The organism is Enhygromyxa salina (genome assembly GCF_002994615.1).
GTDB classification, from domain to species: Bacteria; Myxococcota_A; Polyangia; order Nannocystales; family Nannocystaceae; genus Plesiocystis; species Plesiocystis salina_A.
This window is the reverse complement of record NZ_PVNK01000047.1, coordinates 1-57,671: the sequence shown is the minus strand read 5'-3', so window position 1 is coordinate 57,671 and position 57,671 is coordinate 1. Positions and strand designations below refer to the sequence as shown.

Here is a 57,671-nt window from a genome sequence, read left to right as displayed (position 1 = left end):
CTGCTGGCTGAGCATCATCGACGACCGCAAGTCCAAGCTCGCGCACCTGCACTACTCGCCCTTCGACAGCCACCGCGACAAGGGCCGACCGCTGCTGCGCACCGCCCTCGAGGTCCAGGTCGCCGACCCCGAGGTTCAAGAGATGCTGACCCCCGACGAGCGCCGCTTCGTCGCGCCGACCTCGATGCGCGACGTCGAGCCCAGCGTGCACGTGTGGCGCCGGTTCAAGCTCGGAGCCAAGGAGTCCTGACGATGGCGCGCAGCAACAAGCCCAAGAAGAGCTATCGACCCGAGGGCGAGATCCGCCGCAGCCAGCTGCTGATGGGCTACGGGCCCGGCGCGATGATCGACCTGCTCTACGACGCCGTGCTGATCGGCGGCCTCGACTACTGGCGCTACGAGGCGCCCAAGCACGGCGTCGAGCAGATCGAAGAGCCGCGCCTGACCGCCAAGCTGATCGAGGTCATGCGCGGGCTCGGGATGAACCCGGCCCCCAACCTCGGCCTCCAGTCGCCGCCCGAGTGCAACTTTGACGAAGCCACGCCCCGCCAGGGCATCCAGGCCCTCGAGTTCCCGCGCTACTTCAAGTGCCAGCGCTGCCACAGCATCGCCCACGCGACCGAGTTCGAGGAGGGCAGCCGCGGCCGGACCCACCGGTGCGGACCGGGCTACGCCAAGAAGCCGGCGCGGGCCGTGCCCGTGCGCTTCGTCGCGGTGTGCGAAGACGGCCACATCAGCGACTGGCCATGGGACGCGTGGACCCACCGGGTCGGCGGCATGCCGCGCTGCGACGCGCCCGACATCAAGCTGCGCGAGGGCGCGTCCGGTGACATCAGCGAGATCCGGGCCGTGTGTGAGAACTGTGGGGCCACCGCCAAGCTCGCCCAGGCCTTGATCCCGGCCCTGCGGCCCAGTTGCAGCGGCGCGCGGCCGTGGCTCGGAGACCGCGACGTCGCCGGTCAGCGCTGCGAGAACAAGGCCCGGCTCCTGGTCCGCACGGCGACCAACGGCTACTTCGCCCAGTGCCTCAGCGCCCTGTGGCTGCCGGTTCACGACGAGGCGCTGGCCGAGGCCGTCGGCGCCAACTGGGCCACGCTCGGGACCGTGACCAGCCTCGAGGTGCTGCGGGTCTTGCGAGAGCACACCCCACAGCTGCGCGCGACCTTGCCCGCAGACTGGGGCGACGAGGCCGTGCTCGCCGCGATCGAGCGCCGCCGCGAGGGCGCCGACAAGGCGCTCCCACCCCTCGACGAGGCCGAGTACGACGCCTTCGTCAACGCGCCCGTCGAGCAGGAGGCGGACCAGCCTCCGCTCGGCTGTCGCTTCTTCGCCCGGACCATGCGCGCGCCCGCCGAGGGCCTGCCTCAGGGCATCGCCGGGGTCGTGCTCGTGCCCAAGCTGCGCGAGGTCCAGGCCCAGTTTGGCTTCTCGCGCCTCGAAGCCGCGATCGCCCGGGCGGACGGGAGCTACGGCGACGACGCCAAGATCGCGCCGCTGTCCCTCGAGCCCAAGTGGCTCCCGGCGATCGAGATCAACGGCGAGGGCCTGTTCTTGCGCTTCGACGAGGAGCGCCTGCGCGCATGGGAGGCGCGCGAGTGCGTCCAGGCCCGCAACGACCAGCTCCTGACCGGCTTTCGTCGGTGGGCCGCGCAGCGCCACGGGTCCGTGGAATTTCGTGGCGCGCGCTACTACATGCTGCACACGCTCTCGCACCTGCTGATGACCGCGATCGCGCTCGAGTGTGGCTACGCGGCCAGCTCGATCCGCGAGCGGATCTATTGTCGCGAGCCGAACCACAGCGGGCCCGGCAAGGCCGGGATCTTGCTGAGCACCGGCACCCCGGGGTCCGAGGGCACGCTCGGCGGTCTCGTCGACCAGGGCCGCTACCTCCGGTATCACCTGCGCCGGGCCTTCGAGCTCGGCACCCTGTGCTCGGGCGACCCGGTCTGCGCCCTGCATCAGCCCGAGCTCGAGTTCGACGAGCGCAGCACCGAGGGCGCCGCCTGCCACAGCTGCGTGTACATCCCCGAGACCTCGTGCGAGTCCTTCAACCGCTTCTTGGACCGGGCCCTGGTGTTTCCGACGATCGGGCAGGCCGAGCAGCTGGCCTTCTTTGGTGAGCGGCCGTGACCGACACCCTGACCGGCGTGTCCCGGGCCAGCCTCGCCCACCTGCGCGATTGGGTCGCGCAGGGCAAGCTCTCGACCCCGCTCGCGCGCCTCGAGCTCCAGGCGCGGGGCGTCGAGGCCGAGACCGCGCGCTTGTTGGCCCGGGTCCTCGGCGAGCTCTCGCGCGAGCCGCTGCTCGCCGTGCTCGACACCTTGATCGGCGAGCGCGACCGGGCCGAGCGCGAGCGCCCGCGGCTGCTGTGGACCGGGCCCGAGGCGCCCGGGAGCGCCGCCCTCGACACCCGGGTCCAGCTGCTCGAGCTGATCTCTGGCGCGCGCGAGAGCGTGTTTTGGGCGGGCTACCGCTTCACCGACAAGAGCCTGCTCGCGCCGCTGTACGAGCGAATGTGCACCACCAAGCTCGACGTGACGATGGTGCTCGAGGTCAGGTCCGACTCGAAAGACCGGCGCAGCCGCGAGCAGCGGATCGACGCCACGTTGGAGCAGTTCCGGGCCGAGGTCTGGACCTGGACGGACATCGCGCCCGCGCTCTACATCGATCCGCGCACCGCCGGGTGGAACCCCGACCCCGAGCACCACAACGGTGGCTTCTACGCCCAGATGCACGCGAAGACCGTGGTCATCGACGCCGAGCACTGCATCGTCGGCAGCGCCAACTTCACCAACGCCGGGACCACGAGGAACATCGAGGCCGGCGTGCTGCTGCGAAGCCGCGACTTTGCCCGGACCTTGTTGGGTCAGTGGCGGGGGTTGATCGCCAACGGCTTGCTGCGCCGCGTCGGCGAGTGAGGGCTCGGGGTGCGCGGATTGACCGCGACCGCGGAGGCCACGCGGGCCGCCCACGCCGCCGGTCGATCGCCGGGCTGGCGGAGGGCACGCGGGTCGAAGCGCGATGGCCAGTCCGGCTAGCGACGAAATCGCTCGCAGCTCTTGGCGCGGTGAATCGTGTAAAAACGAGGAGCCCTGCCATGAATCTCGAAGACATCAACCTCGCCGAAATGCTGGCCTTCAAGCCCGAGACGGGTCAACTTTTTCTCGGAGAGGACCGCATGTTGGTGTTCCGCCAGGACTCATTGGCGGTGCTCCGGAGGCAGCTGCACGAGCAGGTCGGCCCCCAGCTCACGCGCTCGATCCTGGCTCGATTCGGCTACCAGTGCGGCCACGGTGACTTTCAGACCCTCGAGCGCAGCTACGACTGGGGCACCGAGGAGGACCGCTTTGGAGCCGGGCCTGCGATGCACAACTGGGAGGGCATCGTCCACGTCGAGCCGACCTTTCTGGAGTTCGACCGCGAGGCGGGCCGCTTCCAGATGATCGGGATCTGGCGAAATTCCTACGAAGCCGAGAATCACCTGAGGGAATTTGGCGAGAGCGAGGAGCCCGTGTGCCACTCGCTCACGGGCTACGCGAGCGGCTGGTGCTCGGCCTTCTTCGGCCGCGCGATCGTTGCGATCGAGACCAAGTGCATGGGCTGCGGGGCGGAGCGCTGCGAGTTCGAGATCCGGTTGCGGTCCGAGTGGGACGAGCGCGCCCGCCCGTGGATCGAGGCGCTCGAGCACACCGAGTACTCGCTCACGCGCGAGCTCCAGGCCAAGATGGAGCTGGTCGAGGAGCAGGCCTCCGCGATCAGTGAGCTCTCGACCCCGATCATGGAGATCTGGGACAGCGTGCTGGTGATGCCGATCATCGGGACCCTCGACGAGCGCCGCTCGAGCGCCATCGTTGAGACCCTGCTCCAGCGTATCGTCACGAGCCAGTCGCGCTGCGTGGTCATCGACGTGACCGGCGTCGAGTCCGTCGACACCGAGACCGCCGATTCGCTGATCAAGGTCGTGCGCGCGGCCGCGCTGCTCGGGACGCGCTGCGTGCTGACCGGTCTGAGCCCGTCCATGGCGCAGACCCTCAGCCGGCTCGGCGCCTCGATGCAGGAGGTCCGGACGCTGCGCGACCTCAAGGCGGGGCTCAAAGACTGCCTGCGCTATCTGAGGGGCTAGCAGCCCCGGGCTGCTAGCAGCCCGAGAGACCGACTCGACGAACGGGTCAGCAAAGGCGCTACCCTCAGGGGATGCAGGTGCGTCCCTGGTCCGCGCTCTCGGTCGGCTTCTCTTGTTGGGCGGTGCTCGGATGTGGGGCGCAGCCCGCCGAGCCGGCGCCGGCCCACGAGCGTCCTCCTGCCGGGCAGCTCGCGCCGAGCGTCGAGCCGGAGCCGGCGCCCGACCCTCGCGGTCCCGCGGCGCCGAGCGAGGCCGCCGAGCCCGGGTTGCCGGCCTTCGATCCGCTGACGGCGACTCGCGCGGAGGTCCGGATCGTCGTCGTTCACGGCGGTCACTGGGTCGCGTGCGGTGTCGTGCATTCAGTCGCGGCGATCGAGGTCGAGGTCCTTGGTGTTGGCGAGCCGCCGCCGCGGATGGCCCTGTACGTCTCGTGCCCCGCCGACCACGGTCGGGACAAGCAGTTGGTGGTCGGCAACACCTTCGAGGTGACCCTCCACGCCCGGCGGCAGCCGTGGCCCAAGCCCCCGGTCACGCTGGCCCCCGAGCTGCCGGTTCGCTACGTCAAGGGCCTCGAGCTGCTCGGTGCCACGGCTGGACTCTGACCGCGATCGGGCGACGTGCGAGGGCCTGGGCGAGCAGGGGCGAGAGCGCCTATGCTGCGCGAGGCATGCGGCAGCTTCATCGGGCAGATCTGTGGTCGTGGTCGGTCTTCGACCAGGCGCGAAACCTCGACTTCAACTCGCTGGCGTGGATCCGCAGTCGCGGCAACGTGCTCGTTGATCCGCTCCCGCTGTCCGAGCACGACCTCGGCCAGCTCGAGGAGCTCGGCGGGGCCGCGTGGATCGTGGTGACCAACTCCGACCACACCCGCGCGGCGGCCGAGCTCGCGGCGCGCTTCGGGGCCGAGCTCGCCGGACCCGCGGGCGAGCGCGATCAGCTTCCGCTTGGGTGCGCGAGGTGGTTGCGCGACGGTGACGAGCTGGTCCCGGGCCTGACCGCGTTCGAGCTCCACGGGTCGAAGACCCCGGGCGAGCTCGCGCTGCTGCTCGACCAGACCACGTTGATCACGGGCGATCTGATCCGCGGTCAGGCGCTCGGGCGGCTCAACCTCTTGCCCGAGCAAAAGCTCGCCGATCGGGCGGCGGCGCTGGCCTCGGTCCGTCGGCTGGCCGCGCTCGAGCAGGTCGAAGCCGTGCTCGTCGGCGACGGCTGGCCGCTCGCCCGTGACGGCCATGCCCGGCTCTGCGAGCTGCTTCCTCCCGGCTGAGGCCGGTCCTGGCCGCGCTCGAGTTTGTTGTTCGCCCGAGGGGGAACCATGCCCTATGCTGGCAGTCTGCTGGGCCGCCCATGATCAAGACTGCATCTTTTAGCCTCCTCGGCCTCGCGGCTTCGTCTGTCCTGCTCGTCGCGACCGCCTGTGACACCAGCGACGACGCTGGCGATGGCCCCGCCGCCGACGGCGACACGGGCGAGGGCGAGACCGAGACCGGCGGCGAGGTCGAAGAGCTCGACAGCGACGCCGACGGCCTGACCGACGCCGAAGAGGCCGAGCTCGGCACCGATCCCAACGACAAGGACACCGACGACGACAACTACTGGGACAGCTGGGAGCTGCTCGAGGGCACCGATCCTCTCGACGTCGAGAGCCGAATTTACACCGGGTGGTGGCCCTACAACCCCAACAAAGACGAGCTGGCCCAGGGCAGCTGGTCCAACCCCAGCACCGCGCCGGGCACCCCCTTCCCGCGTGACTCCTTCTTCGATCGCCACGGCGAGCTCGTCGACCTCTACGACTTCGCCAACTTCACGATCAACTCGACCGGCGAGCCGGCCCACTTCATCGTCGACATCTCGGCCCAGTGGTGCGGGCCCTGCCACGGCATGGCCTACTGGCTCGGCGGGCTCGTCAGCGAGACGACCGCGGGCTACATCGAAGCCTACCCAACCCTGCCCGACAAGGTCCACGACCTTCAGGTCTGGTGGGTAACCTTCATCGTCGAGGGCGGCGACGGCGGCCTGCCCGACATCGCGGACACCCAAAGCTGGTACATGACCCACCCCGACGCGTACATCCCCGTGTTCGTCGACATCGAGCAGAAGGTCCGCGACAGCTACAACGGAGGGTTTTACCCCTTCGTGTTCTTGCTCGATCCCGAGCTGAAGGTCGTGCACTGGGACGACGACATCGAGAACGGCAACCCCTACTACGCGCTCGACTTCGTCGAACACGAGCTTTGAGGCTCAGCCGCCCGGGCGGACGATCTTGCCGTCGCCGAAGAAGATCCCGTCGTCTCCGATCCCAGGATCCGAATACACGATGAGGACCAGGCCGATCGTCTGACCCGCGAGGTCGTCGAGCGGATGCTCGATGACCTGGAGGTTGCCGTCGAGGGTCTCGGGGAACTTGGGGAGCAGCGGGTGGACCATGTTTTGGCCGTCGACGTAGTTGACCTCGATCATCGCGTCGCAGGTCTGCTTGCCCGCGCCGCAACCAGCCGAGAACATGAGCCGGTCACCGAACTCGATGAGGACGTAGTCGTACTGCACGCTGACGTGGGCCGTGGGTTGGTTGGAGCTCGGCGGGTAGATCAACAGCTGCGGGCCGGCGAAGGAGCGGCCGCCGTCGAGGGTCGGGTTGGCCTTTGTCAGCGCGCCACCGAAAGTGTTCGTCCCCCCTGTTGGGCAGTCGAGGAACAGGAACCCGGCGCCGTCGGGATCGTAGGAGCCGACCGTCTCCGGGCCGAAGCTGCACAGGTCCGCTGCGAAGTCGAGCAAGACCAGGTCGCCGTCGCCGTCTCCGTCTCCGTCGCCGTCTCCGTCGCCGTCGCCGTCTCCGTCGCCGTCGCCGTCGCCGTCGCCGTCGCCGTCGCCGTCTCCGTCGCCGTCGCCGTCGCCGTCGCCGGATGTGCTCGTTTCGCTGTCAGAGTCGGTCTGCGTGTCTGAATCGCCGTCGCCAGATGTACCGGTGCCGGGGCCTGGATCGTCGAAGCACCCGCTCACGAGCAAGGACAAGGCGAGGAGCGCGGGCGTTGTCAGACGGAGCATCCGCTGATTGTCGCAAATTGAGGCGGCTCGCCAAGTGGAAAGGTGCTGTACCGCGGGCGGGGAGCTCGTAGTTGTTGATGAGGCTGTGTCGTGCCGTCGGGGTCCGCGCAGGGCGACAGGAGGTCCGAGTACGGGGCGTCGCCTCTCCATCTGGGATGCAGAAGGCTCTTGGTGTGCTGCCGCCAGGCCGGTCGGCGGGGCGTCGAAGGTGCTTTTCGTACGGCGATACCCCGAACTCGGACCTCCTGTCGCCTTGTTGCGCTCTGCTCTTGGCGGGAGCTGAACCCGCTCGGATGCGCTGGACGCCATCTCGCGGGGCGGGGCGGGGAGCTCGTAGTTGTTGATGAGGCTGTGTCGTGGCGTTGGGGGTCCGCGCAGGGCGACAGGAGGTCCGAGTACGGGGCGTCGCCTCTCCATCTGGAATGCAGAAGGCTCTTGGTGTGCTGCCGCCAGGCCGGTCGGCGGGGCGTCGAAGGTGCTTTTCGTACGGCGATACCCCGAACTCGGACCTCCTGTCGCCTTGTTGCGCTCTGCTCCTGGCGGGAGCTGGCCCCGCTCGGATGCGCTGGACGCCATCCCGCCGGCCGTGCGTGGCAAAGTCGCAGACGGCCGCGGCGGGTCAAAACCACCCCATGCTCACAGTCAAACGAGCCCCCTTTTAGGGGGCCACGCAGGCGATTGCGAAGCTCATACCAGCCCACCGAGCGAAGGAGCGCAGCGACGCAGCGACCGGCCGCTTGCGGCCGTGCGTGGCAGAGTTGCTGACGGTCGGGGGGGGTCTAAAACAGCCCGTGGCAGAGTTGCTGACGGTCGGGGGGGTCTAAAACAGCCTTTAGCTGATCTTGTCGCCGGGGAGCGAGCGGGGGTCGAGCTCGAGCACGGTGACCGCGTCATCGCTCTGGCCGGCGGCCATGACCATGCCCTCGCTGAGTCCAAAGCGCATCTTGCGGGGCTTCAAGTTGGCGAACACGGCGACGTGTTTGCCGAGGAGCTGCTCGGGCTCGTAGCTCTGCGAGATGCCCGAGAACACCGAGCGCTGACCGAGGGGGCCGAGGTCGAGGGTCAGCTGGAGGAGCTTCTTGGCCTTGGGCACGCGCTCGCAGCCGACGACCTTGGCGACGCGTAGATCGACCTGGTCGAGGGCGTCGATCGAGACCTCGTCGGCGAGCGGCGGGACCTCGTAGTCGTGGGCCGGAGCCGGCTCGGGCTTGGCGCCGACGGCCTGGTCGGCGGCGACGTCTTCCTTGCTGGCCTCGATCAGCTGATCGAGGACCTTGCTCGTGAGCCGCTCGGCGAGGGTCTCGTAGGCGCCGAGCTCGAGGCCCTCGGGCAGGGGCTCGGCGGCGTTGGCGAAGGTCAGGGGCGCGTCGAGCTCGAGCATGCGCTCGACCTTCTCGCCCCACTGCGGGAGCACGGGCTTGAGGACCGCGGCGACGAGCTTGCTGACCTGTACGCCGACCGTGAGGACGGCCCGGGCGCGCTCGGGGTCTTGCTTGATGATCTTCCACGGCGCGTGCTCGTTGATGTACGCGTCGCAGGACTCGGCCATCTCCATGGCCAGGCGCAGGGCCTTGGCGCTGTCGAAGTTGCGGTAGAGATCGGGGACCTCGGCGAGCTTCTCGCGCGCGGCCGCGAGCAGCGGCGCGCCGTCCTCGGGCACGGGGCCGAGGGTGCCGCCGAGCCTGGAGTTGAGGAACTTGATGCTGCGGCTGGCGAGGTTGGCGGCCTTGTTGACGAGGTCGGCGTTGACCCGGGCGACGAAGTCGTCCATCGCAAGGTCGAAGTCGTCTTGGTTGCACGACAGGCGCGCGGCCAGGTAGTAGCGCAGGTAGGCCGGGTCGAGGTGCTCGAGGTAGGTGTTGGCGAGGATGAAGGTCCCGCGCCGCTTCGACATCTTCTCGCCGTTGACCTTGAGCCAGCCGTGAACCTGCACGCGCGAGGGCACGGTGTAGTTGGCGGCGTTGAGCATCGCGGGCCAAAACAGGCAGTGGAAGTAGACGATGTCCTTGCCGATGACGTGGACGATCTCGGTCTCGCCCTCGCCGCGGCCGGCCGGGGCCTTCCACCAGTCGCGCCAGTCCTGGCCGTGGTCGGCGCACCACTTCTCGGTCGCGGCGATGTAGCCGATCGGGGCGTCGAACCACACGTAGAAGTACTTGCCCGGGAACCCCGGGATCTCGATGCCGAAGTAGGGGGCCTCGCGCGAGATGTCCCAGTCGCGCAGGCCCTTGTCGACCCAGTCGAGCACGAAGTTGCGCACGCTGTCTTGGAGGATCGTCGTGCCGCCTTGTTCGGCGGGCGTCAGCCACTCGCGCAGGAAGGCCTCGTGGCGCGCGAGCGGGACGAAGAGGTGCTCGGAGCTGCGCAGGACCGGGGTGTCGCCCGAGATGACCGAGCGCGGCTCGATCAGCTCGGTCGGGCGGTAGGTGCTGCCGCAGTTCTCGCACGAGTCGCCGTCTTGATCGGGCGTCTTGCACACCGGGCAGGTGCCCTGAACCATGCGGTCGGGCAAGAACATCTGATCGACCTCGCTGTAGAGCTGCTCGACGTCGCGGACCTCGATGTCGCCGCGCTCGCGCAGGGCCTCGAAGATCGCCGCGGCGTGCCTGCGGTTCTCGTCGCTGTGGGTCGTGTAGAAGATGTCGTAGCCAATCTGAAACCCGTCGTAGGCGGCGACGTGCTCCTTGTAGACCCGGGCGATCAGCTGCTCGGGCTCGATGCCCTCGCGCCGGGCGCGGATCTGGATCGGCGTGCCGTGGGTGTCGTCGGCCCACATGAAGATGACCTCGTCGCCCATCATCCGCCGGGCCCGCACGTAGACGTCGGTCTGGATGGCCTCGAGCACGTGGCCGAGGTGGGCCGGGCCGTTGGCGTAGGTGAGAGCTGCGGTGACGAGGACCTTGGTCATGACCGCGCCGTTCTAGCAGGCTGCTGAAAAACCCACCACAACCCAGACCACGGCCCTGACGCCCGATGCGGTTGTCGCCAGGAGCTCGCTGTATGCCCGATAGAGCCTCGTTTTGGCTTCGCGGCCTCGAAGGGCAGGGACCTACTGTGGGCCGCGCTGGGCCGTCCGGCAGCCTCCACGCCGCCAAAACTCGCGGCGGCCAGCCACGCAGGCGCGAACTACAGCCCTCAGCGTCGGCTCGCCGAGCGCCGCCGTCCGAGCCAGATCGCGTGGCTGCGGCCGCGATCGCGGCCCCGGTTGGGCACGGCGTGGACCGAGGCGTCGAAGCCGTTGCGCTCGAGCACGCGGGCGAAGTCGCCAGCGTCAGAGTAGGACCAGACCGCGTGGACGCCCCCGGATCGCAGCGCGCGGTGAGCCGCCCGCAGGCCCGCGCGGCCGTAGAGCCGGGCGTTGTGATCGTGGGCGAGGGGATCGGGGCCGTTGTCGACGTCGAGCAGGATCGCGTCGAAGTGATCGCGGGCCTGCTCGATCCGCTTGGCGACGTCGCCGAGGTAGACCCGGACGCGGGCGTCGTCGAGCGGGCGCCCGGCGAGCTCGGCGAGCGGCCCGCGGTTCCACTCGACGAGCGCGGGCACGAGCTCGGCGACCTCGATCGTGGCGTCGTCGGGGAGCAGCTCGCAGGCCGCGGCGAGCGAGTAGCCCATGCCGAGGCCACCGATCAGCACGCGCAGCCCGGCGCGCTCACGCAGCGCGCCGCAGCCGACCGTGGCCAGGGCGCGCGCCGAAGTGTCGTCGCGGCTCGACATCAGATCCCAGCCGCCCACACGGATCAAGAACTCGTGCCCTCGGCGACGCAAGGCCACGCGCTGCCCGTCGGGCGCGTCGGCCTCGGCGAGGGTCTCCCACGGGCGCATCGCGGCGGTGTAGCCCTTGATCGTCGCGGCCACAAGCCCGCGCCCGCAGCCCGCGCCCGCGCAAGCTTGACCGGCGATCCGCGCACGGGGAGATCCCGCTTGGTAGCTTGGCCGAGGGCGGGGAGATCGTGTGGTGGGGCAATACGCCCCGCATGTCGTGTCGACGCGCGGCCGGTCGCTCGGATGGCGTCAGCTTTCATGAAATTGACGTCAATGGTGGAAGTCCGAACCACACGACAATTTCATCACACTTAAACCGGCCCGCCGGTCGGGTGGCGACCGAACTCTAGACTGGTGAATTCATCAAGTTGCGCTGTAGGGCCCCGTTATGGTGGGATTGGCGCGACGGTATCGCGCGGGCGAGAGGCCTTTCGACCAAATGTGCGTAGATTCGCACTCGCGAAATTAACTGCACATGAACGCGTGGTTATTGCTATGGTCCGGCCATGTCCAGCGCACCAGAGTCGGTGTCCGTGTTCGTGCTTCGAGCTCGCCTGGGGAAGGCCGAGTTCACAGACTATCTGAAGCGTCTCGACGCGAGGATCGCGGCCGGTGAGCCCTTCGTCATGGTCGTGGACAGCACCGAGCCCGAGTTCGAGGTCGTCGAGGTCCCGAACCGCAAGTGGCAGCTCGAGCGCGCCCGCGCGATCGGCCAGCTCCAGCGCGGGATCGCGTTCGTGACCTCGACGATGACCCGGGACCGCGTGCGGGCGCTCTACGCCCTGCAGCCCCCGGGCGTGCCCTACGCGTTCTTCAACGAGGCGGACGAGGCGCTCGCGTGGGCTGCGGCGGCGCTCGACGATCAGCGCGAGGTGGCGATCAGTCAGCGCGAGACGCGGCCGATCATGGTCGTGTGAGCGCCGCTCTAGCCGCCGACCGAGCGCACGCCGAAGGCCTCGAGCAGCTTGGTCGGGGCGACGCTGCCGATCATCACGAAGACCGCGTCGACGTCGAGCGAGCGGGGCGAGTCGGCGCAGCGCAGGCGCAGGCGCCCGGGCTCGATCGCCTCGATCTCGGTGTTCCACAACATCTCGACGCGGTCGGCGTCGATCAGGCGGCGCAGCTCGTCGAGGTTGCGTCGCTTGCCGCGTTTGAACTCGCCGCCGCGGTAGCAGACGGCGACCTTGGTGTCGGGCTGGTTGGCGAGGCCGATCGCGGCCTCCATGGCGACGTCGCCGAGGCCGATCACGCAGACCGAGCGGCCCGCGAAGCTGCGCGCGTCGGCGAGGTGGTAGTGGACGTGGTCGAGCATCGCGTCGGGGACCTCGACGGCGAGCTTGCGCGGCGTCCCGCGCCGCCCGAAGGCCAGCAGGACCCGCGCGCAGTCGACGGTCAGGGCCGCGCCGTCTCGGTCGCTGGCGAGCACGCGCAGCTGGCCCGCGTCGCCGCGCTCGCACCCCCTAACTCGCACGCCCTCGCGGATCTGGAGGTCGTGACTGCGAATGATCCGCAGCCACTTGCCGAGCAGCTCCTCCTTGGTCGACTCGCGCAGCCACAGCTCGCCGACGATCGGCATGCCGAGGGGCTGATCGAACACGAGCTTGCCGCGCGGGAAGCTGCGGATGCTCTCGGCCGCGCTGGCCTGCTCGAGGACCACGTAGCGCAGGCCTTGCCGCCGGGCCTCGAGCGCGGCGCTGATGCCCGCCGGGCCCGCGCCGACGATCACGAGATCGAAGCGCTCGCCGCCGCGCTCGCGGGCCCGGGGCGGGAGCGAGGCCGCGATCGCCGAGACCGCGTGGGCGCCCTGGTTGATCGCGTTGCGGATCAGCGGCAGCCCGGTGACGTCGCCCGCGAGGTGGACCCCGGGGGCGTCGCGGGCCGCGAGGGCGTCGTCGATGCGCGGGAGCTCGGTGATGCGCTCGCCCTCGGTCACGATCAGCGAGCCGTTGGGGCAGCGCTGCTCACACAGGGTCAGGCCGCAGCAGTCGTCGGGCTTGGCCACGATCGCGACGTAGGCGCGGAGCTCGAGCACGTCGTAGGGGCAGGCGTCGACGCAGGCGCTGCAGCCGATGCAGGTCGTGGCGTCGATCGTCGGGAGTCGGCGGCGCTCGGCCGGGCGCAGCTGGGCGCCGGCCTTGGCCTCGCGGTCGGCGTCGGCCGCGGCCGCGCGCGCGAGCTGGCTGTGATCGCGGCGGCGCGCCCACCACCGCGTCCCGAGCAAGCCCAGGCTCGCAGCTCCGAAGCTCAGGCCGAGCCACCACGCCGAGCCGGACCAGGTGTCGACGGCGGCGTCGCCTTCGGCGGGGGGCGGGGCGAGGGCCGCGGCCTCACGGCTGAGCTCCCACAGGGCCGCGCGCTCGGTCCCGGCGGCGACGAGCAGCGGCGTGTGCTCGTCGAAGCACACGGCCGGGTCCTCGGGCCCGCGCTGACCTGCGATCGCGCAGTGGGCCATGGGGTCGTCGGCGCGCTCGGGGTCGTGGCAGGTCGAGCAGGCCGCGAGCTCGACGAGGGCCACGTCAGCGCGCGCGCGCCCGGTCCAGCCGCCGTCGCCGATCGGCTCGAGCTCGCTCAGGACCCGCTCGCTGCCGTTGCGCCAGCGGATCGCGGGCTCGCCAGGCACGAACGCGACGCCGCCCATGGCCTCGTGGATCGGGTGGCAGGTCGTGCAGCGCATGGCCTCGCGCGCGAGCAGGGCCGCGTGCGGGGCTCGGGTCGAGCGCTGGTCTTCATGGCAGCCGACGCAGGCGCTGGCGGGATCGTGTTCGGCGCTCGCGGGTCCCGGCCGCGCGTCGCCGTGGCAGCTCGCGCAGCTCAGGCCCGCGACCCGGTGCGGCCGCGAGATCGCCGGGCGGGGGCTGATCGACGCGCCGCTTCCGAGCTCGATCGCGAGCGCCGCGAGCAGCCCGAGCGCCCCGCAGGCGCTGCCGACCAACCACCCGCGGGTTCGCGTGATGTCGGAGGTCCGCTCGATCTTCGGCGCGATCCGTCGCCGCCCACGGATCGGCTTTGAAGCGGCGAGGGAGGGGGAGCGTGGGTCGGGCACCTGCGCTCAGCTCCCGGACAAGACAGTGACGAGCAGGACGTGAGCCACGAGCGCGACGAGCAGCGCGCCCGTCAGGATCACGTGGGGGGTCAGCCACGCGCGGAGCATGGCCGTGAGCACGCGTCGGGCCGGCAGCGCGCGCAGCTCGACGCAGGTCCGCAGCAGCGGCTCGAGCCCGGCGAGGGCCTCGGCGCGGGCGCGAGGGTGGTCGCCGTCGCGGCGCAGGGCGGCCGGCAGCCAGGCCTCGACGCGCTCGCGCAGCGAGGCTCGCGTGGCCCCGAGATCGCGGCCCGAGGCCAGCAGCGCCAGCCACCCGAGCGGCGCCCGAGCCCAGGGCAGCAGGTGCTCGGCCGCGAGCTGCTTGAGCACGGTCGACTTGCCCGAGAGCTCGCGCTGGAGGCGATCGAGCAGGCGCTCGCGCTCACGGGCGAGATCCTCGGGCAGCGCCCCGCCGCTCTCGAGCCGAGTCAGCCGCGCGGGGATCATCGCGTAGCAAGCCCCGCCGATGGCTCCGAGCGCGAGGGTCATCCAGCTCAGCACGGCCAGGACCCCCGCGACGCCGCCGGGCACCGACAGGCCCGTGTGGGTCAGGATCATTCCGGGCAGCAGCAGCCCGAGGCTCAGGTGCGCGAGGTAGAAGGGCCGGACCTTCGAGCGGGTGATCGGGGCCGGCCGATCGTCGACGAGCGCGCGCGCCCTGGCCCGGCGCTGCCTGGGTCGCATCCAGGCCGAGACCAGGCGCTTGGGCAGCGCGTGGCCGACGAGCCCGACGATCAGCAGCGCCGCGCCGACGCCCGCGCCGAGCCCGATCCCGGACGCGGGCGAGAGTCGGGCCGAGAGCTCCGCGCCGGCGATCAGCGCGGCCAGGCCCGCGCTGGCGGCGAGCCCGACGACGAGGCTCGACCACTTGATCGCGGGCCGCGTCGACGGGCCCGCGCCGGGCTCGGAGAGATCGAGGACCGCCGCGACCTCGGCGAAGTCGCGCTCGGGCTCGAGCCGGATGATCGCCTCGGTCGGGCACGACTGCACGCACGCGGGCGCCTCGTAGTCGCGGCATAGATCGCACTTGGTCGCGACCTCCGGGAACATCTCGGCGAGGCCGAGCTCGCGGCGCTCGGCCGCGGCGATCAGGCTCGGGGCGAACTGTTCACGCGCGGCGCTGGGGCTGGGGGCGACCGCCCGCGGGGCCATGCGGATGTTCTCCCACGGGCAGGCCTTGGCACAGTTGCCGCACCCGGTGCACAGCGAGTCGCGGATGAAGACCTCGCCCTCGGGATCGCGGCCGATCGCCCCGGTCGGGCAGTCGATCATGCACACGGGGTTCTTGCAGTGCTGGCAGGAGTTGGGCAGCAGCAGCTCGCGCGCGGCCGGCTCACCGTCGAGGACCCGCAGCGAGGTCACGACCTTGTCGCCGCGCCGAACCAGGCGCGCGACCCCGTGGACCTGCTCGCAGCTCCACGCGCAGTGGCCACAGCGGACGCAGGCGTCTTGATCGATCGTCAGCAGCGAGCGGGCCATCCGCATCCGATACAGATCCGCGAACACGTGGCGCGTCGAGTGGGGCGACGCGTCGACGGCCGCGGCCTGGCGGGTCGCGCGATCTTGGGTGATCCGACGCAGGCGCGGGACCAGCTCGGGGTTGCGATCGACGAGGGTCCGAAACGCCGCGGGCGCGACGAAGAGCAGGTGACTCTCGCCCGTCGCGACCGCCGAGAGCGAGCGGCGGCCCTCGTCGAGCAGCTCCGCGTCGCCAAAAAAATCGCCGTCGGACAGGTAGGCTCGGACCGCCGCGGCGCCCTCGAGCTCCTCGCTCTGGAGCTGGACGAGGCCGTGGGCGATCAGCCACAGGCCGTCGCTGCGATCCCCGGCGGCGTAGACCCGCTCGCCCCGACGCAGCTCGCGGTGCTCGGCGGCGTCGAGCAGGAGCTCGAAGTCGGCCTCGGGCAGGGCGTCGGCGAGGCTGATCTGACGCAGGAGATCGGCGGTCGCCCGCCGCCTCAGGAGGCGCTGCTCGGGGGCCTCGCGGGCGTCGCCGCCGCTGCGACCGAGCGCGCGCTGAAACAGCGCCGCGGGGATCTCTGCGAGCTCGACCTGGGTCCTGGCCACGGCCTCGCTTCGGCGGCGAGCGCCGGGCAGCGTGGCCTCCTCGCCGAAGGTCTCGCCGGCCCGGGCGACCCGGAGCTTGACCGGGGCGTCGATCGAATTGCGGGTGTGGGCGAAGAGCTCGACCTCGCCGCGCTCGACCACGAAGAAGCTGTCGCCGAGCTCGTCGACCGCGAACACCCGCTGGCCGGCCGCGAGCGAGCGCAGGCGCCCGGCGTTCTCGAGCGCGCGGCGGCCCGCGGGATCGACCCCGCGCAGGATCGGCGCCGCGAACAGCGAGTCGGGCCAGGCGGTGGTCGTGGACATGTTCAGAGCTCGAGCGCGCGGGTGACGGTGGCGATCTCCACGACCTCGAGCTTGGCGAGCATCTCACGAGTGACGAGCGGTCCGCTGGGTCGCAAGCCCAGGGCGGCCTGGCGGGTCTCGTAGTCGGCGAAGGCCCGGATCAAAAAGGGCGGGAAGGCCCGAAACAACAGCCGCGCCTCGATCTTCAAGGGGCCCTCGGCGCCCGCGAGCGGCAGCTCGTAGGTCCAGCGCATCGGGACCCCGGGCGGGGCCGAGCGGGCGTCGATGATCGCGTCGGGCCCCTTGACGACGCCGCGGCTCGCGTCGAGCGAGCCGACCGGGAAGTAGGTCTCGAACAGGGCCTCGTCACCGGACAAGTTGGAGCTGCACTCGCCCGTGTCGCTGTTGAAGGGCGCGTCGGCGAAGCGGGCCGCGCGGTGGAGGGTCTGGGTCGCGTCTGCGGGTTGGCAGCGGCCCGCGCGGTCGATGAAGCCGATGCACTGCACGCAGCGCAGGAAGCCGTTTTGGAGGTTGATCAGCCCGCGCCCACGAAACTCGCTCGCGGCCTCGAACCTGGACGAGCCGTCGAGCGCTCGCCACTGCGGGTGGTCGGGCCCGTCGATGACGTCGGCGCCGAACAGCCCGAGCGGCTGGCCCTGCTGGTTCAAGATCCGATCGGAGACGTTGACCGAGGCGAAGATCTTGTCGCGCAAGTCCTCGTCGCCTCGCTCGACGCGGCCGACCTCGTAGACCAGGCGCCCGGCGGCGTCGGTGACCCGAAGGTGGACCCAAAACTCGCGCTCTTGCGAGAACCCGGCCGGGATCTTGTGGCCAGCCCCGGTGTTCTCGATCACGACCGGGAGCTCGAGGGTGCCCCTGCTGACGGCGGCCTCGCCGAGCTCGAAGCGGAAGCTGCGGCCGAGGAGCAGGTCCCGACGTTGGTCGCCGCCGAGCGGGATCCCGGCCGCGTCGAGCTCGGGCTGATCGATGTAGTTGTCGTCGAATGCGGGGGTCAGCGGGATGTCGACGCCCGAGAAATAGTGGGTCGTGACCTCGCGGCGCTCGCCGGAGCCGGCCGCGACGCGCAGACGCGGGAGCTCGCCCGGGGCCCGCGACTCGAAGTGGGTGCCGGGCGGACAGCCGCGGCGCAGGGCGCTGATCTCGGTCTCGCCCGGGACCGCCGCCGGCGGATCTCCAGCCACGCACACGCCCGGAAAGCTGCTCATGTGGCAGTCCTGGCAGTCGGCGGGCTCGCGCCCGGACTCGCGCTCGAGCGCGGCCCAGTCGGCCCACTCGCTGTAGGCGTTGCGCAGCCGGCGAAAATGCTCGCCGCGGGTCGGCGTGCCGATCGCGTCGGCGCCGAACAGGCGGACGTCGTGGCAGGCCCCGCAAAACTGGCTCGAGCCGAGGTAGGCGCGGGCCTCGGCGCTCGGGCGGCGGTGGACCCCGCCCGGAACCAGCTCGGCGTCCGCCCGGCGACCGGGGACCGCGAGCAGCTCGGCCGGGTCGAGCAGGTAGCCGCTGTTGGCGATGCCGGGGATCCCGGCGCGGTCCTCCGGGCGCATCGCGAAGCGCTGGCCCGTGAGCGTCGAGATCCAGCTTGGGTTGCCCTCGTAGAGGCCGAGGCGCTCGTTGCCCGGTCGGACCGGGCCGTGGACTTGATGGCAAAAGCCGCAGTCGATGCCCTCGTCGGTGCTCTTGGGCTGGAGGTCGCGCAGGGGTCGGCGGCTGATCGAGCGCGGCGAGAGCCCGTCCCAGGCCGGGAGCGCGGCGGCGAGGTTCTCGCGCGGGCTGTGGCAGTTGACGCACCACAGCGCGCCGCCCGAGCCCGTGATCGGGATCCCGGTGTTGGGGTCGCGGCAGGCCGTGCGCGGGTCAGAGCTGCGCAGGATCCCGGCCCCGCCGGGGCAGTCGTCGCTGCGCCCGACCTGCTCTTCGATCAGGATCTCGAGGCTTTGAAAGAGCGGGCTCTTGGACGCGTGCCCCATGACCGAGCGCTTCCACTCGGCGCTCTGGCGAGGGTGGCAGCTCGCGCAGTCCTCGGGGCTCGTGTGCGCGGCGTCGAGGGCCGCGCGGCTGCCGATCTCGGGCTTGTCGCGGGGCGCGGTGGTCTCGGGTTTGGGCTCGGCGTCGCCCGCGAGCTCGACGAGGCCGTAGCCGCCGACGCTGCCGAGGCCGACGATCGCGAGGACGGCGAGGATCCGCGCGGCTCGCCTCGCAGGCGAGCGGCGCGAAGGGGCGCGGGGCCGGGCCGAGGGGGGAGGGGAGCGAGCTTCGGGCGGCGGCTCGGGCTCGGGCTCGGGCGCGGCGGTCTTCGACGGCTCGTCGCGGGCGGGGACGAGGCGCGAGCTCGGGTTGGTCGGCGGGTTTGGGCTCGGCTTCGACGCCTGGGCATCGTCGAGAAAGCGCGACAGCTCCTGGTGGATCGCGGCGGCGTCGCTCGGTCGGCGCGAGGACTCGGGCGCGAGGATCCGCAAGATCAGGCTCTGGAGTCCCGGCGGGAGCTCGCGGGCGATCGCGTCGGGCAGCGGCGGGACGCCCTGGCCGAGGTGCTCGATCGCGCTGCGCAGCCCGAGCCCAGCGAAGGGCCCGCGACCACACAGCAGGCGATAGAGCAGCAGCCCGAGCAGCCAGCGGTTCGAGCTCGCGTCGTCGGCGTGGCCGGCCGCGGCCGCGGGGGTCAGCCACTCGCGGCGCAGCTGCGAGCTCGGGGACTCGACGAGCTCGGCCCCGACCCGGGCCCTGACCAGGCCCTCGGCGAGGAGCCAGACCCCGGGCTCGATCACGATCTTCGCCGGCCGGACCAGGCCGGGGTACAGGCCCCGGGCTTCGGCGGCCGCGAGCGCCCGGGCCAGCGCCGCGACGAGCTCGACGACCGGTCGCCAGGCCAGGGGGTGACCCTCGTGGGTCCCGAGCAGCGCGCTGAGCCGGGTCTCGGCCCGCTCGCGGACCAGCCACGGACCCTCGTCGTCCCGCCCGCCCTCGACGAAGCCGCCGAGCCCCTCAGGCCCGAGGGCGAGGAGCTCGTCGGCCTGTGTCGCCCGGGAGCTCGGGAGTCGCCACAGCTCGCGGCCGTCGGCGCAGGCGAATCGCCGGGCCTCGCCGACCGACTCGAGCGCGCGCGCGCTCCTTGGGGGACCACTCACCGCACGACCGTGCCCGAGGCGGGCGCCCGGGGGCAAGCCGTTCTGATCCGCGTCTTCGGCCATCGGTGGCCTCCAACGCCGGCCGGTCCCGAGGACTTTCGAGCCCGGGTGCAAGCCGATCACCCCCGCGAGGCGTTTGCCCGCCCGCATGGCTCCGTCCCCGGCTAAAACCGCGCCTGAGGCCTCTCTCGAGGCCGTTTCGGCCCGCGATCTCGACCCCGAAGGGCCCGAGCCGCGGGCCGCGCTCGTGGTGTACAAGGGATCTTCGCCCGATCCCGACTCGGGCCCGGAGCCGCCCGACATGCCCGACGTCGACCCCGAGCACCCGACCCTCGCCTACGGAGACAAGCACCCAGGCGAAGCCGCACAGACGCCAAGCACGACCCTGGCGCTCGAATCCGACCGTCGCCGGATCGGTGACTTCCTCGTCCGTCGGCTGATCGGCGAGGGCGGAATGGGCAAGGTCTACGAGGCCGAGGAGCGCCTGTCGAAGCGGCGAGTGGCGCTCAAGATCCTGCGCAGCGAGCTGTCGCGCAGCGAGGCCGGCCGGCGGCAGTTCGTCAACGAGATGGGCATCCTCGCCAGCCTCGACGACCCCCACATCGTCCGCTGCCTCCACTGCACCGAGGTCGAGGGCGAGCTGGTCATGGCGCTCGAGTATCTCGAGGGCGAGACCCTGCGCGAGCGTATGACCCGCGAGCGCGCGCTGGCCTGGGACGAGGTCGTGGCGATCGCCTGGCAGATCTGCGCGGCGCTCGAGGCCGCCCACGCTGGCGAGCAGCCGATCATCCACCGCGACCTCAAGCCCGAGAACGTCATGCTCGTCGGCGGCGGGCGGGTCAAGGTCATGGACTTCGGCATCGCCAAGATCGTCCAGGCCGCGGCCGGCAACACGACCCACAGCGTCGGCACGCTCCAGTACATGAGCCCCGAGCAGATCGACGCGCGCCCGCTCAGCCCGCGCTCCGACCTCTACGCTCTCGGCCTGGTCATGTGGGAGCTGCTCTCGGGCCGCCCGCCCTTCGAGGCCGAGTCGCCGCGGGTGCTGCTCGACAAGCTGTGCACCGAGCCCGCGCCGCAGCTGCCCGCCGAGGCCCGCCGCGGGCTCCCGCGCGGGGTCGAGCAGCTCGTTCACCAGCTGCTCGAGAAGGCCCCCGAAGACCGCCCGGCCAGCGCCGCAGAGGTCCTCGAGCGGCTCGAGCCCTTCCGCCCGGCCGAGCTGTCTGGCGCCACGGCCCCCGTGGCCGCGGGCGTGACCGGGGCCAGGTCCAAGACCGAGCCCGGGAGCGAGGCCGAGACCCGCCCGGGCTCGAGCGCGTCGAGCGAGTCCTCGGGCGCGGCCGTGGCGGGCGCGGGCGCGGCCGAGCGCGCGAGCTCGAGCGGCGCGCGGGAGCTCGCGCCCAAGCGCCTCGACACCGTCGCCGTCATCGAGAGGGCGGCGGCCCCCCGTGAGATCCCGACCAAGCTGGCCGCGACGATCGTCGTCAGCCTCTCGCTCGCCGCCGGCCTCGTCACCTGGCTGATCCGACTGCTCTCGACCTGAGCGAGCAGTCCCCGCGACCCCGCTACCGGAGAACACCATGCGCATCGCCATCGTTGGAGCCCTCGCCGCCCTCGGAATGTCCCTGACCAGCGCCGCGGTCTGGAAATACACCGATCCCGACAAGCTCGACGCTGCGAGCACCGTGAGCTCGGACGCGCCCGACAGCCCGCGCGAGGGCCCCAAGGTCGACGACGACGATCCCGAGCCGGCCAAGCTCGTCGACAAGTCGACCTTCGTGGCCGGCGAGACCTTGATGGTCGAGGGCCGCCTCGGTCAGAGCAAGATGCTCGCCGACACCCGTGGCGAGACCCTGCTGTTCGTCGACGTCCGCAACGAGCCCGACCCGCTCGACCCGCTCGGCGCGCGCACGAGCTTCGCCCCGCTCAACCTCGCGATCGTCATCGACCACTCGGGCTCGATGAAGGGCCAGCGCGAGCGCAACGCCCACGACGCCGCGGCCGGGATGATCCGGCGCCTGCGCGACGGCGACACGGTCTCGGTCGTGTCCTACTCCGAGCAGGCTCGGATCGTCGTGCCCGTGACCACGATCTCCACCGTCACCCGTGAGCGGCTGATCCGCGACATGCTCGACGGCGTCGGCACCCGGCCGAGCGGCAACACCTGCATCTCGTGCGGCGTCGACCTGGGCATGCGGACCCTCGCGGGGCGGCGCGCGGGCATCGACCGCATGCTGCTGCTGTCCGACGGCGAGGCCAACCGGGGCGTGCGCGACGAGGCGGGCATGCGCGTGCTCGCCCGCCAGGCTCGCAACCGCGGCGCGACGATCTCCTCGATCGGCGTCGACGTCGACTACAACGAGCGGCTGATGTCGGCGATCGCCCGCGAGGCCAACGGCCGCCACTACTTCTCCGAGACCGGCGCGAACCTCGAGCAGATCTTCGATCAGGAGCTCGAGTCGCTGGTCTCGGCCGTGGCCAAGGACACCGAGCTCGTCGTCGAGCTCGCGCCCGGCGTGCGCGTGGCCGAGGTCCTCGATCGCAGCTACCAGCAGGTCGACCGCCGGGTGATCGTGCCGATGGGCACCTTCGGGGCCGGCGAGGACAAGACCTTCTTGATGCGCCTCGAGGTCCCGCCGAGCCCCGTCGGCGAGCGCCCGATCGCCAACGTCACGCTCAGCTACGAGGACCTCGCGGGCGCCGAGCCCGGCGAGTGCTTCGGCGAGCTGGCCACGCAGATGACCGCGGCCGCGGCCGAGGTCTCGCCCCTCGACGCGATCGTGCTCAGCCGCCTGACCCGCAGCGAGACCGCCAAGACCCTCGAGCGGGCCAACTCCCTGTTCGCCCAGGGCCGGACCGCCGAGGCCCAGGCGGCCGTCGACGAGCACCTCGAGCAGATCCGCAGCCGGCGCAAGACCGCGGGCGCGCTGGTCAAGGCCAAGGAATTCTTCGACCCCTTTGGCCGCGACCTCGACGACGACTTCGCCGAGCAGGCCGGGGTGCTCGACAAGGCCAACGCTGGCTTCGGCGAGGCCGCGGCCGCGCCCGAGCCCGCGGCCGCGAGCCGGCCCGGCAAGGCCCAGGTCAGGCGCAACGCCGAGGCGGCCGACGCCTTCGCGCTTTGACCCCGCCGCGCGCCTTGACCCCGCCGCTCAGTTGAAGGTCTCGATGTTGGCGTCCATCCACGCCAAACGCTGGGCGATCCAGCTCTGCACGGTCATGTGCTCCTCGTCCCAGGTGTTGACCGGGCAGTCGAGGCGGAACAAGAGCACCCAATCGTCGCCACCGATGATCTCAGCCATCGGCCAGCGCGCGAAGTTCTCGCCGATCTTCTCCGCCGTCATGGTGTCGACGAGGTCAGCGAGGCGCGCGTCGATGGCGTCTTGCGAGAGCACGGTCTCACGCAGCTCCGCCCAGCGGGCGACGAGCGCCTCCTGAAACACCGGGTCCGCGGCGACGATGTTGAGCCAGTGATTGTTCTCCCGTCCGTTCCAGGTCTCGGGGTTGTTGCAAGATCCGCCGAGGCCGATGTCGAAGTCCCACGGCACGAAGGTGATCTTGCCCCCCGGCGCCTTGTAGATGTGCATGCTCGACGAGTAGCCGTCGCCGTTGCGGGTGAACTCTTGGATCAGGACGAAGTCAACGAGGCTCGCCATGTCGACGTAGTCCCAGACGCTGCCGTTGCCGTAGGTCGCGGCCGAGAAGTCGTTCATGTAGTCCATGATCGCCGCTTCACTCTCGGGCGAGAGGTCTTCGAGCTTTGGATAGACCAGCTGCCAGCCGATGTCGTGGGTCGTGACCCAGGTCTGGGTCACGTCGCTCTTGAAGATGAACGAGCCGCCGAGCCCGTCGTCGGCGGGGATGTCGATGCGGTCGTCGTCGCGCTTGATCTTCTCTCCGAGGGTATAGATCCCGACCCAGTCGCCGTTGAGCGTGAGCTCGCAGTAGTGGCTCTCTGAGGCGTAGTTGGCCTCGGGGTCGAAGGCCGCGAAGGTGTCGTACATCAATTTGTTGCGATACAAGGAGAGGTCGAAATACATGCCATTGAGCACCCAATCTTCCTCCTGACCAAACTCGTAGAAATTGGTCGGGTTGGCCGGTGGTTTGGTCGAGAGCGCCAGGTCGAGGACGAGATCCGAGGATGCCGGGTTGCCCTGGTGGACCTCGACCGCGACGACGTTGGTTCCGTTGACCAGGAGTTGGTTGTCGACCGGGAATTTGCGGAACTCGACCTCGTCGAGGCCGCTGAGCGCGGACTGGGCGAGGGAGTTGCTCGAGATCTGACCGTCCGAAAGGTTGAAGCGCGCGATCTCGACGCCGTTGAGATAGACGACGGCGCCGTCGTCCGCGCGAAGCTGGAGGTAGACAGGGTCGAGGACCGCGACGTTGGCGACCTCGAAGCTGTGCCGAAACCACGTGGTCGTGTGCTTGTTGCCCGCGTTGGGCCCGAAGCCGATGGTCGTCGCGTTGTCGATCTGACCCGACGCCGCCCATCCGCCTTGCCACTGCGGCCCGAGGACGCCGTAGCCGAGCGGCGCCAGACCCTCGCTCCACTGGCCGTCGTCGAACTCGGGCTGCATCCAGTCGTTGCCGCCCGCGTTGCCCGAGTCGTTGTACTTCCACGACGCGCCGGGGGCGACGAGCTCATGGTTGGGTGCGGACCACAGCTCGACGTCGTACTGGTGCTTTGGCCAGCCCTGCGACGAGCGCCCGCGGACCTCGACGCCCGCGGCGCCCTCGTAGGCCACGTAGCCGTCGCCCTCCATGACCAGGAGATCGCAGCTGCGCTTGGGGTCGTCGACGAGGGGCTGGGCACAGGTGAGGTCGATCGTGCACAGGCTCCAGTCGGTCTCGTGCGGTGGTTCAGGGTCGCCGTCGCCGTCGCCGGGGTCGCCGTCGCCGTCGCCGGGGTCGCCGTCGCCGGGGTCGCCGTCGCCGTCACCGTCGCCATCGCCGGGGTCGCCGTCGCCGTCGCCGTCGCCGTCGCCCGAGGTCTCTTCCTCCTCGACACCGGAGACCTCACTCCCGCACGAAGCGAGCAACGCGAGGGGGAGCGTCAAAGAAAGCTGTACGAGAGTCCGGCGCATGCTCATCGACCGATGGTCACGCAAGCTGCGCCATGTCTCAACTGGCATAAAACCCCCTGCGGGGCCGATCAAAGCGATTTTAGGCTGCGCTCGCGCAAATGAGGCATGGAGCGAGGTTGCGCGCATGACGCGCGGTCCTGCATCAGGCGCGCAGCCGGGCTCCTCACGCCAGCTTCGAGCACGGGAGCCCTCGCTGGCCCTCGCTCAGGTGGGCTGGGCAGCCTGCTAGAACACGGTGACCGCGACGCTGCCGATGAAGGGCGCCAGCGAGGGCCCCTGTCCGAAGTTCGGGAAGCAGCTGTACATGTCCGCGTCGTCGTTGAACGACAGCTCGCCCCCAGGCGTCCAGTTGCCGAAGTTGCGCGGGCCGTTCTCCGTAACCGTGAATTCGTAGGGCGCCACCAGCAGCTTGATCTTATTGTAGTAAGTATCGTTCAGCGGATCATCGTAGGTCGCGATCACATAGCCGTTGCCAAGCGACCCACCGCAGCCGCTGTTGGTCGCGTGCTTGCCCGAGATCCGCAGGAGGTCACCATTGTCGAGGGTGATGATCCGGTCGTGATTGTAGACCTCGTACTGCTCGCCGATCACGTCGGTGGACGTGAGCTGCTCGTAGGTCCAGTCGCCGACCTTGGGCCCGCTGCCCTGATACACGATCATGTCGTTGGCGTCGCGCACGGTGATCTCGATGTTGTCGCCGGGCATGTCGACGCAGGCGTCGAACCAGTCGATGCCGATCAGATCGACCTCATCGGTGTTGTCGAGGAAGAAGCAGTGCTCGGTCTCGCACTCGGCGGAGCAGCCGTCGTTGTCTTCGTTGTTGCCGTCGTCGCAGCCCTCGACGCCGGCCTGGATGTAGCCGTCGCCGCAGTACGCGAGCTCGCAGGTGCCTGGGCACTCGTCGGTGTCGTCGAGGTTGCCGTCGTCGCAGGTCTCCATGCCCGCCCACACGAAGCCGTCGCCGCAGCTCGCGGGGACGCAGGTGGGTGAGATGCACGCGTCGTTGTTGTCGAGGTTGCCGTCGTCGCAGAGCTCGACGCCGGCCTGGATGTAGCCGTCGCCGCAGGTTGCGAGCTGACAGGCGGGGCAGTCGTCGCTCGTGTCCATGTTGGCGTCGTCGCACTCCTCGCCCTCCTGGAGGATGCCGTCGCCGCACGAGCCAGGGGTGCAGGCCATGGTGCAGCCGTCGGCCTCGTCGTCGTTGCCGTCGTCGCACTCCTCGACGCCCTCGTGGACGAAGCCGTCGCCGCAGGTCGCGAGCTTGCATTCAGACACGCACTCGTCGGTGTCGAGGTCGTTGCCGTCGTCGCACTCCTCGAAGCCCTCGTAGACGTAGCCGTCGCCGCAGCTGGCGACGGTGCAGTCGGGGGTGCACTGGCCGGACGCGGAGTTCATCGGCCCGAGGTCGCACTCCTCGCCCGGGTCGACGACCCCGTCACCGCAGTTTTCGTCGCCGGTGTCGCCGTCGCCGTCGCCGGGGTCGCCGTCGCCGTCGCCGGTGTCGCCGTCGCCGCCGTCGCCGTCGCCGTCGCCGTCGCCAGTCTCGGTCGAGTCGCTGTCACCGTCGTCGGTGTCGCTTGTGGAGGTTTCAAAGCTTGCGCCGGTGTCGCTCGTGCCCGAGGAACATGCGGCGAGCGCGAGGAGGCTCGACGAGATCAGCGTCGCGGAAGCAAAGATGCGTGCCATGGGCGACAGTCTCGCGTCGTTTCAGACTCCGCCCAAGCACTTTGTCGCTCGGCAGACGACGGCGCAGACGCGCGGCGACTCCCCGACCGTGAAGCGTGGTGGATGGGTTGGGGCTGCGATCCCGCTGCACGCGGCGGGAAACTTTGCGTCGTCGGTGAGTTGCGTTGGGGTCGAGCTAAGCTGGGTGTTTGATGATGGCCCGCGCGACCCTGTTGTCGGTGAGCGGGGCGGTGGTTTGCGCGATCGGCTGTGGCGCGGCCGAGCCCCGAGGTCACGACGATCGGATCCCCCGCGAGTGTGTGATCGAGGGCCGCTCGCCCGAGTCGATCGCCGACGTCGTCGAGCGTGTCAACGCGCTGCCGCGGCCCGTGTCGGTCGCCTGCTTCGTGGCGAGCCTCCCGCGGCCGCTGGCGGTGGTCGCGAGCTCGAGTGAGTTCAGCGCTCAGCCGGCGGTGGGCGCTGGCAATCCGCGCCTGTTCATCCTGAGCGAGGGCCTGGCCATGTCGATCGTTCCCGCTGGCGAGGGCAGCCACTTGCTCGAGCTCGGCGAGTGGGTCTCGGACACGCGCACGATCAAGGCCGAGCTCCGCTTCCCTGTCGAGGCCGCGATCAGCCACGACACTCCCTATGAGGTCCTCCTCGACGGCGGCATCACGACCTGCGGTCTGTGCCATCGCAACGAGACCCCCGCGCCGGACCGACCCGGAGCCTATGTGTCCGAGGCCATGCGCCCCGCGTCGAACCACTACGTCCCGCTCGCGGACCTCCACGACGAGCTCGACGCCTGTGATCGGAGCGCGGAGCCGGCTCGCTGCGAGCTGCTCAGCGCGCTGCTCGACTTTGGCCTCGTCGAAGAGGTCGCGTTCTCCGACGAGCTCGCAACCTTCTTTAATTGAGTCGGCCTACTCGGGCTCTCGGAAAAATTGGATCTGAACGCGGGCGCCCGGCTCGAGCCGGATGTGGTGCGGGCGCTCGGGCGCGACGACGCCTGGCACGCCCGGGCGCAGGGCGAAGGTGAGGTTGTCCTCGTCCTCGAGCACGTAGTGAACGCGGCCCTCGAGCACGACGATCTCGCCCCAGGATCCCGGGCGGAGGCGATGGCTGCGGAGCAACCCGGCGGGGATCGTGGCGTCGTCGTACTCGGGCGTCTGCTTGTAGGCGGCGGCGTCCGGCGGGAGCCGAGGCATGCGGCACAGTTGGCAGCGCAGGGGGGTGCCGATGTGCGCTGCGCGCCCAGCCTCGTCGTTGACCCACGCGGCGAGCTGGAAGGGGGGAGCGTGGCGAATGTGTTGTGGGTGCCCGCACTCGAGCTCGGCGACCCAGACCCCGTCCTCGTCACGACGAAAGCCAGTGATCCGTGACTCGGGGGCGCTCTGGGCTGGCCGCGTCAAGCGACGAAGCTATCACGTGGCCAAGGTGGCCATGACGGCTACGCGAGGCGCGTAAACGCCCCTGGTTGCGAGCGCTGAGATGCCATGGGTTTGCGCAAGTAGCGCCAAATTTGGGTCATCTTGCTCCTTTTTGTGTACCTTGCCCTACGTATGAGGGCACTTAGGTGGTCAATATCGCTCAATTCTAGCCAGGCTGTACTAGTTTTCCAGCCCAGGTAGAATTTTGACCTGAAAATCCAGTATTTGTACAAAAGTGGTCGCTGACTCGCGGAAAAATTCCAGTTAGAGTGTAGTCATGAACAGCCGCACCGAAGTCGACCTCCAGATTGACCCGACCGGCGCCCTGCTCGTGAAGTGGACGGGCAGCGCGAACGACCGCCGCCCTGCTGCCATACTAAACCCCGTTTTTGAGGAGCTGCTCGGCTCTGGACGCTACCTGCGCTTTGACTTCAGCGAGCTCGAGCACATCTCGTCGTCGACGATGGTCCTCGTGCTGCGCTTCTTCAAGCAGCTCAAGGCGCTCGGCGTCGGATTCGAGCTCCGCTACGACGAGTCGGCAGCCTGGCAGCGGATGACCTTCGCGCCGGCGACCGCGCTCGCGGCCGCGCCGCAGGTGTCGCTCGCGGCCTGAACGGGCTGAGATCCAGGCGCTGTCGCGCCATCCACGAAGACCCACGCATGGCTGGTGTGGGTCTTTTTCATGGGCCTGAGACGTGGGGTGATGGCTCTTGGTGACGTGATTCAACTGACTTTTTAGGGGTTCTTCGCGAAGTAGTGGGGCCGCGAATCTCTCGGGTGCCACGAAAGTACCCCAATAAGTTCACGGACACGGCGAGTGCGCAGGCGCCCACGATCTTTGTCCTCAACCAAAACCCAAGTGAGGCTGGCGCGCGCGCGGAGCTGTTCCGCGCGAGCGGCTTCGCGGTCGAGCTCCACGCCTCGGGTCGCGCGCTGCTGTCCTCGCTCACCAACAGCCGCCACGGATGTGTGGTGCTCGACCTCGAGCTTCCATGGTCGGAGCGTTGCGAGCTCCAGGCAGCGCTGCACGATCGCGACCATCCTCTCCCGATGGTGGTGCTGACAGGTAGCCGCGAGGTGCTGGAGGCCGTTGCGATGATGCAGCGTGGCCTGGCGGAGATGCTGCCCCAGGCCTGCTCGGCTGCGGAGCTGTGTGAGGCCGTCGACCGGTCACTCGTCGCGTGCACGCAGCGCAAGGCCACAGCCCAGGCGCGCGCGCGCTGGGCCACGCTCACGCCGCGCGAGCGCGACGTGTGTCGGCTGCTCGGCGACGGCTTGATCGACAAGCAAGTCGCGGCCGAGCTGGGCACGACCCGGAGCACCGTGCAGCTTCAGCGCGCGCGCGCGTTCGAGAAGCTGGGCGTGAGCTCGGCGGCCGAGCTGGTCCGCGTCTTGGTCGCGCTCGAACGAGGCGCCTGAGCGCCGGCAGGCGAGGGGATCCGACCACGGGCGGCCATGTTCGCGATGTGCTGTCAATCGGCTTAATGCCGAATACCCAAGCGCGCAGCGCGAATGTTACCAGCCTCCCACTTGGTCGCCATGGATCCCTTCGTTCTGCCCGAATTCTACGTCCCCCACCCTGCGCGGCTGAACCCTCACCTCGAGCGCGCGCGAGTCCACTCCAAGGCTTGGGCCTACGAGGTGGGGATTCTCGGGGAGCCCGAGTCGACCACCGGCACGCCGATCTGGGACGAGGCCACCTTCGACGCCCACGACTACGCGCTGCTGTGCGCGTACACCCACCCGGACGCCTCGGCTGACGAGCTCGACCTCATCACCGACTGGTACGTGTGGGTGTTCTACTTCGACGACCACTTCCTCGACGTCTACAAGCGCACCCGGGACTTCGACGGCGCCGAGGCCTACCTCGCCCGCCTGCCCTCGTTCATGCCCCTGCGCGACGGCGAGGGCTCGCCGGAGCCGACCAACGCGGTCGAGCGAGGCCTGGCCGATCTGTGGGCGCGGACCGTGCCGAGCATGTCGATCGCCTGGCGCGCGCGCTTTGTCCACAGCACCGCGGCGCTGCTCGACGAGTCGCTGTGGGAGCTCGCCAACATTCGCCAGGCTCGCGTCGCGAACCCGATTGAGTACATCGCGATGCGACGCAAGGTCGGCGGGGCCCCGTGGTCGGCCAACCTCATCGAGCACGCGGTCGCGGCCGAGGTCCCCGATCAGATCGCGACCTCTCGCCCGATGGAGGTCCTGCGCGACACCTTCGCCGACGCCGTCCACCTGCGCAACGATCTGTTCTCCTACCAGCGCGAGGTCCAAGACGAGGGCGAGAACGCCAACTGCGTGCTGGTCTTCGAGCGCTTCTTGGGCGTGGACACGCAGCGGGCCGCCGAGCTCACCAACGACCTGTTGACCTCGCGCCTCCAGCAGTTCGAGAACACCGCGCTGGTCGAGCTGCCGCTGTTGTTCGAGGAGCGCCAGATCGACCCCGGCGCGCGCCTCGACGTGGCCAAGTACGTCAAGGGCCTCCAGGACTGGCAGTCCGGGGGCCACGAGTGGCACATGCAGTCGAGCCGCTACATGAACGATGGGGTCGGGGGCAGCGACCCGGGCTCGATCGCCGCGATCCTCGGCGGCCCCACCGGGCTCGGGATCTCGGCCGCCCACCTGCGCCCCTCGGCCGGCCGGCTCGGGCTTCGGGTCCGCGCGGCGAGCTACAGCGGCTTGCCCTTCGAGCCGGTCGGCGCGGTCGCGCTGCCCAAGTTCTACATGCCCTTCACCGCGCGGGTGAACGAGAACCTCGAGCGCTCGCGCCAGCACTGCATCGACTGGGCCCGCGAGATGGGCATGCTCGACGAGCTCCCGGGGCTGCCCGGGTCGGGGATCTGGAACGAGCAGCGCCTCGCTGAATTCGACTTCGCCAACTGCGCGGCCCGGCTCCACCCGGACGCGAGCGGCCCCGAGCTCGACGTCTCCTCGGCGTGGCTGACCTGGGGCACCTACGGCGACGACTACTTCCCGGTGATCTTCGGTGTGAACCGTGACCTGGCCAGCGCCAAGCACCAAAACGATCGCCTCTCGACCTTCATGCCCCTCGACTGCGGCGCGACCCCGCCCCCGCTCAACCCGCTCGAGCGTGGCCTCGCCGAGCTCTGGCATCGGACCGCGAGCCCGATGGACAAGTCCCAGCGTCGCTGGTTTCGGCTCGGCGTCGAGGCGATGACCGAGAGCTGGCTGTGGGAGCTGCTCGTCGGCATTCAGCGTCGGATCCCCGATCCCATCGACTACATGGAGATGCGGCGCAAGACCTTCGGCTCCGACCTGACGATGAACCTGGCCCGGGTGACCAAGGGCCGCCGGATCCCCCCGGCGCTGTTCAAGACCAGGTCGATGCGCGAGCTCGAGGACTCCGCGGCCGACTACGCCTGCCTCACGAATGACGTGTTCTCCTTCCAAAAGGAGATCGAGTTCGAGGCCGAGCTGTGCAACGGCGTGCTGGTCGCGCGGCAGTTCCTCGAGATCGGCTCGGCCGAGGCCGTGGACGTGGTCTGTGACCTGATGACCGCGCGGCTCGAGCAGTTCGAGCACATCATCGCGACCGAGCTGCCGATCCTCGCCGAGACCTTCGAGCTCGACGCCGGCGCCCGGGAAGACCTCGCGGCCTACGTCGAGGGCCTCCAGGACTGGGTCGCGGGGATCCTCGACTGGCACCGGGAGACCGGCCGCTACGTCGAGGCGGTGCTGCGCCGGGATCGCAGGCCGCCCGTACCGACTGGACCTACCGGGCTCGGGACCTCGGCCGTCCGCTTCTGGACGCGTCGCTAGTCCGAGCCCGAATCCCACTGACCCCAACACGCGAATACCCGCTCGCGTAGCGCGAGCAATCTGGAGACGTTGAACGATGACAGACGCAGACAAGTCGGCCCTCGAGGCCCAACAACAGAGCCTGGCGACCGCCGCCGCACGCAACCTCGCGACCACGACCAAGTCCCCGCCGCAGATGCAGGGCATCACCTCGCGCTGGCTGCTCAAGCTGCTGCCGTGGATCGATGTCTCGGGCGGTGTGTACCGAGTCAACCGCCGCCTGTCCTTCGCCGTGGGCGACGGTCGCGTGACCTTCACCAACGTCGGGACCAAGGTCCAGGTGATCCCTCAGGAGCTCGCCGAGCTGCCGATGCTCCGGGGCTTCGACGACATCGAGACCCTCGCGGCCCTCGCCAACCGCTTCGTGCAGCACGACCTCAAGCCCGGGTCGGTGATCGTCGAGGCGGGCAAGCCCGCCGACTCGATCTGCCTCATCGCCCACGGCAAGGTCGAGCGGATCGGTGAGGGCAAGTACGGCGATGAGAGCGTGATCGACGTGCTCGCCGACGGCGATCACTTCAGCTACGAGGCGATCCTCGAGGATCACGACCAGTGGCAGTTCACCGCCCGGACCGTCACGCCCTGCACGGTCCTGACCCTCGATCAGACCGTGTTCGAGCAGATCATGGACCAGAGCGAGGCGCTGCGGACCCACATCGAGCAGTTCAAGGAGCGCTCGAGCCGGCCGCAGGACAACGGCGGTGAGGCCGAGATCCAGCTCTCGGCCGGTCACCACGGCGAGGCGGCGCTGCCCGGGACCTTCGTGGACTACGAGCTCGCGCCCCGCGAGTACGAGCTCAGCGTCGCGCAGACCGTGCTGCGGATCCACACCCGCGTCGCGGATCTCTACAACCAGCCGATGAACCAGACCGAGGAGCAGCTGCGCCTCACGATCGAGGCCCTGCGCGAGCGTCAGGAGCACGAGCTCATCAACAGCCCCGAGATCGGCCTCCTGCACAACGCCGACTTCAGCCAGCGGATCCACACCCGCAACGGGGCCCCGAGCCCCGACGACTTCGACGAGCTGCTGTCGCTGGTCTGGAAGGACCCGGGCTTCTTCCTCGCCCACCCCCGGACGATCGCGGCCTTCGGGCAGGAGTGTAACCGTCGCGGGGTCTACCCGGCGGGCGTCGAGGTCAACGGCCACAAGGTCCCGGCGTGGCGGGGGATCCCGATCTTCCCGTGCAGCAAGATCCCGGTCAGCGAGGAGCGCACGAGCTCGGTCTTGCTGATGCGCGCGGGCGCGGAGAAGCAGGGCGTGGTCGGTCTGCACCAGACCGGGCTCCCCGACGAGTACCAGCCGAGCCTCTCGGTTCGGTTCATGGGCATCAACGAGAAGGCGATCATCTCCTACCTCGTCAGCGCCTACTACTCGGTCGCCGTGCTCGTCCCCGACGCGCTCGCCGTGCTCGAGAACGCAGAGGTCGGGCGCCAGGGCTAGTCCCCGGACCAGAAAGGCAGACCCATGACGAGCTCGTCGAATCAGCAATCCCGCGGCGGCGAGCCGTCGCGCACCAGCCTCGCGCCCGAGGCTGCGCGCAACCTGTCCTCTACGACCAAGACCCGGCCTCAGATGGAGGGGATCAGCCCGCGCTGGCTCCTCCGGGTCCTGCCCTGGGAGGAGGTCGAGGCCGGGACCTTTCGCGTCAACCGTCGGCTGTCCTACAGCGTCGGGGACGGGATCATCGCCTTCACTCGGGTCGGGGAGCGCGTCCGCGTGGTCCCGCGCGAGCTCGCCGAGCTCCCGCTGCTGCGCGGCTTCGATGATGATGAGCTGCTCGAGTCCCTCGCCGACCTGTTCGAGCAGCGTTCGCTGAAGGAGGGCGAGATCCTCGTCGACGCAGGCGCGCCGGCAAACGCGATCCACCTCCTCGCCCACGGCAAGCTCGAGAAGCTCGGCACGGGCAAGTACGGCGACCCGGTCTCGCTCGGCATGCTCGGCGAGGGCGATCACCTCGCGCAGACGAGCGCAGAGGCGCGCTGGAAATTCACCGCCCGGGCGCTGACGCCGAGCGCCGTGCTCAGCCTCGACCGCGAGGTGTTCGAGCGCTTCGTCGGTGAGCACGACGAGCTGCGCGCCCACGTCGAGCAGCTGCGCGCGCGCCCGCGTCGGCCCGCGGATCGCTACGGCCAGGCCGACATCCTGCTGACGGCGGGGCACCGCGGCGAGGCCGAGCTCACGAGCACCTTCGTCGACTACGAGCGCGAGCCTCGCGAGCACGAGCTGAGCGTGGCCCAGACCATCCTCCGCGTGCACACCCGGGTCACGGACATGTACGACAAGCCGATGAGCCAGCTCGGCGAGCAGCTGCGGCTCGTCACCGAGGCCCTGCGCGAGGCCGAGGAGCACGCGCTGATCAACGATCCCTCGATCGGGCTGCTGGCCCGCGTCGACCCCAAGCAGCGCCTCCAGACTCGCCACGGCCCGCCCACGCCCGACGACCTCGACGAGCTCCTGTCTCGTCGTCGCAAGCCGCGGGCGCTGCTCGCTCACCCCCAGGCGATCGCCGCGTTCGGGCGCCAGTGCACCCTGCGCAAGGTCGAGACCCAGACCATGGAGTTCGACGGCGCCGTCGTTCAGACCTGGCGAGGCGTGCCGCTGCTGCCTTGCGACAAGATCCCGATCGACGAGCTGGGGACGAGCTCGATCCTCGTGCTCCGGACCGGGCTCGCCGATCAAGGCGTGATCGGCCTCCACCAGACTGGGATCCCCGACGAGGTCGAGCCGGGCCTCAACGTCCGCTTCATGGGGATCAACGAGCGCGCGATCGCCTCGTACCTGGTCAGCGCGTATTACTCGATCGCGGTCCTCGTCCCCGACGCCCTCGGAGTGCTCGACGGCGTCGAGCTCGGTCGTTGACGGGCCGACGGGGATGCCGGCATGATCCCGACCACGGACGTCCTCGTTAGCAATGCGACCGCGCTGGCGGTGACGCTGGCCCTGACCTTCGTCGTCAGCTTCGTTAGCAGGCGCGTGATCGGCCGCGTGCTCGTCCCGATCCTGCGGCGCTTCGACGTGCGCGAGGGCCAGTCCCAGCAGCGCGGGGCCTGGGCCTCGCGGCTGATCTTGTTCCTGACCCTGCTCGTGTCCCTGGGCCTGGTGTCCGGCGCCGCGCTCCTGACCTGGTACGAGGTCGACGCGTCGGCGCTGTTGCAGGACTGGGTCAACGAGGCGCTGCTGCGCGATCCCGTCGCCGTCGCGTGGCTCGTGGCCAAGGTCCTGCTCGCGCTCGTGGGCGCGCTGGTGCTCTACCGGATCCTGCGCCTGGCGATCCCCGCGGCGATCGCGAGCCTCGCCGAGCTCGAGCTGCTCGCGCCTCGCCGCGCGCAGCTCGACCGCTTGCTCGAGCGCGCCCAGGCCACCTTGCGATGGGGGTTGGGCCTGGGCGCGATCCTGGTCGTGGTCTACCTCATGACCGAGGCCTCGATCATCCGCGGGCCGCTCGCCGCCGTGACCTACGTCGTCGTTGGGATCTCGCTCGCGCGCAGCATCGTCGTTGGCGCGCACCTCGTCGTCGACGTGTTGTTCGAGCTCTCGGAGTCGCTCGAGGATCGTCGGACCCCGCTGCGTTTCGTCGGTCGCCTGAGCCGGCTGACGACCGTGACCAAGCGCGTGGTCGAGTACTTCGTCTACGTCGGCACCGCGACGGTCGTGATCAACGAGGTGACGCCCGAGACCGCGCTCGCGGAGCTCGGGCCGGCCGTGATCCGCGTGATTGCGATCATGTACGTCGCCCGCGTGATCATCGAGATCTGCGGCGTCGCGGTCAACGAGTGGCTCGCGGCCTCGCCCGACGCGAGCGAGGCCGAGCAGCAGCAGCGCCAGACCCTGGGCCCGATCACGATCAGCCTGATCCGCTACGCGATCTACATCATGGCGATCTCGATGGCGCTGGGGGAGCTCGGCCTCGACGCCTCGCCGATCCTCGCCGCCGCCGGGCTCATGGGCATCGCCGTCGGGCTCGGCGCGCAGACGATCGTCGGCGACCTGGTCTCGGGCTTCTTCATCCTGTTCGAGGGCATGTTCTTGGTCGGCCACCGCGTGCGCGTTGGCGACGTGCTCGGCGAGGTCGAGGACATCGGCGTGCGCGTGACCAAGGTTCGCGACGAGTATGGGATCTTGCACGCGATCCCCAACGGTGAGATTCGCGCGGTTGCGAGCCACTCGCAGCGCTATGTAAACGCGGTCGTCGAGCTCGGCGTGCCCTACGAGGAGGACCTTCCTCGCGTGTTGCGCGTGCTCGACGACCACCTCCGCGAGATCCGGGCGCGCTACCCCGACATCATCGGCGACAGCGATCTGAGCGTCGAAGAGCTGCGCGAGACCTGCGTGTGGCTCGAGATCCTGACCCCGGTCAAGCCCGGCCGCGACGAGGAGATGGGCGAGGCCATGCGCCTGGAGGTCGTGAACGCCCTGGCCGCGGCCAAGATCTTGCCACCGCGCGCACGTCACGTGGTTGAGCTCGAAGGCCAGCGAGAGCCCGCGCTGCCCGGCTCGTGAGCGCGACCGCCCTGACCTCGGAGCGCGCGCGAGCCAGACTCTGTTAGAGTGCGGCATGACTTGGCGTCTACTGTCGGTGAGCACGGGTGTGGCTGCGCTTTGCGCTGTGTGTTTGACCCCCGCGAGCGCGAGCGCGATCGGGCCCGAGGAGCAGTCGGACTTCTCGCCCACCTACGAGGAGCAGCTGCTCGGCTTCGAAGACGCGGCGGTCGACACCGGGTGGGTCCCGGCCAACTCACCGGTCCAGCTGCGCCTGTTCGCCGACGCGGCCAACTCGGTCATGATCGATCTCCCGGGCATCGCGTACTACGACTGGCAGACCGAGGAGCTCCGCTTCGAGGGCGATCCGATGGCCGGGTTCTTCGAGTACGACGTCGGGCTCGACCTCGTCGCCAGCGTCAAGGTCGACGTCTCGCTCGCGCAGTGGGAGTCGGACCTGCTCGGGCCCTACGACTGGGGCATCCAGGCCGTGGAGATGTTCACGCCCTACTTGCTCGAGGGCAACCCCGATCGGCCGGTCACGATCACCGACAAGAGCGGCGCCCTCGACCTGGTCTCGATCCCGCTCGTGCCCGACATCGTGATCTTGTCGGGCAACCTCGACATCGCGCTCTTCGTCGACATCGAGGCCTCGCTCGAGTGCAACCGCATCGAGGTCCTTGGCACCGACGGTGAGATCAGCTCGTTCACGATCGAGGGCGAGTCGCAGTGGATCGACCCCGGCGAGGGGCCCGAAGACCTCGTGCTGCCGGCCACGGCCTTTTGCCAGCTGCGGACGATGCCGACCTTGATCATCTATCCGCATCTGGCCGTGTCCGTGCTGTTCGACGACTACGACGTCGGGGGAATCGAGATCCCCGTGGATCTGCCCGTGGTCGACGAAGAGATCGCGTTCGAGACGATCGATCTGAGCTTCCCCTATTGGGAGGAGCCCGAGCCCGAGCCCGGCGACGGCGACGGCGATCCGGCGGGCGACGAGGGCGGTGACACCGGCGACGATGACGGCGGCCTCGACGAGACCGGCGGCGAGACCGGGACCGGCGGCGACGACCTCGGTCAGCTTGAAGATGGGGGCTGCAACTGCGCGACCGAGACCGCGCCCGGGCGGGGGCTCGGGTGGTCGGCGCTCGGGCTGTTGGCGCTCGTGGGCTTGCGGCGGCGGCGAGCGGGCTCCAACTGAGCGCGCAGACGAGGGCGCCGGGCCCGGTGCCCTCTCACCGTCAACGCTGCCGAGGGGCGGGGGCGGTGCCGGAGCTCCCCACTGCCGCGGTAGCCATTCACCAGCTCACGCTCAGCGACACCCACGGCCCGGCGTCGGTCTCGCTGCTGCGAAAGGTGAGCCCGTCGCCGCCGGTCGGTATCAGCGCAATGCCATAGTTCGGCTGCCCGCGCCACGAGGGCAGCAGCGCGGTCAGATCGAGGCTCGTGTCATCGATGTTTGGGTCGAAGCTCGTCAGCACATTCGGGTTCAGGCTCGGCGCGTTCGACCAATTGAGCTCGGCCTCAGACCACTCCATGATGATCTGGTGGATGTCGGCCGGGTCGCCGACGTTTGTACAGCTCAGGTGCAGGCTCGCGCTCTCGACGAACGCGTCCGGGGGCAGGTCGGCGATGCCTGGCAAGGCGATGTAGGCTTGCTGATCGCCGTCGCCGATCTCGACCTCGAGGACCTCGGCGTCGCCGAATAGGGTCATCGGGTGAAACGAGTCGGCGTAGCTGTCGGTCTCGACTGGGAAGACGAGGTCGCCCGAGCACAGGCCCTCGGTGCAGTCGAGCAGCTGACCCGCGAGCTCGCAGCTGCGCTCGCAGGAGCCACAGGTCAGGGGGTCGCTGACGTCGGCCTCGCACCCGGGGTCACCGTCGCAGTCGAGGGTCCCGGGTGGGCAATCGCCATCGCCATCGCCATCGCCATCGCCATCGCCATCGCCATCGCCATCGCCATCGCCATCGCCGTCGCCGTCGCCGGTCTCGGAGTCGGTGGTCGAGTCGCTCGTCTTGAGCGCGGTGGTGTCCGTGTCGCCCTCCTCCGACCCCGCGTCTTCCACGAACTTGGGGTTGGGGGCGATGAGGCACGCTCCAGTCGAGAGCGCGATTCCGATACTGGACACCTGCCGCCACGTCATGCCCCTGGGAGCGTAGCGGGATGCGCGTGATGTGCGTGCGCAAAACTGCAGGCAGGCTCGCGGGTGCGGGCGCGCGCGGGTTGTACACAGACGGGACGACGCCTGCGGGCCGATGGGGGTAGCCTGGGACATGCCCGATCCATCCTCCCCGCGGCCGTCCGCGTCGCTGCGTGTGGCCAGGGGCGCTGCGCTCGCGTGCTCCTTGGGTCTCGGCCTGCTCGTCGTCGTCAACGCCCAGTTTGGCTGCGACTCGCCGACGGCGACCCCACCCGAGAAGGAGGCGCCCGCGCTCGCACCCGACTCGAAGCCCGCCGCCGCCGCCGCCAGCGAGCTGACCCCGCCCGCGGCGGTCAACGCAGCGCCCGCGCCTGCGGAAGCCGACCCCGAGCAGCCGACAGCCAAGGCCGCCGCCAAGGTGGACGCGAAGCCCGAGCGCGAGATGCCCGTGCTGATGCCCGCGAGCAAGTCGGGCGGTGACTTCGGCGCGATGCGCTTCCCCGGTGAGCAGGCCCCCACCCAACAGCAAAACCCGGCCCCCCAAGCCCAGAAATGATCGACTCGCTCACTTCCGCGTCGATCGCCCTGATCTGGCTGATCGCCATCTTCGTGCCGCTCGAGTGGGCGCGGCCGATGTGGCCAAAGCAACGCCGCCTGCGTCGCGGCGTGGCCACGGATCTGGCCTTCTTCGCCGGCCAGCACCTCTTGTTTGCCGGGCTCGTGGTCTGGCTGTTCGCCTCGGCGATCGAGCTGCTGCCCGAGCTGAGCGCGCTCGAGGGGCTTCGCGCCGAGTTTCGTGGTCAGCCGCTGGCCCTGCAAGCGGTCGAGGCGATCGTGCTCGGTGACCTGGCGATGTACTGGGGCCACCGCCTTCAGCACCGCTCGGCCTTTTTGTGGCGCTTCCACGCCGTCCACCACACGGCCGAGCAGCTCGACTTCCTCGCCGCGCACCGCGAGCACCCGATCGACGGGCTCTACACCCAGTTTTTCATGAACCTGCCGGCCCTGATCCTGGGCTTCTCACTCGAGGGCATGCTCGGCCTCGTCGCCTTCCGCGGGCTGTGGGCGACCTTCATCCACTCCAACGCGCGCGTTCGCCTGGGCCCGCTGGCGGTGCTGTTTGGCTCGCCCGAGTTTCACCACATTCATCACCTGCGCCAGCGCGACGTCGGCAACTACGCGAACCTGGCCCCGTGGATCGACCATCTGTTCGGGACCCATCGGACCCGCGCCGAGCCGGCGACGGAGCTCGGTCTCGACAGGCCCGCGCCGCAGACCTACCTCGGGCTCCTGGCCTATCCCTTTCGTGGGCTCAGCCCCTTTCGTGGGCTCAGCCCCTTTCAATGGTTCAGGAAGTCGCGGCGCTCCGGCTCGCCGGGCTCGGGGCAAAGTGGCCACGCAGGGCCGCCACGCAGGGCCCGATGACCGACTCGACGCCCCGGCGCCGGACCTCTTCGCGGAGCGTGTCGTCGAGCACACCGTGGCGGCGCAGGCTCAGGGGCACGCCGTCGCTGAGGGTCTGCGCGTTGACAGCGGCACAGACCGCGTCGAGGCGCGCCACCGCGAAGGCCCGCAGCTGCGCGTCGCCGCGATCGAGGATCCACCGAAGCGCGCGCCAGCCGAGCTCGGCGTGACGGAGCTCGTCGCTTGCGATCTGCTCGAGCGCGGCGGCGACGGCCGGATCGCTGGCCTGGGCGGCGGCCTCGCGGGCCTCGAGCGCGGCCAGGGTCTCGCCGATGCAGGCCTCGAGCACCAGGCCCTCGACGATCTCGCGGGGCGCGTGTCCGGCCTCGAGTGAGCCGTCGATGTCGAGCAGGCCGGGGCCGACGGGCGCGCCCGCGTAGGCCGAGGCGAGGCCGAAGGCGACCCGGGCGTGGCGAAGCTCGTCCGCGGCCGCCCGCTGGGTGTCGAGCAAGAGCCGCGGCGGCGCGCCGAGCCGCATCAGCTGAAGACCGAAGCGCGCGAACGAGGCGACCGAGGCGTGCTCGAACTGTGCGACCTGGGTCCAGTGCTGCGCGAGCTGCCGACGCGTGTGAGCGTCGACGGGCGCGACCCGGACCGGGAGCTCCCAGTCCGCGCGCGCGAGCGTGGGCGCGACGCGTGCCTCGCCCTCGATGAAGAAGGGCCGCCCGCAGTCGCCGTCGCACCACTCGGGGGCCTCACAGGTGTAGCCCTCGTCGCCCCCCGCGGTGCAGTGGAACATGACGTTGCCGCCCTCGGGCCAGTTGGGGTCACACAGATCCTCGCCGCAGTCGCTGTTGACGTGGCACTCGGCGTCCGGGGCCGCGCACGCGAGCTCGTGGAAGTTGTCGCAGATGCCCTGAAACTCGCTCAGCCCGCAGTGGCCCTCGCCGCAGTCGTCGGTGATCGTGCACCCCGCCGGGATGCACTGGGCCGCGTCGCCGATCACTCCGGCGCAGGCGCAGGCGTAGCCCTGTTCGCAGTCGGCATCGCTGGCGCAGCCGTAGCGGCACTGGCATCCGCCCCAGGGGTCGTCGGTGCAGCTGCCGTAGGCTTTCTCGTTGCAGTCCGCGGCGGTCTCGCAGCCGCCGCCGATTCCGTCCGCACAAAAGGGTGTGTCGGGGCCCGTGGGCGCGACGCACTCGACCGCCTCGGTCCGGTGGATGAAGCCGCCCTCGCACTCGACGAAGCCGCTCGGGGTGTCGGTCCCGGCCTGCAGGATCGGCGTCGGGTTCTCGCAGGTGAAGGGGTCCGGGTCCGGGCCGGTGTCGCCGTCACCGTCGCCCGAGTCGCCGTCACCGTCGCCCGAGTCGCCGTCACCGTCACCCGTGGTCGACGTGCCGGCCTCGGCGGTCCCCTCGGTTTCAGCGCTGTCGTCGGTCCCCGTGTCCCCCTCGTCCGAGCCGCCCGTGCGGCCGACGCAGGCGAGCTCGAGGCCGAGGGCGGCCAGAATTGTCAAGGTTGCACCGTCGAGTTTGGTCTTCATGGCAAGTCTTCTGCGCGTCCGAGGTGAGGGTGCCACGAGTCACCGTGATCGATCACGCAGAATCGAGCCGCGCTTGCTCAGCAGCCTCCGGGCGAACACGACCCCGGCGAAGAGGTCCGTCACCCGGGTGACGGCGGTCCAAATTCGGATGAAGACCCGTGCTGCGCGAAGGCCGCTCCGGTGAGCGCCTTGCTGTCTCACCCGCCCAAACCCGCTCAACCCGGCGACAGGTGCCGCGAGCTCGCGCTCAACTCGAGCCAACACCTCGGCCTGTGTCGTGCTTGGTCACCGGACCATGACGGCGATTTGATCCGGAGCGGTCACCTCCAATGTGGTGATCCGACACGAGGTATGGCGCCCTACCCTCGGGGCGGAGCGGGTCCGGCTCTCCTCATCTGGAGTTGCGACTATGTACATATCAATCGGACTGGGTATAATTTAGCTTGACTCGTGGGGGCCGCCTGTTAGTGTCCCGCCAATGGAGACACGGGATATAGGTGGCCTCAAAGCCACGTTGCAGAGCACCGGGGGCAGCGGATTCGAGGGGACCCTCGAGTTGGTGGCTCTCACCCTCGAGGGGTTCGACATTGTGCGTATCTCGTCGGCCCAAGACCCCAACGTGGGTGCTTCAATATCCTGGGACGACGACGACTTGAGCGGTAGTATCACCGGGAAGGTCAGCGCCCTCGCTGGCATCTTCTCCAAGGAGTTTTACGCCCAGGTCAGCTCGACCGGATTCGACATCCCCCTGCCTCTCAGCCCCCTCGACAAGAAAGACGGTGACGGTGGTGGCGATGGCGGCGGCGGCGGAGGCGGAGGCGGGGGCGGTGAAGATGAGGGCGGAGGCAGCAGCGGCGTCGACGTCAGCGGCCGGATCCGTCTCGACGGCGACAAGCTCAGCGTGACGATCAACGTCGATGTCGGGCTCCCTGTCGAGTATATGGGCGTATCGCTGACGCCGGTGTGCTCCTTCGAGGAGGTCACGACCTTCACCCTCGCCAACCCCAGCGTGACGAAGAAGTTCAGCGTCTCCCTCGAGGTCTTCGGGATCGCAATCTCGATCGGCCCGATCGATAGCCCGCTGTCGGTCCCCCCAAGCGCCGACGGCATCAAGTCGCTGCTCTCGTCCTGCGACGAGCTGCTCTCGGCCATTTATTCGGCGATCGCCGCCTACCTCCTGGCCTGGGCCGGCGAGCTCGTGGACATGGGCTCGACGGTCGCCAACTACGTCGCAGACTTCGGCGGACAGATCGTCGACACAATCGAGGAGCTCATCTTTGGAGGTGGAAGTGGTGGGCCGCCGCCGCCCTTCCTCGTCAACGCCTGCACCTGCAAGGGGCGCCTCGATCCGCTCATGTTTCAGTGGGGCCAGGCGATCAGCACCAGCGACGGCGACCAGGCCTTCAACTTCGCCGAGCCCTTCGGCGGGCCGTGCTGGACCGCGCAGGTCAGCGCCGCGCGCCCCAACGTGCGCTCCTCGCTGTCGGTCGGCGCTCGGGCAGCGCAAAATTTCGTGCTCAACCGCGACAACGCGATCGACTATCACATCCCCATGCACTGGGTCGCCCTGGGTCCGGCGCCGGGGTCCTCGGGCGCGAGCGCCGGCTATCACGACGTTGGCGACGTCCGCATCCAGTGGGGACAGGGCGTCAGCACCAGCGATGGTGATCAGAGCTTCGCGCTGCCTGGCGGCTTTGGCAGCGGCCCCGTCTCGGTCGTGGTCAACACCGACGAGGCCGGGATCCGCAGCGCCCTCGCGCTCGCCTCGATCAACGCCGCGCAGGGGAGCTTCGTGCTCAACCGCGACAACGACGTCGACGGCGCCATCGACTTCACCTTCTTGGCGATCGGGCCGGCGCCGGGCAAGACCCTCAGCGAGGGCCTGCTGCGCGCCAACAACCTGGTCTTGCAGTGGGGCGAGGCAAACTCCACGAGCGACGGCGAGGAGCTCTTTGAGCTCCCGACCCGCTTTGCCTCGATGAACTTCAGCGTGGTCAGCTCCTTCGTCAAGGCCAACGTCAAGAGCTCGCTGTCGATCAGCCGGGCGATTCACGAGGGCTGCTTCATCGTCAACCGCGACGGCGCCATCGATGGTGCCGTGCCCTTTACGTGGATCGCCGTCGGTTGGTGATCAAAACCGGAGATTCGACATGACCAGCACCCGATTCACATTCACGCTCGGCAGCGGCGGCCTCCACTATAATGGCTTTCGCAGCTCCGCGATCGTCGGCGACCTCATGCTTCAGTGGGGCCAAGACGACAGCACCAGCGACGGCGACCAGAGCTTCGCCTATCACCGTTCCTTTGCGAGCCGCTGCTACGCGATGCTGACGACCTGCTCGCGGAGCAACGTACGCAGCGCGATGCCGGTCACCGCCCGCGGCGTCAGCAGCTTCACCCTCAACCGCGACGGGGCCATCGACGGCCACTACCCCTTCTACTGGCTGGCGATCGGCGACGCGCCAGGCTCGGCCTCCACGGATCCGCGGCGCGCGAGCTTTGGCGACCATGAGCTCCAGTGGGGGGACGCGGTCAGCACCAGCGACGGTGATCAGGACTTCAGCATCCCCGCGGCGGTCGGCGGCGGGCCCTCGGCCGCGCTCGTGACCGTGACCGAGGCCAACGTCCGCTCGGCGCTGTCGATCACCAGCTTCGACGGTCCAGGGCGCGAGCTGACCCTCAACCGTCACAACGACGTCAACGGCTCGATTGACTTCAACTATGTCATCGCTGGCGCCCGCGCTGGCAACCAGAGCACCGGCGTCATCTCGCTCGGCGATGTCCAGCTTCAATGGGGGCAGGCGATCAGCAGCTCGGACCACGAAGAGCTGTTCTCGTTTCCGCAGCCCTTCCGCGACATGGACTTCGCCGTGTTTACGACCCTCGCCGTGGGCAACCACAAGCAGATGCTCTCGGTCACGCGGCCGGTGAACTCGCGCAGCTTCATCGTCGATCGCGACGGCTCGATCGACGGCGCGCGCGCGTTCTACTGGCTGGCGATCGGTCGCTGAGCAAAGCTGGCGGGGCGCTCGAGCCTCGCCATCACGTTGAAGATCGGGGCGCCGTCCCGGCCCCGAGCACGACCTTTGCAGCATCTTCATGCGGAACGCCCGACGCAGGGCCCGCGGTGAGTAGACGTGCGGGTTGTCCGAGGGGACCATGACCTCGACGGCGGGGCCGTGACCCCGGCTCGCGTGCGGGGTCCGGTTGCGCATGCAGATCGTCTCGGGCAAGAAGCCGTAGGCGTAGGCGATGCTCGCCATGCACTCACCGGGGGCGACGGTGTGTTGCTTGCTCATGCTCGCTCCCACGCTTCCTCATCGAGCTCGGGGAACACGACCGTGCACGCGCCGGCCGCCGTGATCCCCTCGATGCGCACGATCCCGAGCGAGTTGGTGGTTCGGCGCACGAGCTTGCCGTTGGGCAAGGTGATCTCGCAGACCACGCCGGCCACCGCCTCGTCGTCCTCACCGATGAACGCGAGCTCGAAGTAGTGCGCCTGCTCGTCGAACATCTGGTTGGGCGCGAAGGGCTGGGGCCGCGCTGGCGGCTCGACCTGGGCGATGACCATCGGGGACACACGCGGGGGCGGGCTCGCGAGCTCGTAGCAGCGCAGCTGGTCGCTCGCGGCCTCGAGCCGATGGGCCGCGCGATCGCGGCGATGATGACGGTTGAGCTCGGATCGCTGCCGGTCGAGGGCCTCGAGCACCGCCCGCAGGCGCGGCGAGCTGCGATGTTGGATCAGCAGCGAGCGCAGCTCTCGATCGCTGAGTCGCCGGCCGCCGCGATCGGGCGCCCGGCGGCCGTCACAGAACAGGTACTCGACTCCTCCGAGCCGTGTTCGGTGGCCGCTCACGGCGGGAGCTTCTCATGAGGGCTGGGGCGTGCGACACGAAAATTCGACCCTCGTCAGTGAGCGTGCGCGGAGCTCCGGCATCGAGGTGGGGGGCCCTCAGGCTCGACGATGTGGGGACCTGGCTCAGCTCAGCTGCAGCTCGCGGTGATACGCGACGTCTCCGAACCTGGTCACGAACTCCACGCGCACGAGATCGGCCTGGGGATCGAAGGTGATCAGGGGCAGGTGCGGGAGCTGGGAACGCCAGGGGAACTGAGCCTCGGGGAGCTCGTCGGCGAGGGGGTTGGTGTTGCCGGAGGTCACGCAGATCTCCCACATCGACTCGCCGGGGGTGAGGGGCTCGAGCTCGACCTGGCCGAGGTAGCACATGTGGACGTCGCCGGTGAGCCACAAGATGTTGCGCAGATCGTGGGCGTCGACGAGGGCCTGGAGCTCGGCGCGCTGGGTGGCGTAGCCCTCCCAGCGGTCTTCGGGGCTGACCAGCACGTCGATGAGCGGCAGATCATCGGGCAGGTTCAGGCGCGAGAAGGGGACCGAATTGACCACACACTTGAAGCGGCAGGGGCTGTTCTCGAGGCGGTCGAGCAAGAAGGCGAACTGCTCGTCGCTGAGGTAGACGCCGGTCTCGGGCGCCTGCCGCTCGGACCGGCAGTCGAGCACGATGAATTCGACGGTGTCTCCCCAGCGAAAGCTGCGCCACAGCGGCTCGCGTTCGGGGTCGCTCGCGGCGATCGGCATGACCGTGTAGTAGGCCTGCCTGCCGTTGGCGATGCGCTCGCGCTCGATGGGATCGGCGGTCCACGGATCGACCGAGCCGTTGTTGGTGACCTCGTGATCGTCCCAGGTGCAGTAGAGCCCGGTCTTGGGGTAGACGACCCGGTAGCCGCCGCCGTGGTAGGCGCCCCAGGCCGCGAGGTACTGCTCGAGGCTGCCGCCGGCGTCGTAGACCTTGTCCATGTAGCCCTGGTCGCCGAGGTGAATGAACAGATCGTAGTCGTGCTCGGCGGCCTGCAGCATCGTGTCCCAGGGCTCGACGGGCTGGGGGTCGGCGGGGTCGACGTACTCGGGGATGACGCCCCGCCCGATGCACGCACCAATCGCGACGCGCACGGGCTCGAGCGAGCCCTCGGCCAGGGCGGTCCGCACCCGGCACAGCAGGCTCCGGGCGACAAAGCCGGCCTCGGCGTCGCCAGCGAACAGGCCGTAGTCGTACCACTCGCCCGGGCGCAGGCCCTCGACCGCGAGCTTGAAGAAGCCGCGGGGGTCGGGCATGACCTGCTCCTCGAACGCGAGGAACACCTCGCCCTCGACCTCGCTCGGCTGCCACACGCGGACCGTGACCGCCTCTGCCGTGGCGACGTAGCCGGCGAGCCAGAAGCTCGTGGGCTTCATCTCACCCGAGATTGGCGTGCGCGGGAACAGCTCGACGGACTCGGGCAGGGCTTCGGGCTCGAAGGCGATCGCCTCGCCCGGATCCTCGACCAGATCTGGAAGTGGCCCGCCGGTCGAGTCGCCGCTCGAGTCGTCGGTCGAGCCGTCGGCGTCGGCCATGGCCGAGCCCTCGTCGGCGCAGCCCGTGGTCAAGCTGAGCACGGCACCGGCGGCGACGCCGAAGAACTCGCGTCGGGGGAGGAGCGGGGCGGACTCGGCCTCGGGCTTGTCAGCCGGAGAGGCCGGAGAGGAGGGGGGCGGAGGCTTCGGCATGGGCCGGGCAACTGTAGCGGAGCTCGCCGCCGCAGGTGCGCCCACTTCTTGGGGGCCGATCAGCTCTGCGGTCCGCCGCGGTCTTTCTTGGGTCCGCGGCCGCGGGGCTTGAACGGTCGCTTGCCGCCGTCACGTCCGCGGAACCCACCCGGGCCCCCGTGCTTGCGCGGGCCCCCACGCCGGGCCCCACGGTCGATCCGCTCGGGCATGTGATCGGCGCGCTCGATGATCTGATCGGGCGAGCGCGGGTCCTTCTTCGCCGCCCGATGAAAGAAGGCCTCGGCCACGCTGACCTCGACCTCGAAGGCGCTGTCGCGCTCGCCGATCCGGATCGCCCCGACCTGCTTGCCCGCGATCTCACCGCGGCGGCACACGGCAGCCAGCAAGCGCGCGGGCGTGGCACCGTGGTGGCGGCCGTAGGAGATCCGAAACGGCGTGAAGTGCATGTTCTTGTCCCGCGGCTCCTTCGACTTGCCGTGCTTCGGACCCCCGCGGACGGCCGCGTTGTAGGGCATCGGCTCGCGCGGGAGCTTGGGCCGGGCGAGCTCGACGAGGCGCGCGACCAGGGTCGCGGGGTCGTACTGCTCGAGCAGCCCGGCCGCGTACTCGAGCATCGCCTCGGGCGGCGCCTCCTCGATCAGCATGGCCTCGTGGAGGCGCTTGCGGGCCCGCTTCTTGAGCGCCTTGTGGATCCGATCGGGCCCGGGCAGCTGGCTCCACGACGGCTCGATCTTGGCCTGCTGAAACACCCGCTGCAGCCGTCGCTCGGCGTGGGGCGACGCGAGCAAGATGCTGCGGCCCTTTTGCCCCGCGCGACCGGTGCGACCGCTGCGGTGGGTGTAGGTCTCGGCGTCGAAGGGCAGGTCGATGTGCACGACCGTGGCGATGTCGGCGACGTCGATCCCGCGGGCGGCGACGTCGGTCGCGACCAGGATCCGGACCACGTCGCTACGAAAGGCGGTGAGCGTGCGCGTGCGCTGGCCCTGGGCGAGGTCGCCGCTGAAGGGCAGGGCCGAGAAGCCGTCGGCGGCGAGGCGCTCGGCCAGCTCGGTGGTCTCGATCCGGCGCTTGACGAACACCAGGCAGCGCGCGCTGTCGGTCAGCAGCAGCAAGTTGACGAGGGCGGCGTAGCGATCGCGCTCACGGACGAGGTAGGCGGTGTGCTCGATGTCCGCGTTGGCCTCGCCGAGGCGCGTGCCCTCGATGTGGAGGGCGTTGGGCTGGTAGCGGTCGGCGAAGCGACGCACGGCCTTGGGGAAGGTGGCCGAGACCAGGTGCGAGCGGCGCTGCTCGGGCAGGGCCTCGGTGATCGCGTCGAGCTCGTCCTTGAAGCCCATGTCGAGCATGTGGTCGGCCTCGTCGAGGACCACGTGGGCGAGGGCGTCGACGCGCAGGGCCCCGGCGCGGATGTGATCGAGGATCCGGCCGGGCGTGCCCACGACGATCATCGGCCCGCGGCGCAGGGCCTGGCGCTCGCGCCCGATGTCGGTCCCGCCGGTCACGACGCAGGTCCGCAGACCCCGGAGGTTGGCGAACAGCCACGCGAGCTCGGACTGGACCTGCGCGGCGAGCTCGCGGGTCGGCGCGATCATCAGCACGCTCGGCTTGCGCGGCTCTCGCTGCTTGCCGTGGTCTCCGTCCTCGGCGAGGGCCTCGATCAGCGCGGGCGCGAGCGCGAGCCCGATCCCAACGGTCTTGCCCGAGCCGGTCTGCGAGGAGATCCGGAGGTTGGTGTTGCGGGTCTGGGCGTCGAGGACCGCGCGCTGCACGGGCGTGAGCCCGTCGAAGCCCTGCGCGCGCATGGCCTCGACCAGCGGCGCGGGCACGCCCGCGAAGGGATCGTCGGCGGGCTCCTGGGGCTCCTGGGCCTCTTGGGGCTCCTGGGCCTGAGGCTCCTGGGGCTCCTGGGCCTCTTGGGGCTCCTGGGCCTCTTGGGGCTCCTGGGCCTCTTGGGGCTCTCGAGGCTCCTGCTCCTGAGGCTCCTGGGGCTCCAGATTCTGAGGCTCCTGGGCCTCCTGGGCCTCCTGCTCCTGGGGCTCCAGCTCCTGGGGCTCCGGCTTCTGGGGCTCCAGCTTCTGAGGCTCCTGGGGCTCGGGCGCCGCGGGGGGTTCGGGGCGCAGCGCCGAGTCCGGTTCAGATACCATTCGCGGGCGAATAGCCCCACCTGGGCCCAGACGCAAAGATCCGGCGCCCGAGCGAGTCGGCGCCGCGGTCCCCCGTGGAAGGGCCAACTCGGGGATTTCGGCCCGCCAGGTGGTCGTAGCGAGAAATCGACCGGTGACGATCGCGCAGCGACCGGTCGTACCCTCACGCTGCACCGCGCGGTGGGCCGGAGTCAGCGAGGTGGCGCCGCACCTGCAGCGGCGAGCCGGGCCTCGACCTGCTCGAACAGCGCTCGGGCCCCACGAGCGACCACGGGGGCGGCGCGCTTGGCCCACGCGTGGACCAGGGGCTCCCGGCCGAAGGGCACCGCCAGCCGCGGGCGGCTCGCCAAGATCTGGACCAGGCGATCGGCGACGAAGGCCGGCTCGGTGTAGCCCTCGGGCACGGGCGCGTTCGCGAGGCGCTGCATCATTTGGCGCCAGCGCGCCGACCCCTGGGCGGCGTCGAGGCCGTGAAAGCGCAGGAGCACGTCGACGTGGGGCGCCTCCTCGATCGCGGCCCGGTAGTCGCGGGTGACCCCGGACTGGGTCACGAGGTGGCCATCGAGGAGCAGCTCGACGCCGACGTGACCGATCGCCATGGCTGGCCCGCTGTCGAGGCCGTCGCGCTCGAGCTCCTCGCGGGCGTCCTCCATCATCTCGACGAAGAGCGGCGCGCCGTGGAACGCGTCGTCGCAGGTGTGATGAAACGCGACCCCGCGCTCGAGCGGCGCGTCGCCGGTCACCGACTCGAGCCGGAGCCCGGCCATGCTCACGAAGTCCGGCAGCATCGAGCCGAGGATCCAGCGTGGGTCCTCGGAGCGGCGGGTGGCGACGACGGCGTGGGAGAAAAAATTCATGCTTCGCTCAGCTCAGGGTCCAGCCTTCGGCGTCGCCGCGCAGGCGCAAGAGCGCGCCGAGGGGCAGCTCGAGCTCGAGCTCGGCAAAGGGAAGGCCCAGGAGTCGGGCGGCGGTCGCCCGGATCACGCCCTTGTGCACGACCGCGAGGATCCGCGTGGCCCCGGCCGAGAAGCGGGCCTCGATGCTCGGGCCGACGCTGGCCTGGACCCGCGCGATGAAGGCCTCGCGGGCCTCGCCGTCGGGAAAGCGAAACCCGGGCGCCGCCTCGGTCCAGCGCGCGTGGCCCTCGGGATCGCGGGCTTTGACCTCGGCCCAGGTCCAGCCCTCCCAGGCGCCAAAGTCGATCTCGCGGAAGGCCTCGACGATCTCGATCTCGATCTTCGGGTGCTCGATCGCCGCGAGCACGAGCTCGGCCGAGCGGTGGGCGCGACGCAGCGGGCTGGTGAACACCGCGTCGAAGCGCTGGCCCGCGAGCGCGCGCCCGGCCGCGCGGACCTGCGCCTCACCCTCGGGCGCGAGCGCGACATCGGTCGCGCCGTAGAGGCGAATCGAGGATTGCCCGACGGTCTCACCGTGACGGACGAGGACAAGCTCTCGCACGGCCGCACGATACCCCGGCCTCAGCCTGGGCGCGATGCTTCGGCCCCGGTACCCGCGCGGCGACGATCCCTCCGGGTCCACCAAAAGGCGAGCGACAACCCCGCGATGATGTGCCAGATGCCCCACCACGCGGCGATCATCGCCATCCCGCCGAGGCCCGCGAAGAACTCGAAGATCAGGATCAGACCCAGGCCCGAGTTTTGGATCCCGACCTCGATCGACACGGCGCGCTGGTCACCTTCGTCGAGCCCCGACAGCCGCGCACCCCAAAAGCCCAGCGCCAGCGCGAGCGCGTTCATGATGAACACCGGCCCGAACACCTTGGGCAGGTAGGGCACGAACACGTGGCTGTTGGCCTTGACCGCGAGCACGATGAAGGTGACGAAGAAGATGACCGAGAGCCACTTGAAGGGCGGGTGGACGCGCTTGGCGAGGTTCGGATAGCGCGTGGCCAGGAACACGCCGACGACGATCGGGATGCCGAGCATCAGCATCACGGCGCGGAGCATGTCGAGGGGGTCGAGGGCGACCTCGGTCAGGATCGCCGAGGTGTCGGCGCTGAGCGAGCCCCACAGGCCGATGTTGAGCGGGGTCATCACGACCGAGGCCGTGGTCGAGACCGCGGTCATGCCGATCGAGGTCGTGGTCCGGCCGCCGCCGAGGTGGGTGATGAAGTTCGACACGTTGCCGCCCGGGCAGGCCGCGACCAGGATCATGCCGAGGGCCATGCTCGGGGAGATCATGCCGACGCCGAGCAGCACGCGGCTCAGGGCCCAGGTCAGGCCGGGCAGGACGATGAACTGAGCGACGAGGCCGATGCCCGGGGGCTTGGGGTTCTTGACCAGCTCCTTGAAGTCGTCGACGCGGAGATCGAGGGCGACTCCGAACATGACGAAGCCGAGGACGATCTCGAGGATGAACAGGTTGTGCTCGTCGAACGCGAGCTTGATGGCGTCGAGGTCGGACATCGGGGGCGGGACAGGGAGTTTACCCTGAATTGCGTCGGATCAGGCGGCCCGATGCTGCGGAAGCATCGGAGGTCGAGCGTGTCGAGGCTCAGGCGGTGAGCGCTTCGGGGATGGCCTCGAACTCCGCACCTCACGACTCCGCTGGCCGCGGTCGTGAGGTGCGGAGCGTGCCGAGGGGCTCGAGCCCGTGGTGCGGCGCCCTAGCAGCCCGGGGTGCAATGCCTCGCGCCGCCTCGCTTGGCCTTTTCGCCGAGGGCTTTGTCGCCAAAACTTGCAGTACGCCCGGTACAGCGGCGTTTTGGCTTCGCGCCCTCGGCGAAAATTCCGGCGCGAGGCGACACGATGCATTGCACCCCGGGCTGCTAGTCGTCGAGGTGGGTTTGTCGGGGGGGACCTCGCAGGGATTAAAACATGCACATGTTCACGCTCTGACCAGGATGACAATGACTCGAATGGTGTGGCCAATTCCAACTGCCTGAATAATAGAAGTGTCGTAATGCCATGGTATGGTGTCATGCTCGGAGTCAATCGGTTGTCCGCTGACTCCCGGGCAGTTCGAGGCGCTCGCGGACGAGATCGCCACATTAGCCGCCCGCGTCGATGTCGCCGAGCACGCCCTCCTGACTCGCCTGCGGCTGTTTGGCAGCTGCGAGGCTTGGGGGCCGCTCGGGTTCCTGTCTTGCGCCACGAACAAATGGGTTATGGGCGCCCTCTTCACCGGAAAAAAGATCGGTGGTCGGCGTCCACCCGCGCGCTAGCTTTGCCCCATGCTCGCAGCAACAATCGCCCTGTTTCTGGCGTCGCTGCCGCCCCCACCGCCGCCTGGCACGCCTCCGACCGTGACCGGTGCCGAGTACATCACCGACGAGGATCACACTGTGCGGTGGGCGTCTGTCACGTACGAACTCCCAAGCGGAGAAATCGCGGAGGCCGTGATGTCGGTCGACCTGCAGACGGCCAGCGGCGAAGCGTGGGTCTCTGTAGACGGCGAGCTGATCGCCGACGCGACCCTCGCCGCCGACGCCCCGGGGGTCGAGACGTGGAGCACGACAGAGCATCCGCTGGCACCGGCGGTGCTCGACGGCCTTCAGGCAAGTGGCGCGGCCGATCTGATGTTCGACCAGTTCCTCGGTGGCCCGATGGAGTTCCCCTGCTCGAAGTGGGGCAAGGCGGTGCTACGCGCGGGGAAGTACATCTGGGTGGGCGCAGTCGCAGCGACCGCGGCGGTCTGCTGTGGCGCGGTCGCGTCCTGTCCCGCGTGCATGACTGCGGGTGCCGTGACATCCCTGGCGGGCACGGAGGCCCTCGATGGCTACTGCGACTGACCGGCGGGAGCGCTATGGCCTGATGCTCGGCTGGGCTCTCGCGCTGTTCGGCGCCCTCGCGTGGTGGGGCCCGCCCCCGTGGGTCGGCGGGGCTGTGGGTTGGGTGGCGACCTGGCTCCTGATCGCGGTCCTCGAGGCCTTTGAGCGGCGAAAGCAGAGACGGCATCCGTCGTCCAAATAACGCAAGTACTGCCAGCGCCCGCGGCGTCCGCCGAGCTCTCCCCCCAATCCCCCACTCACACAGCTGGTGGGGGGCGCTGAGCGCCAGGCCCAGGCGGCATCCGCCACCTCGAGCACAAGCTGTGTTCGTGAGCCTGGGTCAACCGGCGAGCACGCGCAGCGAGCGAGCCCCGGCCGAGTGCGGCAGCCGCTTGTAGTTCGCGGGATACCCGGCCTTGGCGACGGCGTCGTCGATGATCGAGCAGCACACGTCCTCGACGAAGTAGTTGCCATAGCGGGTGAGCCGGATTGACGAGTCATCGATCTCGATGCACCCGCAGTCGCTCAGATGGTTCAACAGCTCCGGGAACGCCTCGCTCGGCGTCTCCCCGAAGCGCGCGGAGAATTCGCCGACGTCAACTCCCCGCTTCAACTGCAAGCGCAAGAAGAGCGAGCGATACATTTGCTCGGTCTGGTTAATTCGCATGACCCGAGCGACGGGGGGAATCCCTTTGCTCACCAGCTGCGAGTAGATACCCAGATCTTCATGGGTGTCGTAGCACATCGACTTGGTGTACGAGCGCGAGCGCGAGCCCAAGCCGATGAAGGGCGTCTCGTGCAGCCAGTGGTAGCGGAACGGGAAGAAGCGCTCTTCCTCGAAGCAGCCGTTGTGCTGGTAGCCCCGGGCCTCCATCCACTCTGCGGTCTCGAGCACCATCTGAAACAGGTCGTCGTCCGAGACCATCAAGTCGGGGTCACGCTTGAAGATCGCAACCGCGAGGGGGTTGACGATCTCGTGGCGCATGTACTCGATCGAGTCGGGGGCCATGTCGGACAGGATGTCGAGATCCTCGCGCACGTTGGCGAGGGTCTGCCCGGGTAGGCCGAGCATCATGTCGACGTTGATCGACACCCCGGCCGCCTTGGCCCGCTCGACGACCTCGGCGACCTGGGCCTGGTGGCTCTTGCGGTCGATGTAGTGGAGGACCCGCGGGTCGAAGCTCTGGCTGCCGACGCTGATCCGATGGATGCCGAGCTCGCCGAGCTCGGCGAGTCGGTTGTTCTTGACCAGGCCCTCGGGGTGCGCCTCGCAGGTGATGTTGTGGTCGTCGCAAAAGGTCGCGTAGCTGCGGACCTTGTCGAGGATGCGCTCGAGCGCGGCGTTCGAGTAGATCGTCGGGGTGCCGCCGCCGAAGAAGATGCAGCGCAGTTTGCGACCCTCGAACAGCCCGGCCTCGCCGTTGATGTCGATCTCTCGCAGCAAGCTCTCGAGGTAGTCCCGCTGCTGGCGGCCGTTGGTCTTGCGCGGGGCCGTGTTGCAGAAGGTGCACTCGAGGTGGCAAAAGGGCAGGTGGATGTAGAGCATGTACTCTTGCTCTCGAGCCACGCTGGCCTCGATCTCGCGCAGGAGCTCGTCGCCTCGCCTCGGGCTGGCCATCTCGAATTTCTGCGAGATGGAGAAGTCGGGGAAACTCTTGGTGTAGCGCGACAGCCCGTAGAAGAGCTTTGTACGGATGGTTTCGAGCTGGCCCGGCATGTCGGGCCAGTGTACATGAACGGCGTCGTGGTCGGAGCGCGGCGCTCAGGCGCAGGCGACCGCGGTCTTCCAGGCCGCGCGCAGATCCGCGAGCGCGACCGGATCCGCGTTGGGTACGAACTGGCGATCTTGGGTCCAGGCGTCTGCGACCGCGGTGCTCGAGTCCCACAGCCCGACCCCGAGGCCCGCGAGGAAGGTGGCTCCGAGGGCGGTCGACTCGAGGATCGTCGGTCGCGCGAGGGTGACCCCGAGGAGATCGCTTTGGATCTGCATGAGCAGGTTGTTCGCCGCCGCTCCGCCGTCGACGCGCAGGCCCGCGAGCGGCGCACCGAGGTCCTCGGCCATGGCCTCGAGCAGGTCGGTGACCTCGAGCGCGATGCCCTCGAGCGCGGCGCGGGCGAGGTGGGCCCGGTTGGTCCCCCGGCTCAGGCCGCGGATCAGCCCGCGCGCCTCGGGCCGCCAGTGCGGCGCGCCGAGGCCCGCGTGGGCCGGGACCATGATCACGCCGCCGGCATCGTTGACGCTGCGCGCGAGCTCCTCGACCTCGCTCGAGCTCTTGAAGAACTCGAGCCCGTCGCGCAGCCACTGGACCACGGCGCCGGCCATGAACGCGCTGCCCTCGAGGCAGTAGGTGGTCTGATCGCCGATCTGCCAGCCGACGGTGGTCAGGAGGCCGTGCTCGGACCGGACGATCTCGGACCCGGTGTTGAGCATCACGAAGGCCCCGGTGCCGTAGGTGCACTTGGCCTGACCGCGCTCGAAGCAGGCCTGGCCGAACAGCGCGGATTGCTGATCCCCGGCGATCCCGTGGATCGGGATCCCGTCGGGCAGGCCCGGGACGCCCTTGGTCAGGCCGAAGTTGGCGGTGCAGGGGCGAACCTCGGGCAGCACGGTCGGGGGCACACGCAGGAGCTCGCACAGCTCGTGATCCCAGCCGGCCTGCCCCTCGGCCCCGGCCTTGCCAGCGAGGGGCCACAGCAGCGTGCGCGAGGCGTTGCTCGGCTCGGTCGCGTGGACGGCCCCGCCGGTCATGCGCCAGACCAGGTAGGTGTCGATCGTCCCGGCCGCGAGCTCGCCCCGCTCGGCGGCCGCGCGCGCGCCCTCGACCTCGTCGAGGGTCCAGGCGAGCTTGGTCGCGGAGAAGTAGGGATCGAGGACCAGCCCGGTGCGCTGCTTGACCAGCGCCTCGTGGCCGGCCTCGCGCAGGGCCTTGCAGGTGTCGGCCGTGCGCCGGTCCTGCCACACGAGCGCGCGATGGATCGGCTTGCCGTCGCTGCGCCGCCACAGCAAGCTGGTCTCGCGCTGGTTGGTGATCCCGACCGCGGCGATCCGCGACGTGTCGACGCTCGCGCGCCCGAGCGCCTCGATGATCGCGTCGCCGACCGAGGTCCAGATGTCGTGGGGGTCGTGCTCGACCCAGCCGGGCTTGGGAAAGTACTGGGTGAACTCGCGGTTGGCCCGGGCGAGCACGGCGAGCTGGCGATCCAGGATCAGCGCGGTGCTGCCGGTCGTGCCCTGGTCGATGGCGAGGATCAGATCTCGGTCTGACATCGCCGCGACTATATACCGCGGAGCTGCGCGGCGAGGAATTCGCGCACCTGCTCCCAGGCGTCGGCGGCCGCGTCTTGGTCGTACTTGGCGTTCGAGGGGTTGGCGAAGGCATGGACGGCGTCGTAGCGGTGCAGCTCGATCGACTTGCCAGCCGCCTCGAGGGCCTTGACGAACTCGTCGACGGTCTCGGGCGGGATCGCCTGATCCTCGTTGGCGAACACGCCGAGCAAGCTGGCGTTGATGCCCGCGAGCTGCTCGGGGTCGGTGACCGGGTGGCCGTAGTAGATGACCGCGGCGTCGAGATCCGTGGTTGCGATCGCGTCGCGCAGGGACCAGCCGCCGCCGAAGCACCAGCCGATCACGCCCTGCTTGTCGGCCGAGACCCGCGGATCGCTGGCGAGGAACTCGTGCGCCGCGCTGAGCACCGCCTGGGCCTGGGCCGGGTCGACGCTCTTCATCAGGGTCATCGCGCCGTCGGGATCGCTGGCGACCTCGCCGCCGTAGAGGTCGACGGCCAGCGCCGCGTAGCCGTCTTCGGCCAGGCGGTCGGTCCAGTGGCGGATGTGATCGTTGAGGCCCCACCACTCGTGGATGACGACGACCGCGGGCACCGGCGCGCTCGCGCCCTCGGGCAGCGAGAGGTAGGCCTCGGTCCCCGCGAGCTCGATCGTCTCGCCGTGCAGCGGGGGCGCCTCGTCGGCGTTGAGCTCGTGCAGCGCCTTGAAGCTGTCCTCGTCGAGGATCCCCGTCGCGCTCGGCTCGCCCGCGGAGGCCCCGGGCTCGACCTCGTCGTCCCCAGCTGGCGGCGTGGCGGTGGTCGACGAGGGGGCGGGCTCGGTCGCGCAGGCGAGGGTCGTGAGCAGGGCGAGCGAAGCGAGGATTCCGGGGCGCATCGCTGTGACGCTACCAAATCCCCTTGCTCGAGTCTCGCCGTCGTAGACTCGGGAGCCATGGACGCCCCGCGCTACGATCCCGACTCGACCATGCTCGACGCGCGCACCCGATACTTCGAGCTCAACGGCTTCGGGCCTGACGGCGGCTACTCCGCGGCGTGGGTCCAGGTCGAGATCGGCTCGATCCCGCTGCGCATTCCCAATACCGCGAGCCGCGTGCGGGCGGTTCGCTACCACGATCTCCATCACATCGTGACCGGCTACGCGACCGACATGAAGGGGGAGTCGGAGATCTCGGCGTGGGAGCTGGCCTCGAATTGCCGCGATTTCTATGCGGCGTGGGTCCTCAACGGGGCCGCCTTCGCCTACGGGCTGCTGGTCTGCCCACGCCGCGTTCGCGCGGCCTTCATTCGGGGCTGCCACACGCGCAACCTTTATGACCGCGACTTTAATGACGCGCTGCTCGGGCGGACGGTCGCAAAGCTGCGCGCCGAGCTGGCGCTCGATGACGACACCCTCGAAGCTCCGCGGCCGGCCACGACGCGCGATCGCCTGGTCTTTGCGGTCGCCGCGATGCTCGTGCTCGGGGTGCCAATCGGGCTGCTGGCGGCCGTTGTTGCCGGCTTGATCGCCTGGTTGTGCTGATCTGCGAGCGCCGTGCTGGGGGGGGCGCAGGTGGCGGCGTCGGCTCAAGGATCCGGAGGGAGTGTGAACATTTACGTGGTCTTGGGCAGAAATGTGCGTGATTTTGGGCTCCGCTGAGATTGCACGCAGTCTTTGTGGTTTGTGTCTAAGACCCGGTGCTACTGCACGATTCATGAAGCGCATCGTGTTTGGTCTCGCCCCCCTGAGTCTCGCAGTCGTATCTCTGACCGTGGCCTGCTCCGACGACGCACCTCCGGAGACGACGGCGGCCGACACGGGGGACACCGCTGGCGATGGCGACGGTGACGGCGAAGATGGTGACAGCGACCCGGATGATGGGGATGGGGATGGGGATGGG

Annotated in this window: 44 protein-coding genes (1 of these 44 running past the window's edge); 24 read left to right on the top strand and 20 right to left on the bottom strand. The window is 69.7% G+C overall.

Translation table 11 applies throughout. The annotated features are described in order from the left end of the window. The 7 genes from drmA to ENSA5_RS04810 all read left to right on the top strand — a co-directional run. Window positions 1-250, top strand: partial view of a DISARM system helicase DrmA gene (gene drmA, locus ENSA5_RS04840; RefSeq protein ID WP_106390372.1) — the end only. 3,254 nt of this gene lie to the left of the window's left edge; the window shows 250 of its 3,504 coding nt (coding positions 3,255-3,504); its start codon lies beyond the left edge, outside the window; its stop codon occupies window positions 248-250. 2 nt (window positions 251-252) lie between these two features. Then, complete coding sequence (drmB, locus tag ENSA5_RS04835; protein ID WP_106390371.1) at window positions 253-2,130, top strand: MrfA Zn-binding domain-containing protein; 1,878 nt, start codon at window positions 253-255, stop codon at window positions 2,128-2,130. After that, window positions 2,127-2,918, top strand: coding sequence for a DISARM system phospholipase D-like protein DrmC (gene drmC, locus ENSA5_RS04830; RefSeq protein ID WP_106390370.1), 792 nt, complete (start codon window positions 2,127-2,129; stop codon window positions 2,916-2,918). Before drmB ends, drmC begins: the two co-directional genes overlap by 4 nt. A 179-nt stretch (window positions 2,919-3,097) precedes the next feature. After that, window positions 3,098-4,123 (top strand): XylR N-terminal domain-containing protein, encoded by a 1,026-nt coding sequence (locus ENSA5_RS04825; protein WP_106390369.1) that lies wholly within the window; start codon window positions 3,098-3,100, stop codon window positions 4,121-4,123. 71 nt (window positions 4,124-4,194) lie between these two features. Then, window positions 4,195-4,725, top strand: coding sequence for a hypothetical protein (locus ENSA5_RS04820; protein ID WP_106390368.1), 531 nt, complete (start codon window positions 4,195-4,197; stop codon window positions 4,723-4,725). Between the two features lie 65 nt (window positions 4,726-4,790). Beyond that, on the top strand, window positions 4,791-5,390 hold the full coding sequence (locus ENSA5_RS04815; RefSeq protein WP_106390367.1) for an MBL fold metallo-hydrolase: 600 nt from the start codon (window positions 4,791-4,793) through the stop codon (window positions 5,388-5,390). Between the two features lie 80 nt (window positions 5,391-5,470). After that, complete coding sequence (locus ENSA5_RS04810; RefSeq protein ID WP_106390366.1) at window positions 5,471-6,361, top strand: TlpA family protein disulfide reductase; 891 nt, start codon at window positions 5,471-5,473, stop codon at window positions 6,359-6,361. Between the two features lie 3 nt (window positions 6,362-6,364). On the opposite strand, the gene ENSA5_RS04805 is transcribed toward ENSA5_RS04810, so the two are convergent. From ENSA5_RS04805 to ENSA5_RS04795, 3 genes are all read right to left on the bottom strand, one after another. Then, a complete protein-coding gene (locus tag ENSA5_RS04805) occupies window positions 6,365-7,168 on the bottom strand; it encodes a hypothetical protein (RefSeq protein WP_106390365.1) in 804 nt (267 codons plus the stop codon). A gap of 832 nt (window positions 7,169-8,000) precedes the next feature. Then, window positions 8,001-10,076 (bottom strand): methionine--tRNA ligase, encoded by a 2,076-nt coding sequence (gene metG, locus ENSA5_RS04800; RefSeq protein WP_106390364.1) that lies wholly within the window; start codon window positions 10,074-10,076, stop codon window positions 8,001-8,003. Between the two features lie 227 nt (window positions 10,077-10,303). Continuing rightward, on the bottom strand, window positions 10,304-11,023 hold the full coding sequence (locus tag ENSA5_RS04795; protein ID WP_258182735.1) for a spermidine synthase family protein: 720 nt from the start codon (window positions 11,021-11,023) through the stop codon (window positions 10,304-10,306). A gap of 413 nt (window positions 11,024-11,436) precedes the next feature. On the opposite strand from ENSA5_RS04795, the gene ENSA5_RS04790 reads away from it, so the two are divergent. After that, window positions 11,437-11,847 carry a hypothetical protein gene (locus ENSA5_RS04790; RefSeq protein ID WP_146155330.1) on the top strand — a complete coding sequence of 137 codons (411 nt, stop codon included), beginning with the start codon at window positions 11,437-11,439 and terminating at the stop codon, window positions 11,845-11,847. An 8-nt stretch (window positions 11,848-11,855) separates the two neighbouring features. Here the strand turns inward: ENSA5_RS04790 and ENSA5_RS04785 are convergent, their stop codons facing one another. The 3 genes from ENSA5_RS04785 to ENSA5_RS04775 are packed head-to-tail and all read right to left on the bottom strand — an operon-like array spanning window position 11,856 to window position 19,507. Beyond that, complete coding sequence (locus tag ENSA5_RS04785; RefSeq protein ID WP_146155329.1) at window positions 11,856-13,973, bottom strand: NAD(P)-binding domain-containing protein; 2,118 nt, start codon at window positions 13,971-13,973, stop codon at window positions 11,856-11,858. Window positions 13,974-13,979: 6 nt separating this feature from the next. Continuing rightward, on the bottom strand, window positions 13,980-16,382 hold the full coding sequence (locus tag ENSA5_RS04780; protein WP_106390361.1) for a cyclic nucleotide-binding domain-containing protein: 2,403 nt from the start codon (window positions 16,380-16,382) through the stop codon (window positions 13,980-13,982). A 2-nt stretch (window positions 16,383-16,384) separates the two neighbouring features. Further along, window positions 16,385-19,507: a serine/threonine-protein kinase gene (locus tag ENSA5_RS04775; protein WP_181197373.1), complete on the bottom strand. Its 3,123-nt coding sequence runs from the start codon at window positions 19,505-19,507 to the stop codon at window positions 16,385-16,387. Between the two features lie 148 nt (window positions 19,508-19,655). Between ENSA5_RS04775 and ENSA5_RS04770 the strand changes: the two genes are divergently transcribed. Both ENSA5_RS04770 and ENSA5_RS04765 read left to right on the top strand, forming a co-directional pair. Further along, on the top strand, window positions 19,656-21,050 hold the full coding sequence (locus tag ENSA5_RS04770; protein ID WP_258182734.1) for a serine/threonine-protein kinase: 1,395 nt from the start codon (window positions 19,656-19,658) through the stop codon (window positions 21,048-21,050). A gap of 37 nt (window positions 21,051-21,087) precedes the next feature. Then, a complete protein-coding gene (locus tag ENSA5_RS04765) occupies window positions 21,088-22,632 on the top strand; it encodes a vWA domain-containing protein (protein ID WP_106390359.1) in 1,545 nt (514 codons plus the stop codon). Between the two features lie 27 nt (window positions 22,633-22,659). Here ENSA5_RS04765 and ENSA5_RS04760 read toward each other — a convergent pair whose 3' ends face one another. Both ENSA5_RS04760 and ENSA5_RS04750 read right to left on the bottom strand, forming a co-directional pair. After that, entirely contained in the window at window positions 22,660-24,567 is a 1,908-nt protein-coding gene (locus ENSA5_RS04760) for a CotH kinase family protein (RefSeq protein ID WP_181197372.1), read from the bottom strand. Between the two features lie 252 nt (window positions 24,568-24,819). Beyond that, window positions 24,820-26,280, bottom strand: a complete 1,461-nt coding sequence (locus ENSA5_RS04750; RefSeq protein WP_106390356.1) for a DUF4215 domain-containing protein — start codon at window positions 26,278-26,280, stop codon at window positions 24,820-24,822. Between the two features lie 218 nt (window positions 26,281-26,498). Between ENSA5_RS04750 and ENSA5_RS04745 the strand changes: the two genes are divergently transcribed. Then, the gene (locus ENSA5_RS04745) at window positions 26,499-27,176 is read left to right on the top strand and encodes a hypothetical protein (RefSeq protein WP_181197371.1); all 678 of its coding nucleotides are present in this window, start codon (window positions 26,499-26,501) and stop codon (window positions 27,174-27,176) included. A 6-nt stretch (window positions 27,177-27,182) separates the two neighbouring features. Here ENSA5_RS04745 and ENSA5_RS04740 read toward each other — a convergent pair whose 3' ends face one another. Next, window positions 27,183-27,671 carry a DUF3565 domain-containing protein gene (locus tag ENSA5_RS04740; protein ID WP_106390354.1) on the bottom strand — a complete coding sequence of 163 codons (489 nt, stop codon included), beginning with the start codon at window positions 27,669-27,671 and terminating at the stop codon, window positions 27,183-27,185. 295 nt (window positions 27,672-27,966) lie between these two features. On the opposite strand from ENSA5_RS04740, the gene ENSA5_RS04735 reads away from it, so the two are divergent. The 7 genes from ENSA5_RS04735 (at window position 27,967) to ENSA5_RS04705 (ending at window position 37,186) form a co-directional block, all read left to right on the top strand. Further along, window positions 27,967-28,302 (top strand): STAS domain-containing protein, encoded by a 336-nt coding sequence (locus ENSA5_RS04735; RefSeq protein ID WP_106390353.1) that lies wholly within the window; start codon window positions 27,967-27,969, stop codon window positions 28,300-28,302. Window positions 28,303-28,466: 164 nt separating this feature from the next. Further along, window positions 28,467-29,108, top strand: coding sequence for a response regulator transcription factor (locus ENSA5_RS04730; protein WP_181197370.1), 642 nt, complete (start codon window positions 28,467-28,469; stop codon window positions 29,106-29,108). A 120-nt stretch (window positions 29,109-29,228) separates the two neighbouring features. Continuing rightward, window positions 29,229-31,466, top strand: a complete 2,238-nt coding sequence (locus ENSA5_RS04725) for a terpene synthase family protein (protein WP_106390351.1) — start codon at window positions 29,229-29,231, stop codon at window positions 31,464-31,466. 76 nt (window positions 31,467-31,542) lie between these two features. Beyond that, window positions 31,543-32,946, top strand: a complete 1,404-nt coding sequence (locus ENSA5_RS04720) for a family 2B encapsulin nanocompartment shell protein (protein WP_106390350.1) — start codon at window positions 31,543-31,545, stop codon at window positions 32,944-32,946. 24 nt (window positions 32,947-32,970) lie between these two features. After that, complete coding sequence (locus ENSA5_RS04715) at window positions 32,971-34,365, top strand: family 2B encapsulin nanocompartment shell protein (protein ID WP_106390349.1); 1,395 nt, start codon at window positions 32,971-32,973, stop codon at window positions 34,363-34,365. Between the two features lie 21 nt (window positions 34,366-34,386). Then, window positions 34,387-36,006 carry a mechanosensitive ion channel family protein gene (locus ENSA5_RS04710; protein WP_106390348.1) on the top strand — a complete coding sequence of 540 codons (1,620 nt, stop codon included), beginning with the start codon at window positions 34,387-34,389 and terminating at the stop codon, window positions 36,004-36,006. A 112-nt stretch (window positions 36,007-36,118) separates the two neighbouring features. Continuing rightward, on the top strand, window positions 36,119-37,186 hold the full coding sequence (locus ENSA5_RS04705) for an MYXO-CTERM sorting domain-containing protein (protein ID WP_106390347.1): 1,068 nt from the start codon (window positions 36,119-36,121) through the stop codon (window positions 37,184-37,186). A 97-nt stretch (window positions 37,187-37,283) separates the two neighbouring features. On the opposite strand, the gene ENSA5_RS35580 is transcribed toward ENSA5_RS04705, so the two are convergent. Beyond that, entirely contained in the window at window positions 37,284-38,114 is an 831-nt protein-coding gene (locus tag ENSA5_RS35580) for a DNRLRE domain-containing protein (RefSeq protein ID WP_146155328.1), read from the bottom strand. A gap of 145 nt (window positions 38,115-38,259) precedes the next feature. Here ENSA5_RS35580 and ENSA5_RS04695 point away from each other — a divergent pair, with 145 nt between their 5' ends. Both ENSA5_RS04695 and ENSA5_RS04690 read left to right on the top strand, forming a co-directional pair. Beyond that, a complete protein-coding gene (locus ENSA5_RS04695; protein ID WP_146155327.1) occupies window positions 38,260-38,682 on the top strand; it encodes a hypothetical protein in 423 nt (140 codons plus the stop codon). Further along, window positions 38,679-39,551 (top strand): sterol desaturase family protein, encoded by an 873-nt coding sequence (locus ENSA5_RS04690; RefSeq protein WP_106390345.1) that lies wholly within the window; start codon window positions 38,679-38,681, stop codon window positions 39,549-39,551. Before ENSA5_RS04695 ends, ENSA5_RS04690 begins: the two co-directional genes overlap by 4 nt. Here the strand turns inward: ENSA5_RS04690 and ENSA5_RS04685 are convergent. Continuing rightward, a complete protein-coding gene (locus tag ENSA5_RS04685) occupies window positions 39,475-41,073 on the bottom strand; it encodes a ferritin-like domain-containing protein (protein ID WP_106390344.1) in 1,599 nt (532 codons plus the stop codon). The two genes, ENSA5_RS04690 and ENSA5_RS04685, sit on opposite strands and share 77 nt — an antisense overlap. Before the next feature lie 652 nt (window positions 41,074-41,725). Here ENSA5_RS04685 and ENSA5_RS04680 point away from each other — a divergent pair. Next, window positions 41,726-43,204 (top strand): hypothetical protein, encoded by a 1,479-nt coding sequence (locus tag ENSA5_RS04680; RefSeq protein ID WP_146155326.1) that lies wholly within the window; start codon window positions 41,726-41,728, stop codon window positions 43,202-43,204. 19 nt (window positions 43,205-43,223) lie between these two features. After that, on the top strand, window positions 43,224-44,084 hold the full coding sequence (locus ENSA5_RS04675; RefSeq protein ID WP_106390342.1) for a gp53-like domain-containing protein: 861 nt from the start codon (window positions 43,224-43,226) through the stop codon (window positions 44,082-44,084). Between the two features lie 284 nt (window positions 44,085-44,368). On the opposite strand, the gene ENSA5_RS04670 is transcribed toward ENSA5_RS04675, so the two are convergent. The 6 genes from ENSA5_RS04670 to ENSA5_RS04630 form a co-directional block, all read right to left on the bottom strand. After that, window positions 44,369-44,929, bottom strand: coding sequence for a hypothetical protein (locus ENSA5_RS04670; RefSeq protein WP_106390341.1), 561 nt, complete (start codon window positions 44,927-44,929; stop codon window positions 44,369-44,371). A gap of 123 nt (window positions 44,930-45,052) precedes the next feature. Beyond that, the gene (locus ENSA5_RS04665) at window positions 45,053-46,633 is read right to left on the bottom strand and encodes an alkaline phosphatase D family protein (RefSeq protein ID WP_106390340.1); all 1,581 of its coding nucleotides are present in this window, start codon (window positions 46,631-46,633) and stop codon (window positions 45,053-45,055) included. Between the two features lie 59 nt (window positions 46,634-46,692). Further along, window positions 46,693-48,777 carry a DEAD/DEAH box helicase gene (locus ENSA5_RS37015; protein ID WP_181197369.1) on the bottom strand — a complete coding sequence of 695 codons (2,085 nt, stop codon included), beginning with the start codon at window positions 48,775-48,777 and terminating at the stop codon, window positions 46,693-46,695. A 191-nt stretch (window positions 48,778-48,968) separates the two neighbouring features. Continuing rightward, the gene (locus ENSA5_RS04640) at window positions 48,969-49,634 is read right to left on the bottom strand and encodes a hypothetical protein (protein ID WP_106390339.1); all 666 of its coding nucleotides are present in this window, start codon (window positions 49,632-49,634) and stop codon (window positions 48,969-48,971) included. A gap of 7 nt (window positions 49,635-49,641) precedes the next feature. Then, window positions 49,642-50,235 carry a histidine phosphatase family protein gene (locus ENSA5_RS04635; protein ID WP_181197368.1) on the bottom strand — a complete coding sequence of 198 codons (594 nt, stop codon included), beginning with the start codon at window positions 50,233-50,235 and terminating at the stop codon, window positions 49,642-49,644. 20 nt (window positions 50,236-50,255) lie between these two features. Further along, entirely contained in the window at window positions 50,256-51,203 is a 948-nt protein-coding gene (locus tag ENSA5_RS04630; protein WP_106390337.1) for a bile acid:sodium symporter family protein, read from the bottom strand. Window positions 51,204-51,970: 767 nt separating this feature from the next. Here ENSA5_RS04630 and ENSA5_RS04625 point away from each other — a divergent pair. Next, the gene (locus tag ENSA5_RS04625; RefSeq protein ID WP_146155325.1) at window positions 51,971-52,528 is read left to right on the top strand and encodes a hypothetical protein; all 558 of its coding nucleotides are present in this window, start codon (window positions 51,971-51,973) and stop codon (window positions 52,526-52,528) included. A 319-nt stretch (window positions 52,529-52,847) separates the two neighbouring features. Here the strand turns inward: ENSA5_RS04625 and ENSA5_RS04620 are convergent, their stop codons facing one another. From ENSA5_RS04620 to ENSA5_RS04610, 3 genes are read right to left on the bottom strand one after another with little or no spacing between them, the layout of a single operon-like run. Further along, window positions 52,848-54,224, bottom strand: coding sequence for a coproporphyrinogen-III oxidase family protein (locus ENSA5_RS04620; protein ID WP_106390335.1), 1,377 nt, complete (start codon window positions 54,222-54,224; stop codon window positions 52,848-52,850). A gap of 45 nt (window positions 54,225-54,269) precedes the next feature. Continuing rightward, the gene (gene glpK / locus ENSA5_RS04615; RefSeq protein WP_106390334.1) at window positions 54,270-55,775 is read right to left on the bottom strand and encodes a glycerol kinase GlpK; all 1,506 of its coding nucleotides are present in this window, start codon (window positions 55,773-55,775) and stop codon (window positions 54,270-54,272) included. 8 nt (window positions 55,776-55,783) lie between these two features. Beyond that, the gene (locus tag ENSA5_RS04610; RefSeq protein ID WP_106390333.1) at window positions 55,784-56,668 is read right to left on the bottom strand and encodes a dienelactone hydrolase family protein; all 885 of its coding nucleotides are present in this window, start codon (window positions 56,666-56,668) and stop codon (window positions 55,784-55,786) included. A 57-nt stretch (window positions 56,669-56,725) separates the two neighbouring features. On the opposite strand from ENSA5_RS04610, the gene ENSA5_RS04605 reads away from it, so the two are divergent. Further along, a complete protein-coding gene (locus tag ENSA5_RS04605) occupies window positions 56,726-57,313 on the top strand; it encodes a hypothetical protein (RefSeq protein WP_106390332.1) in 588 nt (195 codons plus the stop codon). The last annotated feature ends 358 nt before the right edge of the window (window positions 57,314-57,671 follow it).

What these genes read in the sequence shown, in the direction of transcription:
- drmB (WP_106390371.1), top strand. Translation starts at nt 253, where the DNA reads ATGGCGCGCAGCAACAAGCCCAAGAAGAGCTATCGACCCGAGGGCGAG.
- ENSA5_RS04825 (WP_106390369.1), top strand. Translation starts at nt 3,098, where the DNA reads ATGAATCTCGAAGACATCAACCTCGCCGAAATGCTGGCCTTCAAGCCC.
- ENSA5_RS04820 (WP_106390368.1), top strand. Translation starts at nt 4,195, where the DNA reads ATGCAGGTGCGTCCCTGGTCCGCGCTCTCGGTCGGCTTCTCTTGTTGG.
- ENSA5_RS04815 (WP_106390367.1), top strand. Translation starts at nt 4,791, where the DNA reads ATGCGGCAGCTTCATCGGGCAGATCTGTGGTCGTGGTCGGTCTTCGAC.
- ENSA5_RS04810 (WP_106390366.1), top strand. Translation starts at nt 5,471, where the DNA reads ATGATCAAGACTGCATCTTTTAGCCTCCTCGGCCTCGCGGCTTCGTCT.
- ENSA5_RS04805 (WP_106390365.1), bottom strand. Translation starts at nt 7,168, where the DNA reads ATGCTCCGTCTGACAACGCCCGCGCTCCTCGCCTTGTCCTTGCTCGTG.
- metG (WP_106390364.1), bottom strand. Translation starts at nt 10,076, where the DNA reads ATGACCAAGGTCCTCGTCACCGCAGCTCTCACCTACGCCAACGGCCCG.
- ENSA5_RS04790 (WP_146155330.1), top strand. Translation starts at nt 11,437, where the DNA reads ATGTCCAGCGCACCAGAGTCGGTGTCCGTGTTCGTGCTTCGAGCTCGC.
- ENSA5_RS04780 (WP_106390361.1), bottom strand. Translation starts at nt 16,382, where the DNA reads ATGTCCACGACCACCGCCTGGCCCGACTCGCTGTTCGCGGCGCCGATC.
- ENSA5_RS04770 (WP_258182734.1), top strand. Translation starts at nt 19,656, where the DNA reads ATGGCTCCGTCCCCGGCTAAAACCGCGCCTGAGGCCTCTCTCGAGGCC.
- ENSA5_RS04765 (WP_106390359.1), top strand. Translation starts at nt 21,088, where the DNA reads ATGCGCATCGCCATCGTTGGAGCCCTCGCCGCCCTCGGAATGTCCCTG.
- ENSA5_RS04750 (WP_106390356.1), bottom strand. Translation starts at nt 26,280, where the DNA reads ATGGCACGCATCTTTGCTTCCGCGACGCTGATCTCGTCGAGCCTCCTC.
- ENSA5_RS04735 (WP_106390353.1), top strand. Translation starts at nt 27,967, where the DNA reads ATGAACAGCCGCACCGAAGTCGACCTCCAGATTGACCCGACCGGCGCC.
- ENSA5_RS04725 (WP_106390351.1), top strand. Translation starts at nt 29,229, where the DNA reads ATGGATCCCTTCGTTCTGCCCGAATTCTACGTCCCCCACCCTGCGCGG.
- ENSA5_RS04720 (WP_106390350.1), top strand. Translation starts at nt 31,543, where the DNA reads ATGACAGACGCAGACAAGTCGGCCCTCGAGGCCCAACAACAGAGCCTG.
- ENSA5_RS04715 (WP_106390349.1), top strand. Translation starts at nt 32,971, where the DNA reads ATGACGAGCTCGTCGAATCAGCAATCCCGCGGCGGCGAGCCGTCGCGC.
- ENSA5_RS04710 (WP_106390348.1), top strand. Translation starts at nt 34,387, where the DNA reads ATGATCCCGACCACGGACGTCCTCGTTAGCAATGCGACCGCGCTGGCG.
- ENSA5_RS04695 (WP_146155327.1), top strand. Translation starts at nt 38,260, where the DNA reads ATGCCCGATCCATCCTCCCCGCGGCCGTCCGCGTCGCTGCGTGTGGCC.
- ENSA5_RS04690 (WP_106390345.1), top strand. Translation starts at nt 38,679, where the DNA reads ATGATCGACTCGCTCACTTCCGCGTCGATCGCCCTGATCTGGCTGATC.
- ENSA5_RS04685 (WP_106390344.1), bottom strand. Translation starts at nt 41,073, where the DNA reads ATGAAGACCAAACTCGACGGTGCAACCTTGACAATTCTGGCCGCCCTC.
- ENSA5_RS04675 (WP_106390342.1), top strand. Translation starts at nt 43,224, where the DNA reads ATGACCAGCACCCGATTCACATTCACGCTCGGCAGCGGCGGCCTCCAC.
- ENSA5_RS04665 (WP_106390340.1), bottom strand. Translation starts at nt 46,633, where the DNA reads ATGCCGAAGCCTCCGCCCCCCTCCTCTCCGGCCTCTCCGGCTGACAAG.
- ENSA5_RS37015 (WP_181197369.1), bottom strand. Translation starts at nt 48,777, where the DNA reads ATGGTATCTGAACCGGACTCGGCGCTGCGCCCCGAACCCCCCGCGGCG.
- ENSA5_RS04640 (WP_106390339.1), bottom strand. Translation starts at nt 49,634, where the DNA reads ATGAATTTTTTCTCCCACGCCGTCGTCGCCACCCGCCGCTCCGAGGAC.
- ENSA5_RS04630 (WP_106390337.1), bottom strand. Translation starts at nt 51,203, where the DNA reads ATGTCCGACCTCGACGCCATCAAGCTCGCGTTCGACGAGCACAACCTG.
- ENSA5_RS04625 (WP_146155325.1), top strand. Translation starts at nt 51,971, where the DNA reads ATGCTCGCAGCAACAATCGCCCTGTTTCTGGCGTCGCTGCCGCCCCCA.
- ENSA5_RS04620 (WP_106390335.1), bottom strand. Translation starts at nt 54,224, where the DNA reads ATGCCGGGCCAGCTCGAAACCATCCGTACAAAGCTCTTCTACGGGCTG.
- glpK (WP_106390334.1), bottom strand. Translation starts at nt 55,775, where the DNA reads ATGTCAGACCGAGATCTGATCCTCGCCATCGACCAGGGCACGACCGGC.
- ENSA5_RS04610 (WP_106390333.1), bottom strand. Translation starts at nt 56,668, where the DNA reads ATGCGCCCCGGAATCCTCGCTTCGCTCGCCCTGCTCACGACCCTCGCC.
- ENSA5_RS04605 (WP_106390332.1), top strand. Translation starts at nt 56,726, where the DNA reads ATGGACGCCCCGCGCTACGATCCCGACTCGACCATGCTCGACGCGCGC.